59 protein-coding genes and 1 other RNA gene (2 of these 60 only partly in view) are annotated in these 56,606 nt (G+C 42.6%); 27 read left to right on the plus strand and 33 right to left on the minus strand.

The genetic code is table 11. The features are described 5' to 3' along the window. On the minus strand, window positions 1–1,310 hold the 5' portion of the coding sequence (locus KPL72_RS11095; protein WP_219702765.1) for an alpha/beta fold hydrolase. 28 nt of this gene lie to the left of the window's left edge; the window shows 1,310 of its 1,338 coding nt (coding positions 1–1,310); its start codon is at window positions 1,308–1,310; its stop codon lies off the left edge, out of view. Between the two features lie 276 nt (window positions 1,311–1,586). On the opposite strand from KPL72_RS11095, the gene KPL72_RS11100 reads away from it, so the two are divergent. Further along, a complete protein-coding gene (locus KPL72_RS11100) occupies window positions 1,587–2,144 on the plus strand; it encodes a CBS domain-containing protein (protein WP_212915430.1) in 558 nt (185 codons plus the stop codon). Between the two features lie 160 nt (window positions 2,145–2,304). Here KPL72_RS11100 and KPL72_RS11105 read toward each other — a convergent pair whose 3' ends face one another. From KPL72_RS11105 to doeB2, 5 genes are all read right to left on the minus strand, one after another. Beyond that, entirely contained in the window at window positions 2,305–3,051 is a 747-nt protein-coding gene (locus KPL72_RS11105; protein WP_249422210.1) for an AAA family ATPase, read from the minus strand. 98 nt (window positions 3,052–3,149) lie between these two features. Next, window positions 3,150–4,541 (minus strand): NAD-dependent succinate-semialdehyde dehydrogenase, encoded by a 1,392-nt coding sequence (locus tag KPL72_RS11110; RefSeq protein WP_219702767.1) that lies wholly within the window; start codon window positions 4,539–4,541, stop codon window positions 3,150–3,152. A gap of 12 nt (window positions 4,542–4,553) precedes the next feature. Continuing rightward, entirely contained in the window at window positions 4,554–5,855 is a 1,302-nt protein-coding gene (gene doeA, locus KPL72_RS11115) for an ectoine hydrolase (protein WP_219702768.1), read from the minus strand. Then, on the minus strand, window positions 5,852–7,111 hold the full coding sequence (locus KPL72_RS11120; protein ID WP_219702769.1) for an aspartate aminotransferase family protein: 1,260 nt from the start codon (window positions 7,109–7,111) through the stop codon (window positions 5,852–5,854). The genes doeA and KPL72_RS11120 overlap by 4 nt, the downstream gene beginning before the upstream one ends. A 56-nt stretch (window positions 7,112–7,167) precedes the next feature. Continuing rightward, a complete protein-coding gene (doeB2, locus tag KPL72_RS11125) occupies window positions 7,168–8,340 on the minus strand; it encodes a N(2)-acetyl-L-2,4-diaminobutanoate deacetylase DoeB2 (RefSeq protein ID WP_219702770.1) in 1,173 nt (390 codons plus the stop codon). A 632-nt stretch (window positions 8,341–8,972) separates the two neighbouring features. On the opposite strand from doeB2, the gene KPL72_RS11130 reads away from it, so the two are divergent. The 5 genes from KPL72_RS11130 (at window position 8,973) to KPL72_RS11150 (ending at window position 13,626) form a co-directional block, all read left to right on the plus strand. Continuing rightward, the gene (locus KPL72_RS11130) at window positions 8,973–9,887 is read left to right on the plus strand and encodes a LysR substrate-binding domain-containing protein (protein ID WP_219702771.1); all 915 of its coding nucleotides are present in this window, start codon (window positions 8,973–8,975) and stop codon (window positions 9,885–9,887) included. Window positions 9,888–10,033: 146 nt separating this feature from the next. Further along, a complete protein-coding gene (locus tag KPL72_RS11135) occupies window positions 10,034–11,068 on the plus strand; it encodes a TRAP transporter substrate-binding protein (RefSeq protein WP_219702772.1) in 1,035 nt (344 codons plus the stop codon). Window positions 11,069–11,112: 44 nt separating this feature from the next. After that, window positions 11,113–11,598 carry a TRAP transporter small permease gene (locus KPL72_RS11140; protein ID WP_219702773.1) on the plus strand — a complete coding sequence of 162 codons (486 nt, stop codon included), beginning with the start codon at window positions 11,113–11,115 and terminating at the stop codon, window positions 11,596–11,598. Next, entirely contained in the window at window positions 11,592–12,869 is a 1,278-nt protein-coding gene (locus tag KPL72_RS11145) for a TRAP transporter large permease (protein WP_219702774.1), read from the plus strand. The genes KPL72_RS11140 and KPL72_RS11145 overlap by 7 nt, the downstream gene beginning before the upstream one ends. A 127-nt stretch (window positions 12,870–12,996) precedes the next feature. Next, window positions 12,997–13,626 carry a M15 family metallopeptidase gene (locus KPL72_RS11150; protein ID WP_346729512.1) on the plus strand — a complete coding sequence of 210 codons (630 nt, stop codon included), beginning with the start codon at window positions 12,997–12,999 and terminating at the stop codon, window positions 13,624–13,626. A 270-nt stretch (window positions 13,627–13,896) separates the two neighbouring features. Here KPL72_RS11150 and KPL72_RS11155 read toward each other — a convergent pair whose 3' ends face one another. The 5 genes from KPL72_RS11155 to KPL72_RS11175 all read right to left on the minus strand — a co-directional run bounded on the left by KPL72_RS11155 (window position 13,897) and on the right by KPL72_RS11175 (window position 17,743). Further along, a complete protein-coding gene (locus KPL72_RS11155) occupies window positions 13,897–14,154 on the minus strand; it encodes a hypothetical protein (RefSeq protein ID WP_219702776.1) in 258 nt (85 codons plus the stop codon). Between the two features lie 159 nt (window positions 14,155–14,313). Continuing rightward, window positions 14,314–15,651 carry an MFS transporter gene (locus tag KPL72_RS11160; protein WP_219702777.1) on the minus strand — a complete coding sequence of 446 codons (1,338 nt, stop codon included), beginning with the start codon at window positions 15,649–15,651 and terminating at the stop codon, window positions 14,314–14,316. 292 nt (window positions 15,652–15,943) lie between these two features. Beyond that, on the minus strand, window positions 15,944–16,414 hold the full coding sequence (locus tag KPL72_RS11165) for a DUF2867 domain-containing protein (RefSeq protein ID WP_219702778.1): 471 nt from the start codon (window positions 16,412–16,414) through the stop codon (window positions 15,944–15,946). Between the two features lie 38 nt (window positions 16,415–16,452). Further along, a complete protein-coding gene (locus KPL72_RS11170) occupies window positions 16,453–17,142 on the minus strand; it encodes an MOSC domain-containing protein (RefSeq protein ID WP_249422211.1) in 690 nt (229 codons plus the stop codon). Next, window positions 17,132–17,743: a LysE family translocator gene (locus KPL72_RS11175; RefSeq protein ID WP_219702779.1), complete on the minus strand. Its 612-nt coding sequence runs from the start codon at window positions 17,741–17,743 to the stop codon at window positions 17,132–17,134. The genes KPL72_RS11170 and KPL72_RS11175 overlap by 11 nt, the downstream gene beginning before the upstream one ends. Before the next feature lie 104 nt (window positions 17,744–17,847). On the opposite strand from KPL72_RS11175, the gene KPL72_RS11180 reads away from it, so the two are divergent. Next, on the plus strand, window positions 17,848–18,624 hold the full coding sequence (locus KPL72_RS11180) for an AraC family transcriptional regulator (RefSeq protein ID WP_219702780.1): 777 nt from the start codon (window positions 17,848–17,850) through the stop codon (window positions 18,622–18,624). A gap of 78 nt (window positions 18,625–18,702) precedes the next feature. On the opposite strand, the gene KPL72_RS11185 is transcribed toward KPL72_RS11180, so the two are convergent. The 5 genes from KPL72_RS11185 to KPL72_RS11205 all read right to left on the minus strand — a co-directional run bounded on the left by KPL72_RS11185 (window position 18,703) and on the right by KPL72_RS11205 (window position 25,934). Continuing rightward, the gene (locus KPL72_RS11185; protein WP_219702781.1) at window positions 18,703–20,973 is read right to left on the minus strand and encodes an ATP-binding protein; all 2,271 of its coding nucleotides are present in this window, start codon (window positions 20,971–20,973) and stop codon (window positions 18,703–18,705) included. Continuing rightward, window positions 20,954–22,135 (minus strand): AAA family ATPase, encoded by a 1,182-nt coding sequence (locus KPL72_RS11190; protein WP_219702782.1) that lies wholly within the window; start codon window positions 22,133–22,135, stop codon window positions 20,954–20,956. Before KPL72_RS11190 ends, KPL72_RS11185 begins: the two co-directional genes overlap by 20 nt. 149 nt (window positions 22,136–22,284) lie before the next feature. Further along, a complete protein-coding gene (locus KPL72_RS11195) occupies window positions 22,285–22,920 on the minus strand; it encodes an ATP-binding cassette domain-containing protein (protein ID WP_219702783.1) in 636 nt (211 codons plus the stop codon). Continuing rightward, window positions 22,908–24,641 (minus strand): ABC transporter permease, encoded by a 1,734-nt coding sequence (locus tag KPL72_RS11200; protein WP_219702784.1) that lies wholly within the window; start codon window positions 24,639–24,641, stop codon window positions 22,908–22,910. Before KPL72_RS11200 ends, KPL72_RS11195 begins: the two co-directional genes overlap by 13 nt. Before the next feature lie 63 nt (window positions 24,642–24,704). Continuing rightward, the gene (locus KPL72_RS11205; protein WP_219702785.1) at window positions 24,705–25,934 is read right to left on the minus strand and encodes an ABC transporter substrate-binding protein; all 1,230 of its coding nucleotides are present in this window, start codon (window positions 25,932–25,934) and stop codon (window positions 24,705–24,707) included. 176 nt (window positions 25,935–26,110) lie between these two features. Here KPL72_RS11205 and KPL72_RS11210 point away from each other — a divergent pair, with 176 nt between their 5' ends. The 3 genes from KPL72_RS11210 to KPL72_RS11220 all read left to right on the plus strand — a co-directional run bounded on the left by KPL72_RS11210 (window position 26,111) and on the right by KPL72_RS11220 (window position 30,599). Beyond that, on the plus strand, window positions 26,111–27,253 hold the full coding sequence (locus tag KPL72_RS11210) for a succinylglutamate desuccinylase/aspartoacylase family protein (RefSeq protein WP_219702786.1): 1,143 nt from the start codon (window positions 26,111–26,113) through the stop codon (window positions 27,251–27,253). A 72-nt stretch (window positions 27,254–27,325) separates the two neighbouring features. After that, window positions 27,326–29,632 (plus strand): ATP-dependent helicase, encoded by a 2,307-nt coding sequence (locus KPL72_RS11215; protein WP_249422212.1) that lies wholly within the window; start codon window positions 27,326–27,328, stop codon window positions 29,630–29,632. 10 nt (window positions 29,633–29,642) lie between these two features. Then, window positions 29,643–30,599: an isopenicillin N synthase family dioxygenase gene (locus tag KPL72_RS11220; protein ID WP_219702787.1), complete on the plus strand. Its 957-nt coding sequence runs from the start codon at window positions 29,643–29,645 to the stop codon at window positions 30,597–30,599. A 105-nt stretch (window positions 30,600–30,704) separates the two neighbouring features. On the opposite strand, the gene KPL72_RS11225 is transcribed toward KPL72_RS11220, so the two are convergent. The 4 genes from KPL72_RS11225 to KPL72_RS11240 all read right to left on the minus strand — a co-directional run bounded on the left by KPL72_RS11225 (window position 30,705) and on the right by KPL72_RS11240 (window position 34,850). Next, entirely contained in the window at window positions 30,705–31,490 is a 786-nt protein-coding gene (locus tag KPL72_RS11225) for a class II glutamine amidotransferase (protein WP_219702788.1), read from the minus strand. A 78-nt stretch (window positions 31,491–31,568) separates the two neighbouring features. Further along, the gene (locus KPL72_RS11230; protein ID WP_219702789.1) at window positions 31,569–33,236 is read right to left on the minus strand and encodes a methyl-accepting chemotaxis protein; all 1,668 of its coding nucleotides are present in this window, start codon (window positions 33,234–33,236) and stop codon (window positions 31,569–31,571) included. A gap of 322 nt (window positions 33,237–33,558) precedes the next feature. Beyond that, window positions 33,559–33,972 carry a phosphoribosyl-AMP cyclohydrolase gene (hisI, locus tag KPL72_RS11235; RefSeq protein ID WP_219702790.1) on the minus strand — a complete coding sequence of 138 codons (414 nt, stop codon included), beginning with the start codon at window positions 33,970–33,972 and terminating at the stop codon, window positions 33,559–33,561. Beyond that, window positions 33,969–34,850, minus strand: coding sequence for a 6-carboxytetrahydropterin synthase (locus KPL72_RS11240; RefSeq protein ID WP_219702791.1), 882 nt, complete (start codon window positions 34,848–34,850; stop codon window positions 33,969–33,971). The genes hisI and KPL72_RS11240 overlap by 4 nt, the downstream gene beginning before the upstream one ends. Window positions 34,851–35,070: 220 nt before the next feature. On the opposite strand from KPL72_RS11240, the gene ffs reads away from it, so the two are divergent. After that, window positions 35,071–35,167, plus strand: an RNA gene (ffs, locus tag KPL72_RS11245) — signal recognition particle sRNA small type. A gap of 104 nt (window positions 35,168–35,271) precedes the next feature. Here the strand turns inward: ffs and csrA are convergent. Both csrA and KPL72_RS11255 read right to left on the minus strand, forming a co-directional pair. Further along, a complete protein-coding gene (gene csrA / locus KPL72_RS11250; RefSeq protein ID WP_219702792.1) occupies window positions 35,272–35,469 on the minus strand; it encodes a carbon storage regulator CsrA in 198 nt (65 codons plus the stop codon). A gap of 143 nt (window positions 35,470–35,612) precedes the next feature. Beyond that, window positions 35,613–36,236: a S24 family peptidase gene (locus KPL72_RS11255; RefSeq protein WP_249422213.1), complete on the minus strand. Its 624-nt coding sequence runs from the start codon at window positions 36,234–36,236 to the stop codon at window positions 35,613–35,615. Window positions 36,237–36,357: 121 nt separating this feature from the next. On the opposite strand from KPL72_RS11255, the gene KPL72_RS11260 reads away from it, so the two are divergent. Together KPL72_RS11260 and KPL72_RS11265 are read left to right on the plus strand one after the other, a co-directional pair. After that, window positions 36,358–36,537, plus strand: a complete 180-nt coding sequence (locus KPL72_RS11260) for a Cro/CI family transcriptional regulator (RefSeq protein WP_219702793.1) — start codon at window positions 36,358–36,360, stop codon at window positions 36,535–36,537. 32 nt (window positions 36,538–36,569) lie between these two features. Next, window positions 36,570–36,950 (plus strand): hypothetical protein, encoded by a 381-nt coding sequence (locus tag KPL72_RS11265; RefSeq protein ID WP_219702794.1) that lies wholly within the window; start codon window positions 36,570–36,572, stop codon window positions 36,948–36,950. Window positions 36,951–36,984: 34 nt separating this feature from the next. On the opposite strand, the gene KPL72_RS11270 is transcribed toward KPL72_RS11265, so the two are convergent. Continuing rightward, the gene (locus KPL72_RS11270) at window positions 36,985–37,167 is read right to left on the minus strand and encodes a hypothetical protein (RefSeq protein WP_219702795.1); all 183 of its coding nucleotides are present in this window, start codon (window positions 37,165–37,167) and stop codon (window positions 36,985–36,987) included. Window positions 37,168–37,628: 461 nt separating this feature from the next. On the opposite strand from KPL72_RS11270, the gene KPL72_RS11275 reads away from it, so the two are divergent. From KPL72_RS11275 to KPL72_RS11295, 5 genes are all read left to right on the plus strand, one after another. Next, a complete protein-coding gene (locus KPL72_RS11275; protein ID WP_219702796.1) occupies window positions 37,629–38,702 on the plus strand; it encodes a hypothetical protein in 1,074 nt (357 codons plus the stop codon). Continuing rightward, window positions 38,702–40,312 carry a hypothetical protein gene (locus KPL72_RS11280; RefSeq protein WP_219702797.1) on the plus strand — a complete coding sequence of 537 codons (1,611 nt, stop codon included), beginning with the start codon at window positions 38,702–38,704 and terminating at the stop codon, window positions 40,310–40,312. The genes KPL72_RS11275 and KPL72_RS11280 overlap by 1 nt, the downstream gene beginning before the upstream one ends. Before the next feature lie 246 nt (window positions 40,313–40,558). Further along, window positions 40,559–41,149 carry a KilA-N domain-containing protein gene (locus tag KPL72_RS11285; RefSeq protein ID WP_219702798.1) on the plus strand — a complete coding sequence of 197 codons (591 nt, stop codon included), beginning with the start codon at window positions 40,559–40,561 and terminating at the stop codon, window positions 41,147–41,149. 120 nt (window positions 41,150–41,269) lie between these two features. Beyond that, a complete protein-coding gene (locus KPL72_RS11290) occupies window positions 41,270–41,734 on the plus strand; it encodes a helix-turn-helix domain-containing protein (protein WP_219702799.1) in 465 nt (154 codons plus the stop codon). A gap of 9 nt (window positions 41,735–41,743) precedes the next feature. Continuing rightward, window positions 41,744–42,298 (plus strand): PIN domain-containing protein, encoded by a 555-nt coding sequence (locus KPL72_RS11295; RefSeq protein WP_219702800.1) that lies wholly within the window; start codon window positions 41,744–41,746, stop codon window positions 42,296–42,298. Between the two features lie 142 nt (window positions 42,299–42,440). On the opposite strand, the gene KPL72_RS11300 is transcribed toward KPL72_RS11295, so the two are convergent. The 10 genes from KPL72_RS11300 to KPL72_RS11345 form a co-directional block, all read right to left on the minus strand. Further along, window positions 42,441–42,809, minus strand: a complete 369-nt coding sequence (locus KPL72_RS11300) for a methionine-R-sulfoxide reductase (protein WP_219702801.1) — start codon at window positions 42,807–42,809, stop codon at window positions 42,441–42,443. Window positions 42,810–43,008: 199 nt separating this feature from the next. Beyond that, window positions 43,009–43,548, minus strand: coding sequence for a ribosome biogenesis factor YjgA (gene yjgA / locus KPL72_RS11305; protein WP_212915403.1), 540 nt, complete (start codon window positions 43,546–43,548; stop codon window positions 43,009–43,011). 6 nt (window positions 43,549–43,554) lie between these two features. Beyond that, complete coding sequence (mgtE, locus tag KPL72_RS11310; protein ID WP_219702802.1) at window positions 43,555–44,907, minus strand: magnesium transporter; 1,353 nt, start codon at window positions 44,905–44,907, stop codon at window positions 43,555–43,557. A gap of 8 nt (window positions 44,908–44,915) precedes the next feature. Continuing rightward, entirely contained in the window at window positions 44,916–45,185 is a 270-nt protein-coding gene (locus KPL72_RS11315) for an HPr family phosphocarrier protein (RefSeq protein ID WP_212915401.1), read from the minus strand. A 9-nt stretch (window positions 45,186–45,194) separates the two neighbouring features. Then, on the minus strand, window positions 45,195–45,644 hold the full coding sequence (gene ptsN / locus KPL72_RS11320; RefSeq protein ID WP_212915400.1) for a PTS IIA-like nitrogen regulatory protein PtsN: 450 nt from the start codon (window positions 45,642–45,644) through the stop codon (window positions 45,195–45,197). A gap of 17 nt (window positions 45,645–45,661) precedes the next feature. Next, window positions 45,662–47,134 (minus strand): RNA polymerase factor sigma-54, encoded by a 1,473-nt coding sequence (locus KPL72_RS11325; RefSeq protein WP_212915399.1) that lies wholly within the window; start codon window positions 47,132–47,134, stop codon window positions 45,662–45,664. A gap of 78 nt (window positions 47,135–47,212) precedes the next feature. Beyond that, window positions 47,213–47,938: an LPS export ABC transporter ATP-binding protein gene (lptB, locus tag KPL72_RS11330; RefSeq protein WP_212915398.1), complete on the minus strand. Its 726-nt coding sequence runs from the start codon at window positions 47,936–47,938 to the stop codon at window positions 47,213–47,215. Next, window positions 47,939–48,466: a lipopolysaccharide transport periplasmic protein LptA gene (gene lptA, locus KPL72_RS11335; RefSeq protein WP_212915397.1), complete on the minus strand. Its 528-nt coding sequence runs from the start codon at window positions 48,464–48,466 to the stop codon at window positions 47,939–47,941. It lies immediately after the preceding gene. Next, a complete protein-coding gene (gene lptC, locus KPL72_RS11340) occupies window positions 48,450–48,929 on the minus strand; it encodes an LPS export ABC transporter periplasmic protein LptC (protein WP_249422214.1) in 480 nt (159 codons plus the stop codon). The genes lptA and lptC overlap by 17 nt, the downstream gene beginning before the upstream one ends. 98 nt (window positions 48,930–49,027) lie before the next feature. After that, window positions 49,028–50,026, minus strand: coding sequence for a calcium/sodium antiporter (locus KPL72_RS11345; protein WP_219702804.1), 999 nt, complete (start codon window positions 50,024–50,026; stop codon window positions 49,028–49,030). 127 nt (window positions 50,027–50,153) lie between these two features. Here KPL72_RS11345 and KPL72_RS11350 point away from each other — a divergent pair, with 127 nt between their 5' ends. The 9 genes from KPL72_RS11350 to KPL72_RS11390 all read left to right on the plus strand — a co-directional run. Next, entirely contained in the window at window positions 50,154–50,954 is an 801-nt protein-coding gene (locus KPL72_RS11350) for an ABC transporter ATP-binding protein (RefSeq protein WP_430010741.1), read from the plus strand. Continuing rightward, entirely contained in the window at window positions 50,951–51,733 is a 783-nt protein-coding gene (gene mlaE / locus KPL72_RS11355; protein WP_212915394.1) for a lipid asymmetry maintenance ABC transporter permease subunit MlaE, read from the plus strand. The genes KPL72_RS11350 and mlaE overlap by 4 nt, the downstream gene beginning before the upstream one ends. A gap of 1 nt (window position 51,734) precedes the next feature. Continuing rightward, window positions 51,735–52,199, plus strand: coding sequence for an outer membrane lipid asymmetry maintenance protein MlaD (mlaD, locus tag KPL72_RS11360; RefSeq protein ID WP_212915393.1), 465 nt, complete (start codon window positions 51,735–51,737; stop codon window positions 52,197–52,199). Between the two features lie 3 nt (window positions 52,200–52,202). Then, window positions 52,203–52,820 (plus strand): MlaC/ttg2D family ABC transporter substrate-binding protein, encoded by a 618-nt coding sequence (locus KPL72_RS11365; protein ID WP_212915392.1) that lies wholly within the window; start codon window positions 52,203–52,205, stop codon window positions 52,818–52,820. Between the two features lie 211 nt (window positions 52,821–53,031). Then, complete coding sequence (locus KPL72_RS11370) at window positions 53,032–53,268, plus strand: BolA family protein (protein ID WP_012070110.1); 237 nt, start codon at window positions 53,032–53,034, stop codon at window positions 53,266–53,268. 24 nt (window positions 53,269–53,292) lie between these two features. Then, on the plus strand, window positions 53,293–54,555 hold the full coding sequence (murA, locus tag KPL72_RS11375; protein WP_219702805.1) for a UDP-N-acetylglucosamine 1-carboxyvinyltransferase: 1,263 nt from the start codon (window positions 53,293–53,295) through the stop codon (window positions 54,553–54,555). A gap of 1 nt (window position 54,556) precedes the next feature. Beyond that, complete coding sequence (gene hisG / locus KPL72_RS11380; RefSeq protein ID WP_012070108.1) at window positions 54,557–55,201, plus strand: ATP phosphoribosyltransferase; 645 nt, start codon at window positions 54,557–54,559, stop codon at window positions 55,199–55,201. Continuing rightward, window positions 55,202–56,512, plus strand: coding sequence for a histidinol dehydrogenase (gene hisD / locus KPL72_RS11385; protein WP_212915390.1), 1,311 nt, complete (start codon window positions 55,202–55,204; stop codon window positions 56,510–56,512). After that, on the plus strand, window positions 56,512–56,606 hold the 5' portion of the coding sequence (locus KPL72_RS11390) for an SRPBCC family protein (protein ID WP_219702806.1). 457 nt of this gene lie beyond the right edge of the window; 95 of the gene's 552 nt are visible here — the first part of the coding sequence; its start codon is at window positions 56,512–56,514; the stop codon falls past the right edge of the window. Before hisD ends, KPL72_RS11390 begins: the two co-directional genes overlap by 1 nt.

The raw sequence follows: 56,606 nt of genomic DNA on the forward strand, positions 1-56,606 counted from the left end.
TGATCTAACAGCAATTCACGCAACTTGCTGAACACTTCTGGCGACTGACGAACGCCGTCGTGTTCGTAGCTATTGGTGACCCAAACTTGCGTGTTGGAAACTTGGCTCGCCGTTTTTAGAGACAGCTCACGGGGTACGTACATGTCGTTGTGATACACCGCCGCGACAACGGGTACTTTGTTTTTGGCAAGTTTTTCAAGGTCATAAAGTGGTGCGTAGTCCTTGTAAGTTGCTAGGGCATTCGCAGCCTCAGCAAAAGGGCGCAGCGAAGAAATTTGATCAAACATCCACGGGTAAATCATTTCTCCTGTTAGCATCAAAGGCGAGTGTGGCGCGTCAAATTCACTAAACTGATCTCGCAGCTGTTGTGCTGTCCAGTTAGTGCTTTCATTAGGTCGGCCATAAATACTTTCATGAATCACCGCAAAAAGAGGGCCTTCGTGATAGCTGGTGATGTTCATCACTTGTTCTAAAAAGGTATCGCTAAGCCGAGTTTTGTCACTGCCAGCAAAGGCTTCATCCACTAACCAATGTACCTGATCAATACCTGGACCCATTCCCAAAAGAATGCCGATGCTTTGGAATCGTTCTAGAGTAAGTTGGTCGCCATCAGGTAAAAGCACTTTTTCGTTTGTTAGGCATTGTGCGATCTTCGCCATGACTTTCTCGTCTTCTGGATAACGAGCGTAATAGTCTTGGTTCTTCTCGATCACGCGCTGATAAGTTAGCTGATATACCTCTTTTGCTGATTCTTCAAGCCCAGCCAATCCGCCCGTTACATAACATGCCGCCAGACCTTCTGGTGCTTGGGATAAGTACGCTAGCGTAATAAAGCCGCCGTAGCTTTGCCCCAAGGTTTCAAACAAACGGCCGCCATAGACCGTTTTTCTTAAATGTTCGCAGTCGGCGACAATACTGTCGGCACGGAATTTAAGTAGATAATCACGACCTTCCTCAGCAGACAGCTTACTAATCAAATTGGTATCAATTCGGCTGCTGCGACCTGTGCCACGTTGATCGATTAAAATAACCCGATGGGTTTTTAATGCTTCCGCCATCCATGGTGGGGAACCTGGCATTGGGCGAGGGGATTTGCCACCGGGGCCACCTTGTAAAAATAACAATAAAGGTAGCTCCTCATCGGCGCGGTTTATATCCACCACCTCGCGAGCAAATAGGGAAATGGTTGGGCTGTTGTTAGAACTGTTTTTATGGCTGTTGTTAAAGGTACGCCAATCCAACGGAACTTCTAATTCGTGATTGGTAACAAGTATTCCTTTCATTTTGTACTGTTGGCTGACTGCGTTCATATTTCCCCGTCATCTTTGGCATAGCGATTTAAATTGTTAGCCACTTTAGCACTGGCAGACATTAGAGTTCGAATATTTTTATCTATCAGTTTTGATTATTAAGGTGTTTTGGCATCTGTGAAAAACAACACAGAACCGCTTGTGGCCTTGTTCCCTAGACTTGAAATTGTTATTTTTAGTAGCAATCTATTACGCTATACAAAATGATTAGTTATGATTATGGATAGACACCTTCCATATTAGATTTACGACAAGACAGCGCTACGGAGTGCCTTTATGAAAACACTTGATTTTTACCCTACGACAGAAATAGATGAATTGGCTTGGCCTGAAGAAAACTACGACCTTACAATAGACTCTCCTGCATTACTTTTTTTTACTGATTTTCAAAACAACAAACCTCTGGTCGTTGAATCCACATCATCAGTCTTAAACGTCAAAGAACTTATGCAAAAAGAGCATGTGCGCTTAAAATTTGTCATTGACGAAAATAAGCATTTTATTGGTGTTGTTAGCTCTGACGATATTATCGAGCGCAAAATCGTTCAAAAAGTATCGGAAGGTTTAGAGCGAGCTGAAATCGTTGTCGCTGAACTTATGACAGCTAAAAAGAACCTAAAAGCATTGGATTGGCAGGACATTTCTAAAGCCACCATTTCGGATGTGATCACCGCGCTTAAAAATAACGGCGAACGTCACTGTCTTGTTCTTGATCGTGAAAATCACAAAATCCGCGGTATTTTCTCAGCCAGTGATATTTCTCGTAGATTGCGCCTAAATATCGATATCCAAGAAAAAACCAGCTTCTCTAAAGTATTTACCGCAACACTGTAACATTCCAAAAAGACATTCTTTGATTGTCTGACCTTTTCATAGCCCTTATTGCATATTGTTCATAGGCAATAAGGGCTATTTGGTTTAATGCAGTTCACTTAATCAACTTTTCGATAACATGGTCAAATATATTTACATGCAAAGTCATGCTGTCTCCTTCCTATGAAAACAGTTCTTTCAACATTGGCTCAGGGTTGTTCAAGAAGGCTTTGGTAACTCCGTAATGTTCGGTGTCTTCGTATTTTACTGGATAAATGCCTGTTTTATCGATTTGGTAAATTTTCGCTCCTGGATACGCCATAAGAATCGGTGAATGTGTTGCTATGATAAATTGAGATTGATTATTTATCAGTTGATGCATTCGACTCAATACAGCGAGTTGTCTTGTTGGAGAGAGCGCGGCTTCTGGCTCGTCAAGGAGATAAAGCCCATTTCCGCCGAAACGTTTCAACATAAGAGCGAGAAAAGATTCACCATGGGATTGATGATGCAGCGACTTTCCGCCATAGCTATCTTTAATAAATGGTCCTGGAGAGGGGTCTTCATCTAATTCATCAATATTGGTAGCAACGTTATAGAAGCTTTCTGCTCGAAGGAAAAAGCCGTCTCGGTAGCGTTTAAAGGATTTCGAAAGGCGAAGGTAGCTATGTAGATCCGAATGAGTACTGCGCGTACCGAAGTTGAAGTTTTTGGTGCCGCCTTCTGCGTTGAAGCCAAGACTGACTGCAATGGCTTCGAGCAAGGTGGATTTACCACTGCCGTTTTCCCCAACAAAAATAGTCACAGCTTTATCGAACTCAATAAAATCCAGTTCCTTTACCGCAGGGATAGAGAAAGGGTAAACCTCAAAAGAGTCGATTAAATCTCTTTTAAGTTCGATGGTTTTCAAATATGGCAGCGGTTCCATGCTCATTACTCTTGTTACTTTTTTAAGGGTTGTTCACATACAAAAAAAGCCTCAAGGGAGGCTCTTTTGATGAGTTTTAACATAATAGCAATATAGCGCTAAGCAATCCAAATCTGTTGTACGTTGACAAATTCGCGGATGCCTTGTGGGCCAAGCTCACGTCCATAACCGGATTTACCAATCCCGCCTGATGGCAACCTTGGGTCACTTTTGACGATGCCATTGACGGCAATTTGTCCTGATTCCAGTGTCTCAATGGCTCGGTCTATGGCCACTTGGTTACTGGTCCAAATGCTGGCGCCTAAGCCGTATTCGGTGTCGTTTGCCAACTCCAGCGCTTGATCAATCGTATCAATTGGCGTCACGCTTAACACTGGTCCAAAAGTCTCTTCTTCAAACACTGTCATGCCAGGCTTTACATCAACCAATAACGTCGGCGGATAGAAGAACCCCGAACGAGAGGGTAAGTCTCCGCCTGTTAAACATCGAGCACCAGCTGCGATGCTTTCTGATACTTGGCGATGCAGCTGATCTCGCAAATCTTCTCTCGCCAATGGTCCTAGATTATTACTTTCGTCTCTTGGGTCTCCACATTTGAGTTTGCTAAAGCGTTCTCGCAGTGCTTCACAGACTTCGTTGTAAATTGATTTTTCGACAAACAAACGCTTCACTGAGATGCATGATTGCCCCGCATTGACCATGCGCGATAGGGTAATAATATCGAGGGCTTTTTCCAAATCCGCATCGGCCATCAGAATACAAGGATCAGAACCGCCAAGTTCTAACACGGCTGGTTTTAATCCCGCTGCGGCTTGCGAGGCAATGAATTGTCCCGCCTTGCTAGAACCGGTGAAAGATACAGCTTTCACTTTTGGGTGATCGATCATTTTACTCGCTACCGCGTTTGTTACCGTTAAGTTAGCAACCACACTTTTTGGTACACCAGCTTGATAAAAACATTCGACCAATTTGTTTGCCGTGGCTGGCACATTAGGATCGGCTTTTAGCAGGCAAGTATTGCCCGCCATTAAGGCAGGTGCTAGAAAGCGCAATGCCAACCAAACCGGCGCGTTCCAAGGCAAGATACCCAAAACCGTACCAAGAGGAGGGTATTGCACATAACTGTGGCTTGCGTCCGATTCTAAGGTTTCAGGTGTCAGAAACGCTTCGCCATTGTCAGCGTAATATTCTGCGCACCAGGCGCTTTTTTCCACTTCCGCAACCCCTTCTTTAATCGGCTTGCCCATTTCCAGCGCCATTAAATCGGCCAGTTTGTGTTTGTTTTCTCGCATCGAAGCGGCAACGGCTTTTAATATGGCTGCGCGTTTTGGGTAGCTTGTGGCTTTCCATCCGGAAAAGGCTGCTGCCACCTTATCGATGGCGGAGCGAGCTTCGTCTAGCGTTAAAGCTTCATAAGAAGGTAAAGCTTGCCCAGTCGTCGGGTTAATGCTTTCAAGCGTTGCTGTTTCTAATTTGGCTGCTGTTAACATGGTCACCTCCAATTAGCTGGCCGCTTTTTCGGCTTGCTTGGTGTTCGATTTGGTTTTCTTCGCTTCCTCTTTAGCAGGCAAGGTGCTGGGCTCTTTAACAGATACGCTGCTGGGCAGCTCGATTGCTCTTCTTTCCTGAGGCACTGCTACGCCGGATTTCACTGTGAAGTCGCGATCCATGCTAAAGAAAGAGCGACAACCGTCTTCGGTGATCTCGATAGTGTCTGAAATACCACAGGTTTTATCGCCTTCAATGCCCCACATCCATGGAATCATATGGAAAGTCATACCTGGTTTTAGCACCGCAGAATTACCTTGTTTCAAGCTGATGATATAGCCTTCGTCCCAGCTTGGTGGGAAGGCGATGCCGATAGAGTAGCCAGAGCGCGTAATCAAACTAGCGCCCACTTGGTTGTCCATAATGATATTGCGCACCATGTTATCGACGTCCGACACTGTCATTCCAGGCTGTACCACTCGATGAATTTCATTGAGCGCGCGCTTCATGATTTCTTGAGATTGATACATGGCATCCGATAATTCGCCAAGAATCACTGTGCGCATCATGGCTGTGTGATAACGACGATAACAACCGCCCACTTCTAAAAAGACATGCTCGTTTGGCTGCACCGTGCGGCCTTCAAAAGTGGCGTGACCAATCATGGTTCGTGGGCCAGAGGTGACGTAAGGCATGACGGCAGGCGTTTCACCACCAGCTCGGAACATAGCCGCGGCGATTTCTGCACCAATTTCATTTTCTGTAATACCGGGACGACAAATCTCGATGCCTGCTTTCATGCCAGCTTCTGTCGCCAATGCAGCACGGCGCATTATCATGATTTCTTCTTGAGATTTGCAGATACGGCCTTCTTCGACGATGCCGAAGCAATCCATCAATTTGGCATTTTTCAATGTCGTGTGAATACAATCCTGCTGATAAGCTGGGAAGAAGTAGCTATTGCGTTCGTAACCAATACGCTTGTCAGCTAAACCAAATTCCCGCAGCGCATCAACGAGCATTTGAATCGCATCGCCTGTATCAGGGTAAGGTCGAGTTAGTTCAACCCATGTGCGAGCAAATATATTAGATTCTTCCAACGCTCGGGTGATCATAAAAGGCTCTTTTTCGAGCGGGATCACCAGTGCTTGAAAGAAAGAATAACCCGTGGTTTGGTAATCGGTTAAATAAGTAATGTTTTCTGGGTCTGTGATTACAATCGCATCTAAGCGGCGCTCGGCAATGCGAGCGCGCAATTCACCCAAGCGACGCTGATACTCAGCGAAAGTAAATGTCATATCATCGCGTTCAATCATGCGGCTTCCTCCATTACAAAACGTACGGCATCTTTTAAAATATCCAAACCTACGATTAGATCTGCGTCAGGAATGGTTAATGGTGGAATGATCTTCAACACTCGACCACCACTGCCGCAAGCGCCCAGCATCAGGCCGTTATGGAAACAACGTTGTACGACTTTCGCTGCCACTTCGCCACTGCCCATGTCTAAACCAAGGATTAGACCTTTACCACGCAATTCTTTTGCGCTGTTTTCGCTAACCAGTGGCTCTAACGCATTGCGTACCGTTTTGACTTTTTCTTTAACTTCGTTCATCAGCTTGTCATCGTCAAAGTAGCTTAAGGCCACTTCACCGGCGACGAAGGATAAATTCTGTCCACGGAAGGTGCCGGTGTGTTCGCCTGGTGACCAATGTTTGTCTAAATCAGGGTGTACCAAATTCATTGCCATTGGCGTACCCGCGCCACCAATGCCTTTGGCTAAAGTAATGATGTCTGGATTGATGCCCATGTCATCAAAGCTGAAATACGAGCCAGTGCGCCCGCAGCCCACTTGTATGTCATCGACGATTAGTACAGAACCAAACTCTTTAGCGAGTTTTTCCAGTTTTTGCATCCATTCTTTACTAGCGACATTCACGCCACCTTCTGCTTGGATGGTTTCCACCATGAATGCGGCTGGTGGTTTTATGCCACTGGATGGATCTCGGTATTGGCTTGCTAATGCATCTAATGCTGCAAGTGAAGCCTCTTGGTCGTGCTCTTGGTCGAATAATTCATGGCTGACATGCAGCAAAGGCACACCGGAAGCTTGACGGAAATACTCGTTGGCGGTTGCTGCCAATGCGCCCAACGTCATGCCGTGAAAGCCTTGGCTAAAGGCGACAATGTTGTGTCGTCCTGTGGCGTTACGCGCCAGCTTCATGGCCGCTTCTACCGCGTTGGTGCCTGTCGGTCCCATGAATTGCATGCGATGAGGCATGTTTCTAGGGGTAAGAATGACATCGGTAAACTTCTGCATAAACTTGGCTTTGGCTTGGGTTTGCATATCCAAGCTGTGAAGCACACCATCTTTTTGCATGTAATCGATCATTGCTTCTTTCATGTGTGGGTTATTGTGACCAAAGTTAAGCACCCCAGCGCCAGCGAAGAAATCAATGTATTCCTTACCATCTTCATCAATCTGACGTGAGTTTTTTGCCGTAACAAAAACCGTTGGGTACGTGCGAGCGTAAGCTCGAATGTTGGATTCTCGTTGTTCGAAAATAGTCATGTCGTCTCCTTATGAAACTTCTGTTCACTTGCTGTTTTGTGGTTGTGCTTTTGGTTTTATCGTTTTGGTAGTGATTGATTGGCAAGGCCTGCAAGCTGGCAAAACCAACGACAGACATCGGCAATCAATCGATCATTGAAATCGTAATGTGGACTGTGACAAGCCACGTTGTGACCTGCGCCATCGTCACTGCCTATCAAGGCAAACGCACCGGGAATCGCTTGCAAATAGTAGCTAAAATCTTCCGACGCCATGATTGGTAAGGCTTGTCCGTGATTAAGTGTTTGTTCGCCATAAAGCGATTGCCACACCTCGCGAGCGTTTGTGGCTTGGGCTTTATGATTAATGGTTGCCTGATAGCGCATGTCGTGTTGTACAACGCATTCCACGCCATAAGCCGCTGCAGTTTGCGTGGCGACTTCGGTAATATGTTGATTAATTAGTTGGCGAGTTGCTTCGTCAGGCACACGAATGCTGCCGCTTAATGTCGCCGTTTCTGGAATCACCGTAGGCGCGGTTCCGCCATGTATTTGCGTTACGCTGATCACTGCTGTGGCTTGTGGTGCAATACGTCGACTGACGATTTGCTGTAACGCCACATTCACCGCGCTGGCTGCTAACAAAGGATCGGCGCAGAGTTCTGGTTGGCTGGCGTGCCCGCCACGGCCTTTGAATTCCATGCTGAAAGTTCCATTGCCGCACATGACAATATCGTCAGGACAAGCAATCGTGCCATAAGGCAGAGCGGGCCAGTTGTGCCAGCCGTAAATTTCTCCGACATTTTCCAATGCGCTATCTTTGATCATTTCACGCGCACCGTGAAAACCTTCTTCGGCTGGCTGAAAGATGAGTACCACGGGCTGAGGTAACTCTTTTTCAAATTGTTTTAACCAACGTGCTGTTGCTAGCAGAGTGGCCGTATGTCCATCATGACCACAAGCGTGCATGCAGCCTTGGTTCACCGATTGCCATTCCTTGCCTGTTTGCTCGTCAATTGGCAAGGCATCCATATCTCCACGCAAAGCAATCGCTTTACCTTTAGCGTTTTTGTTCAACCATGCGATGGTTCCTGTATCGGCACAAGTGCGCCATGGAATATCCAAGGCATCGAGCTGGCTGCGAACCAATGATGCAGTGTTTTTTTCTTGCCAACTAAGCTCGGGATGAGCGTGTAACTGCTTACGCAAGTTTTCTGCGAAGATAATATTCTCTTGCCATAAATTCTGCATAACGCCTCCCTTAAAACTCTGTGTAATTTGAAAAACTTCATACAGTAGTAATTAAATATTTATGGTGTTGCAAGAGCGAAAAATAAAAAGAACACCAATAAAAAGTATAAAAGACAGAAAATAAAACATAAAAACATCAAAAAAAACGCTCAAAACAAACACATAGAGAAATATGTAAAAAAATCATAAAAAGCTGAAAATTCACATTTCAATCAATAAAATAGGCGTTTTAGTGTGCTCCAAAAATGCGCGGTAGCGCCCTAAAAATAAGCGTTCAGCTCAAAATTGGCGCTTATAAATAACTGTCATGTCTAATGATTAGTTATGTAAGCGTTTTGATTGATATAAGTTACATATCTAACGATTAGTGTTGTAGTTTTATTTATCTATTGTTGGGCTGATTTATAAAATAAAAGACTAAGGTAATAGAGAAAATAAGAGAGGGAAGAGTAGGTGGGGATAGCATTTTAAAATGAAGAAGTGTTGACGTTGAATAAATATGAATATTGTTTTTAATCTAAAAAATGCACGCTTTATTCGTTTCCTAATTTGGGAATTAAATTATTTTGCTCCCATTTTAAATTGAATTTAAGCTAAGGTAGATCCGTCTTTTTATCTTTCTTAGGTGACTTATGCATAAACTCCCGCCTCGTGCGTTGGAATACCTTAATGCTATTGCTCGGTATAAAACTTTGCGAAAGGCTGCTGCTAGGCTAAATGTTGATCCTTCTGCCGTAAGTCGTTTGTTGTCACAGTTAGAAGAAAGTTTGCTTTTGCCCGTCTGGGATCGAACAAATAACCGCAATCCTATAACGCCTGCAGGCGAGGAGCTGCTTCAGTACTATCGAAAAATGTTTGCCAGCGAGCAAGCCACGTTATCTAGAATCGATGACTTACTAAATTTGAGAACGGGTGAAGTACGAATTGCGGTAGGAGAGGGGATTTTAGGTGATCTTATTTCATCTTCATTGCAGTCATTTTTGGAAAAGCATAAAGGGATTCAACTTTCGGTAGAAATGGCTGGAGCACAAGATGCAGTACAGTTACTTCAGGAGGAGCATATTGATTTTGCGTTAACCTATGCGTCGGTGAATAACCCTAAATTATATTGTCATTTGGAAACCAGTCATCCTCTTGAGCTGATTGTGCCGCCGGGACATGCTCTAACCAAGCAAGAAAACCCTGTTACTTTCCATTCTGTTGCTGAGTATCCATTTGCTCTTCTTGATAAGTCGACTGGTATGGGGCGTTTAGTTACGCTTGCAGAAGAATTGAATCATCTAAAGCTAACGCCGCGTTTGCGAACCAACTCCGTGGCAGCTTTGAAGAATTTTGTGATGTCAGGTCTTGGCATTACTTTTATGCCATTACTAACAGTACGGGAAGAAATTGAACAAGGGAAAATCATTGTTATTCCTATGGAAAGTAATATCTTTTCTCAAGCGAAAGTTCAAGTTTTAAGCATAGAGAGTAGAGAGCTAACTTTGGCTGCTCAGGCTTTATTGAATCATCTTAGCGAAACAATGGAATTCTTAGCCCATAAATAGAGCGATAGGTATTGTTTTATTTTATGTGTTGACTTAATTGCAACGCTTTGGTGCTTGTGATGTCAACAACTCAAGTTTAAGTTGGTTGTGTGGATAATAAAATGATAGAAAAAACACATGACTTTAAATCATAAAGGAACTCAAAAATGACAGTTATCAATCAAATATTAGGTAAAACTCGTTTGTTTAAAGCAATGGCATTAGGAGCGGCGATTTCATCCATGTCGTTTGCCGTCCAAGCTCAAACAATCAACCTAAGTTATAACGGTGCGGCTGATGTAGATAAGAATGCCGTACATTTATTTGCGACAAATCTGCAAAAATTAGTCGATCAGAAAACCAATGGTGAGCTGACCTTAAAGCTTTATCCAAATAGCATGTTGGGTGAAGAGGAAGAGCGCATGGAGCAGGTATTAAATACGCCAAGTCTAAATGTTGCTTCTTTTGGTGGTGTTTCTCCTTTATTTCCTGAAATTTTTGTCAGTGCAATACCTTTTCTATTCAGTGATTTTGATCAAGCCCGTCAGTTTTTTGATGAAGGTAGTTACTGGAAAGCAGTGCAGAGCGAGTTTTATAAGCGCACTGGTGGACACCTAATGGCCGTAGTGGAAGAGGGCGGTTTTCTTGCCTTTACCAATAACAAGCACCCAATTAAATCTCCGAAAGATTTTGAAGGTCTTCGTTATCGTGCCATGGATAAAAGTCAGGTTGCTCTTTACAACGCATTTGGTGCGTCTGGTACGCCAATCCCTTGGACAGAAGTTTATCTTGCACTAAAAACAGGTGTCGCTGATGGTCAGATGAATCCGCCTATGTACATTATTTTAGGCAGTTTATTTGAGGTGCAAAAATACGCAACTTTGGCAAATATCCAATATTCAGACCAGTTCTTAGTAGGTAATGATGAATTGCTAAAAAGCTTATCAGCTAAAGACAAAGCTGCTTTATTAGAGGCTGTGAAAGAGGCTAATGACATCAATAGAAAAGCGGTGCAAAGTCAGGTTGAGTCTCGTATTGCTTTCTTGGAAGAGAAGGGGATGGAAGTATATCGCCCTACGGCTGCAGAGTTAGAAGAGTTTCGTACCGTAGGTCAGCCTTCTTACTTTAAGTGGTTAGAAGAGGAAGGTATTGATCAAAAATGGGTCGATTTAGCATTAAAAGATGTAGGTTTTAAAAAGTAAATCCCATTTAGTTCGGCGCCTTCGGGCGCCGTTACGAGGCAATTATGACCCTGAATTCTATACGTGCATCAGCGTATCGCTTGTTGTTGCTTATATCTGCATCCATTCTCGCTATGAATGTATTGCTTATTTTGTATAGCGTATTTACTCGCTATATTTTAAATCATTCGCCTATTTGGTCGGATGAACTTTCTCGGTATGGAATCATTGCCAGTGTCATGTTGGCGATGTCTTGCGCTTATGTAGACTCCCGGCACATGAGAGTCTCTTTTGTCGAACAAAATGTCGGTCGTACTGCTCGTCATTTGATTCGTATGTATCAATGGTTGGTCGTGTTGTGCGTCTCGCTATTTTTTACTTACGTAAGTGCACGTTACTCAATATCCATGGGCAAGTTTGCCAGTATGAGTCTTGGCGTGAGTAAATCGATTCCTTTGTTATCTGTGCCTATTGGCTTTGGTGCCTTATTTCTGATGGTATTTATACAAGGGCCATTCCCGCAGAATCAAGAGAGGAATGAAGCATGTTGATTGCTATTGTTGTTACCTTTTTAGTGAACATATTATTAGGCGTGCCATTATTCATTTGTCTTTTATTGGCATCATTAATCGGCTTTTATTTTGTCGATTTTTCGTTAGCTTATCGCATGGTTCCACAACAGTTTTTTGGCGGTATTAATTCCTTTGCTTTAATGGCCATTCCGCTCTTTATCTTTGCCGGTAACTTGATGAATTCCTCAGGATTGACGTCACAGTTGATTCGTTTAGCGAACTCATTGGTCGGACATCTACGTGGTGGCTTGGGTTACGTTAATGTGGTCTCTAGCGTGTTTTTTGCCGGTGTGAATGGTTCAGCCGTGGCAGATACCTCTGCTCTTGGGTCGTTGCTGGTTCCCGCGATGAAAAAAGAAGGCTATTCAACTAGCTATGCAGCAGGTTTAACCGCAGCCAGTTCTTTGATTGGGCCGATTATTCCACCCAGTATTTTCATGATTCTTTATGCGTCTTTGACCAATACATCAGTGGGGGATTTGTTTCTTGCAGGCGTCATTCCAGGTCTATTGCTTGGCGGTGCATTTATCGTTATGAATTATCTGTATGCCAGAAAAGCGGGTTTACAAAGTCAAACAGAAAGGTCCAGCTTTAAAGGCATTTTACAGGCTTTTTGGTATTCGGCCCCAGCCTTGATTGCGCCTTTTATCATTGTCTCTAGTATTGTTTTTGGTTTTGTTACGCCTACAGAGTCGGGTGCTTTAATTGTTGCTTACGCTTTGTTGCTGGGTTTGTTGAATCGTAGCTTATCCTTTACCAAGCTTCGTGAAGCTCTGGTTGACACTGCTATTTTGACTGGCACCATCTTTGTCATTATTGCTGCGTCGTCTGTGGTTAGTTGGTTATTGGCTTATGCGCAATTACCGTCGCAGCTTGTTGTCTACTTAGAGCCCTTTAAAAACAACCCAACCATCGTGCTTTTGATCCTCAGTTTGATAACTTTTTTCATTGGTATGTTAATGGAAGAAGTCTCTGCGCTAATGTTGCTGACGCCCGTATTCTTTCCGGTCGCTATTGCCTCTGGAGTGGATCCTGTGCATTTAGGTGTGGTGATTACTATTAATATCACCATCGCATTGATTACTCCGCCAATGGGGGCGTGTGTCTTTGTTGCCGCTGCGGTGAGTAAGATCGAAATCACTGAGATGTTTAAAAGTATTTGGCCGTTTGTGATGGTGGCTATTTTGGCTCAGATCTTTGTGATTTGCTTTCCGAGTTTAACCTTATTATTGCCGAGTGTTTTTAATTGATATGAGCAGTTACAGACCACAAAATCAGATTCCTCCGTCAAATGATTTTTCTTGGGATAATTATAGGCAAATTACCATTGAGGATAACGGGGAAGTATTAATTCCCCTGAGTACATCGAACCGGTTGGTGACGTATCCTTTCTACGCAAAAATGGGTATTGCCAATGCTATTCCAGAGTGTTTTGTGCGGGAAAGTGTGTTTGATAAATTACACCAAGTAACCAAGCTTATGCCGTCTGGTGTAAGGCTAGTTGTGCTAGATGGTTGGCGTCCTTTTTCGGTACAACAATATTTGTTTGATACTTTAATTAACATCTTGAAAAAGTCGTTCCCTACTCATTCTGAACAATATTTGCATGAAAAGGCAAAAAGCCTAGTCTCGCCGCCTAGCACTGATGTTAAAGCTCCCAGCCCACATCTCACAGGAGGATCGGTCGACGTGACCTTGTGTGACGATATGGGGCGTTTTTTGGATATGGGGACTCACTTCGACGAAGCCAGCCAGTATTCATGGACGGATGCACTTGAAGCACCCGGTTGGAACAATAAAGTACCACAGGAGAATCGTCGGATTCTTTATAACGCAATGATCGAAGTAGGTTTTACTAACCTACCTAGCGAGTGGTGGCACTATGATTTTGGCAATCAGTTATGGGCTTATCGTACAAAAAGTGAGAAGGCGATTTATGGCGTAACACGACCAAGAGACATTCTCAAACAATGGGAAAGTGAAATCATAGAAAATGGTTTCATATAGCTTTTTTGGATGTTCCTGTGCAAATAATAAACTTAGTTGCCCTAGATAATCTTTGTTATCTAGGGCAACTATTTGAATAAAACGCTCCTGTATAGTCATTCAAGCGCTTTTACACGAACATTGTCTTTTTTAATTAATCGAATGACTCTATTCATTTTAGTGCTGCTTTATTTGGCTCTATCGAACCGTTGATTCATTTACATACCAGGTATCATTTTTGTGATGGATACCAATGACGATCAGAGCTTCGCGTTTCTCGTAAATACCTTTTCACACAAAGCGAAAGCAACCGTCATGATTGCCATCCCGATAGCCTTGTAAAGCCCCAAAATACTCGTAACCCACGTTTCGACCATTTTTGGCTTGCATGTGTTTGATGTCATACTCAAAACGCTCTGGAGAGAAATCGACAAGATCCTCCTCTTCGTAATGTTTAATAAACAACTCATAGTTGCCCGTGTCATCGGCTTTCAGCATTTCTTGAAGAAATTGCTCCGCAATGTGTTTCTCATTTTTGAGCTCAAGCATAGTCGTATCCTTACTAGAGTTTAAGGCTAAATGAATGCACTAGAGGTTATTATTTCATCATGCTTGGAGCAAATTATTTGGGATAAGCTACTTTTTAAGCACAAAAAAGCCAAGGCCGTATCGACGGTCTTGGCTATTATTGATTAATCCTATAAAGGATTAGGCTGGGTTGGCAGCCACATCCAAGCGTACTCGAAAACGCATAACAGCAAGGCTTGCCAAAACACCTACGCAACAAACAAGCGTGACGTAATACGCAGGAGCTAATGGATCTTCATTTATTAACGTACTCACCACCAGTGGCGTTGTACCACCAAAAATGGCATAAGCCAAATTATAAGAAAACGACAGACCCGTGAAACGAATCGCAGGAGGGAAGCTTTTCACTGCAATCGCAGGGACAACACCCACTAAGCCGACAAAGAAACCAACCAAAGCGTATAATGGAAAGAGCAAGGATGTATCTTGCAGCATAGTGCTATAAAACACCCAATAACTTGCACCAAGACCAACGCTAAAAATTGCCAGTATTGGGCCATTTCCAAAACGATCTGCTAAAGCGCCACATACCAGCGCGCCAATTAAAACGAAAATAATCGCCACGCTATTGGCTTCTAATGATGTTTGAGGATCTAGCTGAATAAGTTTTTGCAGCAAAGCTGGCGTCATCAATATAGTTACCACGATAGCTGCCGTTAAGACCCAAGTAACGGCCATGGAAACCACAACCGAAGGAATATGCCCTTTTAGTACTGTCTTAAGAGGCAGGTCTTCGGCTAACTCTTTACGCTGTTCCATTGCCTTAAAAACTGGCGTCTCGTGCAACCAACGACGTAAATACATAGTCACAAAGCCAGACAAACCACCTAGAATGAAAGGGTAACGCCATGCAAAACTGTGGATCTCTTCCGCTGAATAGACAGCGTGTAAGAAGGTTGTCACCAAGGAACCAATTAAAATACCCGCAACAAGGCCAGCAGACAGCACACCACAAGCGAACCCCACATGACGCTTAGAAACGTGCTCTGTTACAAATACCCAAGCTCCTGGAGCCTCACCACCAATAGCCGCACCCTGTAGAATACGAAACAGCAAAAGCAATAGAGGAGCGGCAATACCAATCGTCTCGTAGGTTGGCATTAAACCAATCGCTAACGTCGGTACAGCCATCAGGAAAATACTCATCATAAACATGCGTTTACGACCAAGTTTATCGCCGAAATGAGCCATGATAACGCCGCCGAGAGGACGGGCTAAGTAACCCGCCGCAAAAATGCCGTAGGTTTGTACTTGGCGAAGCCATTCAGGCATATCGGCAGGGAAGAATAAGCTACCAACCACGTTGGCAAAGTAAACGAAGATGACAAAATCGTAAAATTCTAACGCGCCACCAAGAGCGGACAAACTTAAGGTTTTGGCATCACTTCGATTTAAGCGGCGATGAGGAGCGTTTCCATCATCAGCACTATTGGGCTGAGTGTGTATTTTTGTATTCATGATTATTAGACAACTACTTATTAAGGGCTACTTTTGTTTAAAGAGGACCTATCCAACGCCACTACGATTTTTGTTTTTATTCATGAAAATTCAGACATGAGGGTAGAAAGAGATGTTTTCTGACAGGAATGAGAATTTTACTGGTGGTATTGTGCAAAATAAAGGTGTTTTGACGAATATTGCAGCAACTTCGGAAATACTGACTATTTGGCAAATTTTTTATGCGGACTGATAAGCTGGGATCAATAAAGTCACATGCTCTTTTTATGCTGTTAGCAGCTCTTATCACAGCTTAGACGCTGTTAGAAAAATTTAACCTCTGAACGCGAGCCAACGCATTCCGAACAATTAAAACATGAAAGGGAAGAATGGTTTTAAGGTAAATTTTTCCACCAATATTATGGGGATGAACCCAAGTCGATAAAAATACTCGACCATCTTGAGAAATTACGGAAACCCTAAAGTTCAAATGCTTATCGTTAAACCCAGCGATTAGTTCATGATCATTCTCTGATTCAACTGGGAAAAAACCAACCTTATCGGAGGCTTCCGGTCCATCGCTTGATAATCCAAATTTAGAAACAACAGCATTGCGTATTTTTACCAAGAAGCGTGCCCATCCGGGGAAGTTAGTAATGATTTCCGCTGCTTGGCGTGTAGATAGATTGGACTGAACAGAGTAGCAGTCTATGAAATCCGATTTATTAATACGATCAGTAAGAAGACTGTTTAGAGGAAGTTCCGTTTTTATCACTTTACTCATTGTTAATCATCCTGTTGATTTTAGTACTAGCTAACAGTCTATCTGTGTTTTTGCATACGCTCAGATAGGATATTTCTCCATTCTGGTGCTAATTCATCAATCATAAGTGCTTTGGAAAATATAGCATATGTGTCGTGATAATCCTTATCAAAAAGGGCTCTAAACAAGGTTTTAACGCTCACTGAATTAGGGTGTTTACTGATTTTTTTGACCTCATCACCCGTTTGAATTACACCTTCTTTTATGACTCTGAAATAAACACCAGTGCAATAGCTTTTAGTAAACAGTTTAGGTGCTTTGCTGTTGTTTAAAGCAATGCCGAGTTTATAGCAGGGCACTCTAGGTTGGCTGACTTCTAAAATGCATTCCCCAATACTAAACCTATCGCCAATGTTTATATCGGACTCGTCTAAAGACGATATTGTAAGGTTCTCACCAAAAGCACCTGAGGTTAGGCTGTTGTCGTTAAATGCTCCACGCCAATAATCATAGCGATCATGGGCAAAGGCATACACGGCTTTGTGAATACCTCCATGATTCACTAGGTCCGCTTGCTCATCGCCTTCTATGTTTTCCTTTTTTACGACTAATTTGCCTTGTATAGGCTTTTTTAAAATGCCTGTTTGTATAACCTCGCCGTTATATTCAACGTCTTTTGGCTTGGACACGTTAATGGATACTAGATGCATATTATCTCCGAAAATCGCTTCTTTACTATTAATCAACATTTTTAACCCCAAGAATAATGGCGGCCGAAATCATAAGGGAGCCTGATATTTTGTTGAAATGGCGCCCAATGTTAGACTGGAACTTCTTTGCAAAAATAGCTGCTGACTTGCCATAAAAACATAGGAATAAACCATCTATAAAAAGATACGTGACGCTCAAGGCGATAAACTGTGGCAGCAAAGGCTCTGATGCAAAGATAAACTGAGGGAACAGCGCCGCAAAGAAAATAACGGCTTTAGGGTTGGACGCCGACGTGATAAATCCTTGCCAATACAAAGACCTAATGGAGCGAGACGGAGACGCCTGAAAGCTAGATTTATTCGAAAAAATCAATTTTAGTCCCGAGTAAACAAGATAGGCAACGCCTGCCCACTTAATTACTACAAAAATCTGCTGCGAAGACTGAAGGCTTGCGGCTAAGCCAAGAGAAGCCGCTGTCATTTGCAAAAAGTTAGCGGAAAGATCGCCACAAGCGGTCGCGATTGATTTTTTAAAACCGCTCCCAATGCTGTTAGACAGCATAAGAATATGACTTGCCCCCGGTGGAAACATGAACGCCAACACTGTTCCAAAGTACACTAACCATAATTCAATACTCATAAACCTTACCTGCTGATAATTTACTGGGTGAAGGCATATGCTATTCCAAATCCTAATGGCTTAATTTATTCTATATGACATAAAACATAGATAAGTAGCCAATCATGAATGCAAACGAACTCATTCAACATTTCTCTGATCATCAAGTCACTTCCAAAATAATTAATATGCCAGCGAATGAAGTCGAGGATTTACACGCGCACCCATGGCATCAGGTATTGTTTCCTATTTCAGGACTACTGCAATCCACTATTGAGAACAAAAGCATTATCGTTCCACATAACGGAATGCTCTTCATACCAGCCAATGCTATTCATAAGTCAGTATCCGTATCGAAAACACAGTTTTTAGCGGTGTATTTAAACCCAAAGAGCAGAGTTAATTATGGGGACGAAGCAAAATCCTGTTTAGTCACGCCATTCTTAAAAGAGCTGATTGTATTGTTGGTTGAGCAAGGTTTGGACAATCACATGGAGCAAATCACAACTAATTTGCTTAACGTATTGCAAGATCAAATCGCCATAGCGGAGAGTTACGAAATTCCCTTGCTGATCCCAAGTGACAGAAGGTTGATGACGATCTTTATGGAATTGAACCAGCAGCCAGATTTGCCATTCACTCTTGCAGAGTGGGCAATAAAAGTCGGCGCATCACCGCGAACGCTGACGAGGCTTTGTGCGAAAGAATTTAATCAATCATTCGCAATGTGGCGACAAAACATCAGACTGGTTTTATCGCTACAGTTACTCGAAAAAAGCCTGTCCATTCAAAACATCGCCTTAGATTTAGGCTATCAATCTGATTCCGCCTACATCCATGCCTTTAAAGGTTTGTTTGCTCAAACGCCCAGCCAATACCGTAAAAGGTGTTTGTTGGGTTAGATCATTTTTTTTTGGCTTAAAAAGCAAAAAGCCAGCCATTAGACAAGACTGGCTTTTTTAGGGATGGGATTTGATAGATTATTGATACTTTATTGCCAACTCATCAACCCTCGCTAATATTTCTTTGACCGTTTCCTCTAGCTCTGACCCCATTCGTAAATATTCATTTGGATACTCATCCTTCATTAGAAACATGACTGCATAATAAATAGGCTTGAGTTGCTCGGTTAACTCAAGTTTTTTTAACCATTTAGCAACAAAGTGAGTTTGTTTTTTAGCTAAAAATAATGCGAATAAAGCAGCCATACCATTGGCACTTTCTTTAAACGTTTTCGACCATGTATCGTTATTAAATATTTTTTCCGTTACTTTTATTGCAGTATCAAGTTCATTGTTCCATAACGAAATAGACGCTAAAAAATATAAATTAATGTAATCTTCACTATAGCTAACACCTTGTTTGGCATAGTTAAAAGCTTGTTCTTTTTTATCATTTAATGCTTGTAAAAAATACAGTCCAGCGATAGAGACGTAAGCTCTGTTATCACCGTATTCGATGGCTTTAAGCAAAACTTCTTCTGCTTTAGAAAGGTCTTCTAATTTATCTATATATAAACCACCAAGCTGAAAGTAAGCTTTGTTATCGCCATGCTCAATAGCCCTAAGGTAGCTTTGTTCTGCTTTCAGAAAGTCTTCTAGCTCATTTTCATATAATTCCCCCAGATATTTATAAGCCTCAATAACTTCATTATTAGCTGCATTCAGAAAGCTCTCTTCCGCTAATTGGAGGTCACGAAGTTTATATTGGTATGTTACACCTATGGCAATATAGGCCACAAAGACTCCTTTAGAGGCAGCTTTTTCGAAATAGATGATTGCATGTGTGAATTCTTCTTTTTCTGCATAAGTGAATGCTTGTTCAATATACTCATCAAGCTCTATTTCAGGCAGTGAGTTTAAAAAACTGGTATCGTCTTGCTGTTGAAAAAAATTGTGAGCTTGCTGATATATCAGTTCTTTTTCATTAATAGATATGTTCTTACAAGCCAGTAATGCCGATGTGTAAGCTAGGGTGCCGGGTAAATAAGCATCTTGGCTTAATCCGACAGAAAATTGAGCTACTCGATGAGTCAAGTCTTCTTGGGTGCACCACATTTCAATAAATCGGGTAAGCCAAAGCAGTTTGTTTTTATCTCGGCGACGGCCATAGCGCATGAGATACCAAATATTGAAAAATCGCTCTTGGATGCGGTACAGGTGGTTTTTATTGTCGGTGGGAATTTTTTCAACGATCCATTGCTTTTGCAGTTGGGATAATTGAGCCGATATGGTTTTGCTGTCTATACGAGTTTTTTGGGCGATCTCTTTTACGGAGATGGCATCCCAGTGTTTGGCAATGGCGTGAACGATGGGTTTTTGTTGTTTACTTAGGTCGTCCATTCGATGTTTGTAAATGGGAGAGGCCATGTCGAGGGTGTCATCTAAGTAACCAAAAGTAGTGCCGTGGGGGCCTTCGGCTAAAATGTCGAATAATAACGCCATGGTTCTTGGTACGCCGCCCGTGAGTCGGCGAATAGATTCAATTTTCTCAGGTTGTTGTTTGATGGCGAGTTTTATTTGTTTAACGGCCTCTTCTCCAGCGGCTTCTGCCAGTGCTAATAACAAGTCTAAGGTTTCATCTTTCGTTAGATTACCTAAAGTGATGACGTTGAAAAACTGGTAAAAAGGATGTTTGTGATCATAGAAATTCTCAAGAGAAACCGCAGAGCCGCCAATAATTCTCAGGTTAGCATTTTGACTTAATACTTCTCTGAGTATTGCTAAATCGACTTTAGAGAAGTGATCAAATAGTTCGGCGATATTGTCGATAAATATAATGATTTTTTGCTGATGCTTGTTCAGGGCATTGTTTAGTAGTTTAAAGGCCTCTTTTGCGTCTTCGCCATCCTCTGGTTCAATGTCTTCTATTGTTTCTGCTAGACCTTTAAAGTTTGCCCCGTATAAAGGATGCTCTTCTAAATCTTCCGCGATACGCAGCCAAAAGCTAAACAAAGAGCTAATGCCATACTCTTCTTCTTTTAGTTGAATCGGAATTAACCAAGCTGATAATGCATCGCTTTCTTCAACTTCGATACATAATCGAGTGAGTAAGGTGGTTTTCCCCGCACCTCTTACACCTTGAATAATGTAATGTTGTTCGGGCGACTCCATTTTTGACTGCGAAATTTCTTTCCATAAGCGTTTGAATTCCTTCAACCTGATGGCAAAGGTTTTCTTTAATACGGCTGTGGACGTATTTTGCGGATTGTACTTTTTTGGTATTTCGTTTTTATAAGGCGCGGTTGGCATATCGATTCCACCAGTCTTTTAATAGGGGCGAGGTAAAACGGTAAGTATTTGGTTCTGATTCAAAAATGTAGCCATCATGCTCTAAGCAATTGATGACATATCCATGGTTGGTATCTTGATATTTTTCTTGTTGGCTAATATTAAAATAATCGTTAAATGAAACTTGTTCAGACTGAGCCAATAGATGTAAAAACTCTTTTGCTAATGCTTTTTCTGACTTTTCAAGGCGATTCAGTCGTTCAACCCAATGATTAAAATTGGAGCGATAAGCTTGGTCAAATAAGGCGGTATAAGCGGTGTCAACGTCGCTGCATGTTGGGTTAAGGTTTTCAATTTCTAAGCAGTGGTCTTCAAGTCTCTCCCATAGAATTTCAATATAGTAAGGCATCAACCATTGCACTTTTTCCAGCATGTATAGAGCAACGTCTGGCGTAATGTTTAATTCGCTGTCATTTTTGTCATTTAGAAAATCAATAAACGCCAATCCATTAGATTGGCTTAAAGTAGAGAGACTTAATTTTTCTTGATCGTTAATGAGATTTGACACGCCGAGTCGATTGGCTAATGAATCTAAGCCAATGGAGCCAGTAAAGATAAACTGCACCATTTCGTTCAATGATGTGTCTTGGCACAAGGTGCGGGTGTTTTTCATGAAGTTTTTGACCGCGGTTAACCCGCCATCTTCATGAATCGCTTCGATTACATCGGGATATTCATCAAAAACAATGACCAGCTTTTTATCCAATTGAAGTTTACGAATCACTGTTGCTAAGTCTTGGTGGGTGATATGCCGAGTTTTGTCGGTTAACTTGATACCTGAACCAGCGATGCTTATGTTATCAATCTTACTTAATATAGAACTAAGCCACTCTTTGCTTTTTTGGCTGTTTTTTTCTAGGTTTTTTATAAAATCCGTGTCGTACAATTGATCAAATATTTGCTTGTAGAAAGCCTGTTCTGTGGTGCAGGATTGAACCATGGTGTATAAAAAAATGTAGTCTTCTTTAGGGTTTTGTTCTAAATGCCTGAGCATTGACGTTTTGCCAGATCGCCTTGGGGCAAGCAGAATAATGTGGGCGCCTCTATCCAAGTATCGCCATACTTTTTGTTGATCTTTGTGGCGTTCGAAATACTTCTTCCCGAATACAACCTGACCTGACATATAACCTCCGTGTTCTTTTTGACAATGAATATTTTGTCAATATAGATAACTATAAAATCATTGTCAAATATTTTGGCTATAAAAAAATAGTCAAAATCAGTTTTGTATTCTTTTTAAGTGTTAGGAAAGTGTTTAGGCTAAATAGAAGGTCATTCCATAACCCCCAACTCCAAACATTCTCCTTCCATGGCTTTTGCATCCTCAGGATCGTGTGTGACAAGCAACGCGGGTATGTTCGCTTGGCGTATTTCGTTTAGCACAAAGGCTCGTACGTCACGCCTTAGTGCTGGATCAAGTTTGCTGAAGGGTTCGTCCAATAGTAAATAATCCGGTTTGGAAAGCAGGGTTCGCAGCAAGGCAACACGAGCCTGTTGACCGCCAGACAGTTCTTTCGGTAGGGCATTGGCTTTGTCGGGAATGCCGAGTTTTTCCAAGGCGTTTTGCGCCATGTTGATACGTTCTTGCTTATGGATGTCAGCAGGAATAGCGAACATGAGGTTTTCAGTGATGCTCATGTGCGGGAACAGCAAGGGCATTTGTTGTAACAAGCCGACTTTTCGATCTTGAGTGGCTTTTGTGTGCAAAGCTTCGTCGTTTAAAAAGGCTTCGCCAGTGGTAGTTAAATTCGCTGATAAAGATCCGCTTAAAAAATGCAGTAGGCTGGATTTGCCAATGCCGCTTGGCCCCATGATGGACAAAACCTGACCATCGGCGATTTCGAAGCTCAAATCTTTAATAAGTGTCTTATCGCCCAAAGACAAAGAAAACGCATTTACACTGAGCACGATGTATTCCTTCTGCTAAACAAATTTTTTAATACCAATCGCCACCTAGTCCAGCGCGGTGGAATGAATTGTGCGAGCCAAAATACCATGATGGGAAAGAAGGCTTGCAACATCGCCATGCTGCCCACTTGTTTTCTGTCGCCCGATGCAGCTTGGGCAACGGCTTCGGTAGTTAAAGTGCTGTAACGGCCTTCACCCGCAATGAGCGTAGGCAAATATTGGGCGATGCTGACGGAAAAACCAATGGCAAAGGCGGTGAAGATAGCGGGTTTTAGCATGGCGATTTTAACCACAAGATAATTGCGCCAAGGGCGATGGTTGAGTCGATTGGCTTGCAGCAAGTATTCTTCTTGGTAGGCCAAGTAGGGGCCTTTTAGTGTTAAGTAAACATAAGGCAAAACGTACATCAGATGCAGAGCAATAATGGCGCACAAGTCGCCATTTAGGTTCAGATAAATCAGCAGCACGTGCAAACCAAACAAAAAACCAATCTGTGGCAAGAGAATCGGCACGTAAATCAGCCAATCGAACACATGCGGTTTGCTTAAGCTTGAAACTTTACTGCTGTGGCGCTTTGTTTCTAACATGACAAGGCTTATGACGCACGCCATGAGCGTGGCAATCAAGGCAATGGTCAGGGTGTTTAAGGTAAGGTCCATTAGTAGCGGTGTGGCGCGTTCTATATTGTCCCATGTCCATTGACTCGGTAACGCATCGGGAAAGCGCCAGCGCCGAGTAAGCGACCAAATCGGCAGCAAAGCCAGAGCCACAAAGGCATTCAATAAGGCGAGCAACCCCAAAACTACGCCTAATCGAAGCAGGTTGTCGGTTAAACCAAAACGCTTGCCGTTACTGCGTTCAGCTCGGCTTAGTTTGCTGAATGACAAATGCGCCACTTCCCAGCCTGCTAAAACGGCAACAATGATCAACATAAGGGAAATTGCGCCAGCGCTTGCCATTAAGCGCATGGATAAATCGGGATCATTAAACCAGCGTAATAAAGTCACCGCCAGTGTTGACGGTGTGTTGGGGCCGATCACCAAAGCCAAATCCACTACAGTCAAACTAAAGGCGACAACGATAAAAATAGGCAAACGAATAATTGGATACAGCTGAGGAATTAACACCTTGCGCCACAAGGTAAAACGGCTGTAACCGAGGGCTTGGCCGACTTGTAAGCTTTCTCGAGCCTTGATGCTTCTCATCGTGGCGAGCATGACAAACAATAGATAAGGCATTTCTTTTATCACAAGGGCGAGAATCAGTGAAACGCCATAAGGATCTTGTACGGTAATCCAGTTAGGCGGTCGATCAAATCCTGTTAGCCATGGGCTGAACAAGCGAACTAACCAACCGGACGGACTCAATAGAAACAATAGACCAATGGCAATGGCTGCATGGGGAATCGCCAAAATCGGTGATAAAAGTGCTTCGATTTTTTGGAAAAACGGACGCTGATAACCCCAAGCCAACAGCGACAGGGCGAACCAAAGAGCGAGCAGAGGTGCAGCGATACCGGTAATTAGCGTGAGTTTTAAGCTGGCGTAAAATTCCCCTTGAGCAAATAGATTATACCAAGGAGTGAAAGAAAGATTGTATTCACCAAGAGGCGGAAAATATGCAAACGCAGGAAGCAAGGTGCCGATCAAGCCTACGGCAACAGGAAATACCAATAATAGACTGATAGTCCCAGTGATCCATTTAGCGTGTTTTAACGGCATCTTGCTTCTTATTTAGATAATTATAGAGTTTTTCACGACGTGACGAGCGCAGTAGTCGTGTGATTATTGTGCGTAACGCTTACGCCATTCCGCTTCTAATGCTCCAACCCAGCTACTGTGTGGCTCGGGTAACGTTTGGCCTAACTCTTCAATGCTTAATGTGGCGATACCACGAGGCAGAGCGTCAAATTTGGCTTGTTCAGACGCAGGTAATTTTGCGTAAGATAAAACACTTAAGTCGCCCCAAATGGTTGGCGTTTGCTTTTTAATTTGCGCTTCTGGTGACAACATAAAGTTTGCCACGACTTGTGCTCCCGCTTTTGCGCCACTGTTATACGGAATTGCTAGAAAGTGTGTATTGCCAATGGTGCCGTTGGTGAAAACGTAAGAGCGCACCGAGTCTGGTAGATTACCTTTGTCGATCTGAACCGATGCCGCGGAAATGTCGAAGCTTAATGCTACATCGATTTCTTGGTCATCGAGTAAACGCATCATTTCTTCTGAGCTGGATGGAAAGGTTTGACCATTGCGCCATGCGACCTTATGAAGCTGATCTAAATAGGCCCACAAAGGTGCGGTAATCTTGTCGAAATCCACACTGTCTGCGGGTTGTGCTAGCGCTTTGCGGTAAGGTGTTAATTCGTACAAAGCTTGTTTCAAAAATGTTGAACCAAGGAATTGCGGTGGTTCTGGATAGGTGATTCGTCCAGGATGTGCTTTGGCGTAGGTGAGTAAATCGGCAATCGACTTTGGCGGATTGCTCAAGGTCGCTGTGTCGTACATAAAGATGACCTGCGCCATGCCCCAAGGGGATTCCATGCCATCAACAGGCGTACCGAAGTCTTGGGTTAAGCTTTGGCGAGCATTTTCATCCACGTAAGTCATGTAGTTTGGTAGTGACTGGCTGAATGGACCAAAGAGTAAATTATTGTCTTTCATAGCGCGGAAGTTTTCGCCATTGAGCCAGATAAGATCGATGGAACCATTGTTGTTTTTGCCTGCTGCTTTTTCGGCCAATACTCTGTTTACTGCGTCGGACGTGTCTGTCAGCTTCACTTGTTTAAGGGTGACATCGTATTCCTCTTGAATACGATCGGCGGCCCACTGAATGTAATCGTTAATGTTGTCGGCACCACCCCAAGCATTGAAATACACGGTTTGGCCTTTGGCTTGTTGAAGCGTGTCTTGCCAGCTTTGTTGGCTTGCGTTGTTTTGAGTTGAAGTGGCTAGTGTAGGCAAGCTTGATAAGGCTAGGGTGGCAGCGATGGAAGCCGCGACAAACGATTTTCTCATTCCTTTCTCCTGATGTTCTTTAGTTGTTTTAATCTTTACGAAAGCTTAGACGTAAATAGATCCTTGTTTCTTACAGTCCTTTATTTAAGGAATTGTTTTTTATTAAAAATTGGTTTTAGCGTACCATGTTGCAGGCTCAAATTGGGCGAATGTTTTACAGCTTTTTTCGAGGTGTTATGTCTTACCAAATTTACTCTCATGTATTACCGAGCGCTACACCAGGCACTCAGCGTGTGTTAAAAGCCCATCACTTTGGTGAAGCAGGTGCGCGTCCTAAAGTGTATTTTCAGGCGGGATTACATGCAGACGAATGGCCGGGGTTTTTGGTGCTTAACACCTTGCTGAGAAAACTGAAAAAAGCCGACGATGCAGGTTTGATTCAAGGCGAAATTGTCATCGTTCCTGTGGCGAACCCGATTGGTTTGGCGCAAAATTTTCACGGTTATATTCCGGGCCGCTTTGCGTTTTCTGACGGTGGTGGCAACTTTAACCGTAACTGGCCGCAGTTAGGTGCGAAAGTTGAAAAACGCATCAAGGGCGATGTGACTGGCGATATTCAAAGTAATATCGAACTAGTTCGCCAAGCGATTCATGACGAGTTGGTGTTGCTGCCAGAAACCACCGAACTGCAAGGCATGAAGAAAACCTTGTTGGCTTTGTCTATGGATGCAGATGAAGTTATCGATCTGCATTGTTCTGGGGAAGCCAGCATGCACGCCTATGTAGCGCAAGAATTTGAAAGTCACTTTAAGCCTCTGTTGGCTTTGTTAGGTGCTAAGGTTGGCTTGTCTGAATTAGAAACGGGTGCGGCCTCGTTTGATGAAACCAATGTCAGTGTGTGGCGTGATTTAAAAGCCCATTATGCCCATTTGATTCCTTGGGGAAGCCGCTCTTTAACGGTAGAATTACGCGGCGAAAATGACATTTCTAATGAGTTTGCTCAGCAAGATGCACAAGCTTTATTTGATTATCTTGTGCTGCGAGAAGTGATTGCTGGTAAGTCACCCGCGATTGATGACAGCGACGTTGAATATTATCCACTGGATGCCATGGATTTAGTCAAAGCGCCGTGTGCTGGCATTGTCTGTTATCACAAAGCCATTGGCGACGAAGTAGAAGAAGGCGAAGTGATTGGTGAAGTGGTGAACCTAATGGACGATGACGTGGAAAGCTCCAGTTATCCTTTGGTTTCACGCACCAATGGCGTGTTTTTTGCCCGTGTGCAGCGCCGTTTGGTGGTGTGTGGCGAATCCATTGCCAAGATCGCTGGCAGAGAACATCTGGCGTTTCGTGAGATCGGCAAGTTGTTTGAAGACTAGAAAAACTAATGACTTAAAAGTCGATAATTAGTAATTGAAGATCCAATCGTATAAATACTAGGCAAGATTATTTTGACACAAGCGCAACCCAATACAGAGGTGACCACCTCGTTAACCGATGAGCAAACGCTTGTTGTAAATCATGATCTCACGTCACCAGCGAAAGTCATTGCCGTGGCTGGCGCGGGTAAAACCACCACCTTAATTTCTCGTATCGAGCATTTGTTGGCTCAGGGTGTGGACCCGTCTCACATTGGCGTATTTATGTTTAACAAAAGCGCGCAAGAAGAATTCTCCGAGCGTTTGAGTAAGCGGCTCATGGCCGCTGGGCATTTACGCTCTCCCAGTGTGATGACCTTTCATGCCTTTGGTATGAAGTTTTGTCGTCGTTTGGAACAGCAAGGTTGGTTGTCTGCCGCCAAGCTCATTACCGATGATTTTAGTTTGGTAAAAATGTTGCGCGAGGCGTTACAGCGTCTGGTTCGCAATGGCGAGAAAATCGCTATGCTAGATGAGAAAGACTGGCTTGAAGACGTGCTGTTGTTTGTCGATCAAGTGAAAGCTTCTGACCAACCCGCGCAGATCGTTTTTGAAGCTTTGGGCTGGTCTAACGAGCGTAAGTTTTTCCCGGCGTTATACGATGAGTTAGAGAAGCTACGCAAACGTAATAACATACGCTTTTTTGCTGATTTGCTCAGTGACCCTTATGAATTAATCAGTGAATTAGACGAAGCTGAACGCGTGAGAGTGCGTGGCTTAGTACCTGATTTCCGTTATTTGTTAATTGACGAATTTCAAGATATTAATCCTTGCCAATACGAGCTATTAAAATTGCTTTATCCTGCGCCTTGTCAATGGATGATTGTGGGCGACGTACAGCAATGTATTTACGAATGGCGCGGTGCCAGCCCAGAGATCATGGCAAGTCAGTTTGACCAAGACTTTGCTGGTGTGGCGACTTATCCGCTAAGTACCAGTTTTCGTTTCGGTCATGCGGTCGGTTTAATGGCGTCGAGCGTGATTAGTGAAAATGATCCTGATGCCTTGGTAATTGGTGCCGGCGAGCGCACGCGAGTGTCTTTTGCCCGCGCTCCGAAGACAGGTAAGGCGTTGTTGGGGGAGCTGAAATCTTGGGTGGACGAAGGTCGTGCATTGAGCGATACCGCGGTGCTGGTGCGCTTGTACAGTGACATGGTTCCAGTGCAACTCGCCTTGATGCACAAAGGTGTGCCGTATCAATTACATGGTGATTCGCCATTGTTGGAAAATCGCCAAATTCGTATGTTGATGGCGTATCTTGCTGTGATTGCTGGTGGTTTGGAAACGTCGAACACCTTTTTTCATCCGGATGATATCGAATACTTGCTGACGGTACCGAGCCTTGGTGGTTCCATGGCACAGCGTAAAACCTTGATCCAACAAGCCAAACAATCGCCGCATTTGTTGCCGCAGATTATAGAGTCCGTGGCTGACGCGACAGATGGTTGGCGTGCTAAAAAACTATACGAACGTGCTGATTGGTTGCGCAGCTTAAGTATTTATCGCACCGATCCGGCGCAAGGCTTGGCGCACACTTTAGAAAAGTTAGGCATTTATCGTTATTTCGAAAGCACCAGCAGTAAAGATATTCAGACCCAAGAAAAGATAGCTACTTGCGATGCCTTTATGGCTTATGTGCGTGGTGTTGGCGGTGATGCAAAATCGATTTTAGAACAACTCGCCACCTTGAATGAAAAACAAACGGACGATGTTCATGGCGTGCATTTGATGACGATCCATAAATCGAAAGGTTTGGAGTTCGATCAGGTGTTATTGTCTGGCTTACAAGAAGGGCGTTTCCCTTATTACGATGAGGATTTGAGCGCCATAGACAAGCAGGCCGCCAGTGATATGGCGTCGGAGCGACGTCTGTTTTATGTGGCCATAACGCGGGCAAAACAGAAATTAGTTCTGCTCGAATCCCCAAGTGCTGATGAGCACAAACGTATGAAACAGGGCGACATTCCCCGCGCTGCCTTGAAAAGCTTGTCCTTGTCGCGCTTTGTGTTCGAAGCACAGCCTTACGCGGTGAGTCGTATTTGCGAAGCTTGGTATGTCGAGAATGTTGGCACGCCAATTGATACGGAAAAAGGTTCGGTCTTTCAGCGTTATTTGAACGCGGTTGATCCTTCTCCGTCGCTGACCTTTCGTCATCGCGTTGAAGGAAAGAGCCTTTTGCAGCCCGGCGACAAAGTTCGCCACGATCAGTTCGGTCAGGGTGTTGTCGTTCGACAAGAACAAGACGCCAAACAAATGATTTTTGTGGATTTTGGTGAAATGGGTCTAAAACGCTTTAATCCCAAGCACACACAACTTATTAAACTGTCTTCCAGAGCCTAAGGAACGCGTAATGTCTATTCCATTAATTGATTTATCCAAGCTGATTCATGAGAGCGAATTGGTACGTCAGAGTGAGATAGTTGCCCTAGATAAGGCATGTCGTGAGATTGGTTTCTTCTACCTTACCAATACAGGTATTCCAAAAACATTGATGGCGGCGTTGATGCGCGAAGCCAAGCGTTTCTTTAATCAGCCGCAAGATGTGAAAAACACCATCGATATTAAAAACAGCATTAATCATCGTGGTTACGGCAATATTGGTGAAGAGCAGCTCGACGAAATTGGTCATGCGGATTGGAAAGAAACCTTTGATATGGCGTTGGACTTTCCTAAGGATCATCCTTTGGCGATTAAATATCCGACGGCTTACGGCCCTAACCAGAATCCAAGTGATCCTACGACACTAGAAGTGCTGCAAGAATACTATGTAGAGGCTTTCCAAGTGGCGCAGAAGCTGCTGACGGCTATGGCGCAAGCCTTGTCCTTAGAGGATGACTTCTTTACGCGCGGCTTTAAAGATCACGTGACTGTTTTGCGCATGATTCACTATCCACCACGCCCAGCCAACGACCATGACAATGGCGCGGGTGCGCATACGGATTACGGTTGTGTCACCTTGCTATTGCAAGATCAGATTGGTGGTTTACAAGTGAAAAACCGCCAAGGTGAGTGGGTCGATGCGACGCCAATCGACAATGCCTTAGTGGTCAATATTGGTGATTTGATGCAGCGTTGGACTAATGACGAATACGTTTCTACAGCGCATCGAGTGCGTGCTTCATTGCCAGATGTGCATCGCTACTCGTTCCCATTCTTTGTGGAACCAGATTACGAAACCAACGTTGAGTGTGTGCCAAGCTGCGCGACCGCTGATAAACCTGCCAAATATGATGGGATCTTGAGTGGCGACTGGATTCAGTCGCGCTTTGATGCAACCTATGCGTACCGAGAGAAAGAAAAAGCTTAATCTGGGTGACTGACAAGTCGTGAAGATAACGCGCAATGATATAAAAGATAAAATATTTACTAAAACAAGAAGGGTTCAAAAAAAGAAGAGCCAAAAAAATGACCGCTAGGCGGTCATTTTTAATAATTCAGACAAAGGTTGGATTTGGTAATTTTGACCTTTGATTCTGGCAATATGTCCTGCTGGCACTTGAGTCCAGCTGTCACTGGAATGGTCTAGCGGTTCTGAGCCAATCACGATGTGTTTTTCAAATTGCTTGCAGTATAAGCTTGGTGCTAGTTCGTCACTAGAAAAGCGAATGGCGGTGATTTCTTCCCCATCTGAAAAAACCGCTGTGAAACGCAACGGATCTTTGATGTTTTTCTGCTTCATCATCTCCATAATTTGCGCTAGGGTCATTTCTATCGCAGCTTCAGGATTAGCTTCTAATCCATTGGCAATCATCAATAAGAAAATAACTTCGGAATCGGTTGCGCCATGTCGATGGCTATAAAGATGTTCAGGTATCAAGCGATCCAGTTGCCAGCGTAAAGACTCATAGCCACCAATTTGTCCGTTGTGCATGAATAGCCAGTTTTTGTAACTGAATGGATGGCAGTTTGAGCGATTGGTTTCTGTGCCAGTGGAAGAGCGCACATGGGCGAAAAACAAGCCGCTTTTAATATGTCTCGCTAGGCTTTTTAAATTACTATCACTCCATGCAGGCAATACTTCATGATAAAGGCCTGGTTCCTCGCGTTCATCGTACCAGCCCAAACCAAAACCGTCTGCATTCACTGTCACTTCCGATTTTCTAGCGCTTAAGCTTTGATGAATTAAAGAATGCTCTTGTTTGAAAAGTAATGACTCAAGGTAAACCGCGTCACCTTGATACGCCATCCAACGACACATGATTTTCTCCTAGGAATGAAAAGGGGAAGTGACTAACTTCCCCTGAAATCTTAATCTAAAAAGTATACTCCTGTAACACTATACTTTGAAATAACTGATCTTAGCTGAAAGTTGTGTTGCCAATGAGGCCAGTTGTTCTGCAGAGTTGCTAATAGAATGAATCGACTTCGTTGTACGTGAGGCAATTTCGGTAATATTCTCGACGTTGCGGCTTACTTCAGCGGTTACCGAGGCTTGTTCTTCGGCGGTTGCTGAGATTCTGTCATTCATATCGCGAATCTTAGACACGGATTGGTTGATATGATGAAGCGAGTCTTCCTCATGTTTGACCTGATTCACTGCATCGGTAGAGCGCTGATGACTTGATGTCATGGCTTTTACCGCAGAGCTAGTGCCGCTTTGTAGCAAGGCGATCATTTTCTCGATCTCTTGCGTGGCATTCTGGGTGTTTTGTGCAAGATGGCGAACTTCATCGGCTACTACGGCAAAGCCACGACCTTGCTCGCCAGCACGTGCTGCTTCAATCGCTGCGTTTAAAGCGAGTAGGTTGGTTTGTTCTGCAATACCTAGAATGACGTTAAGAATATTACTGATTTCTTTAGTATTGGTTTGCAATTCATTAATAGTATCCGCAGAGCTGGCAATTTCGCTTGCTAACTCCTGAATGCTATTAATTGTTTTTGTGACAATGGTTGTGCCTTCGTTCGCTGCTACTTCTGCTTCGTGCGCAGCTTGGCTTGCGTCTGTCGTTGATTCAGAAACATGTACCGCCGTGGCTTGTATTTCTTGTATCGCTTGAGAGATAAAATTGGTTTCTTGTTGCTGGCGATCTACCATTTCAGAGGATTCGTCGGTAATGCGATTAAGATCGTTAGCGGCAGTTGTTAGCATCGAGCTGGATTCTGCTACGTCATGCAAAATGCTACTAAGTTGTACAACGAGTTTGTCCATTGCTGTTTCTAGCATGCCGATTTCGTCTTTGCGTGTGCTGGTGATTTTAGATTGAACCAAATCACCTGAGGCAATTTCTTCTGCACGTCGAACTGCTTTAATAAGTGGTCTACAAATGCCGTTAACAATGATGATGCTGATGGCGATACCAATCACAATAAGCACGGCAGCGAGTATGCCACTAGTGTAAATGGTTTGGTCTAGTTTGTGATTTTGATTATCAGCCACGGCGCTGCTGTATTCATTTATAGAGGCAATAATGTCCTCCATTTGCTTGTTCACCGTGATTAGGCTCTCGTCGGCAGCGCGACGAGATTTACTTGCTTTCATGGTATTTAACTTTACCCACCAGCTGTAGGTTTCTGTGCTGGCTTCTAAGAAAATAGCTTGTTGCTCTTCTAGGGCTTTAATTTGTTCTAGTAGGTCACCTAATCCATCATGAACTGGCATGGTGGCAAGAATGCTTTTTACATTCTCTATACTGGTGACTAGTTCACCAGTATAAGTTTTGAATTTTGCGGCAGACTCAGCAATCTGTTCAGTGCCATATCCACCAATAGATTTTGCGATAGAGACTTGGAAATAACCACGCTCAAATTCAACAGATTGTTGCAGTAAAAGCTGGCGGCTTTTTTCTAGATTTTTAACGAGTTGAAGGCTTTGATAAGAAAGGCTTTGTAATTCGGAAGAAACGGATTTACTGGTCAGTGCAGAGCTAATGCTGATGCCAATAATTACTAACGAAAAGAGTGCAATAAGTGAGAGTATTTTGGTGCGTACGGACAGATTTAACATAGTTAATCCAATGAATTAAGAGTGTTGGTCGATATCTCTAGTACAGCAATACTTATGCCAATCAAGTTGCATTATCTCGTACGAAGGATGTTGGCTTATATCGTCCCCGCAACCTGTACTTTATTTGATCTAAAGCTTGGCAAAAATATCCACGTGTTTAGAGAGGATCTAATTTATTTTGTTTTTTTTATTGCTCAAGCTTGAATATGCACTCTGTAGGGAATGTGCAAGCAAAGCTGGCGAATAGTAAGATAACGTAAAAAGGGAGGAGAAGCATAGCGGTTTTTCCCGTTATGCTCTATTTTTGTGCATTCTTGAGGGCTTAATTGTTCTCTGATGGTGCGGAGCTGATAACCACGTCATTGCCGTCAACAGTAAAAAAGAAGCAGTCGCGTCGATTTGTGTGGCAGGCTGGACCTTGTTGATTAACCTTGATTAGAATCGCGTCACCATCACAGTCAAATGACATGGATACTAGCGTTTGGCGATGCCCTGAGCTTTCACCTTTACGCCAGTAAGTTTGGCGTGAGCGAGACCAGTAACACACTTGGCCCGTTTCTAACGTCTCACGAATCGATTTCTCGTTCATGTACGCCAGCATCAAAACTTCACCAGTATCATGTTGTTGTGCGATGGCCGCGATTAAACCATGCTCGTCTGTTTTTAGATTCGCTAATACTGTATCTAGAGATAGCTTCTCGCCTTTGGCGAGGTTTTCGTATTCTTGTAAGCTCATATTCTGGCCTTTATTTTTTCTGAAATTGCGCCTTTACCAATGCCCTCAAAACCGTGGGCTTCAATGTGCACACCTGGATTCTCTTCTGCTAATACATCGGCAATGTGTGCGGAAAGCGATTCAACTGTGGTATCGCAATCCAGCATGTAGACTTGATTGCTGTCGATTTTTAGCTCAAACAAACCTTGCTGGCTTGTGTAGCTAAAGCAGTGATAATTTACACCGTTTTCAGTGACCTGACTTATCAAATCTTCTTGGGTGCCTAAATAGATGTCTTCCCAACGCTTTGCCCAATCGTGTTCCATTGCAGCATTACGTGCGCCATCGGCGTAAATCTCAACCGTAGAACGATGACCATGAGCAATACGTTGGCAATTACCTGCGTGTTTTTTCAAACCATGGCTGTATTGATATTGTGCGCCAGTAATTTGCTCTGGTGAAAAACGCACGCTAACGGCTTCTAATTCCGCTGGCAGCAGATTAAGAATTTGCGACTCAACCCATTTAGCAACCGCTTCTGGTGTGATTTCGGTCATTGGCAATACGCAAATGGCTTGAGTAGGTGTGTCACATTGAAACACGCGTTTGTCGTCAGCTGTGGTTTTACTATGATCAAAGTGAAAGGATACGCGATCATCAGCTAATGGAGTCATAGTTGATCCGCTGTGCTCAGCAGGAATCGCCAGCATGTGATCAATGTTGTCATCCAGCCATTTCTTGATTTGTTTTTTCACGATACTGAAATCACAAATCATGCTTTCATCGTTTAACTTGCCGGTCAGCACAATGTCTGTCTGCCAGCTTTCGCCCAACAAACCACGTGTGGCGTCAAAGTAGGAAAAATCCACGTGGGTTAGGTTTTTTACAAATAGCTTCAACTCGCTACTCCTATGATTCTTAATGGCGCGTATCTTACCGTAAATAGAAGCAGCGTTATAGCTCGATACTAAAAAGCGCAAGCATAGGAACAAGAGTAGGAAGGGGCTTATAAGCAGAAAGATTTAAGTATTTGAAAATACATAAGAAAGGCGGTTGATATTTCGATTTGGCTGCGTATAATTGCGCCCCAAGGTCAACAAGCCTCCTTTATGGTGTCTCTGCTGGTCCCCTCGCAACGATAAACCGTTAATCTGGTCAGGTCCGGAAGGAAGCAGCCACAGCGGTGGACTTGTGTGCCGAGGTGCGGCTGGTAGAGATGCCACCTTAATCTCCCCAAAGTTCTAAACTCTGCCTTTTTCACATCATTTTTATTTCTTTGTATTCTCTTGCGTTAGCGATATTTTTATTTTGCTTATGTCATTACGGCCAATAAGATTCAGGCTCTACTCTTTGTTTTTCTGCTTCAATGCGTTTATAAATTTCTTCGCGATGTACTGTCACGTCTTTGGGTGCCGCCACACCGATTCGGACTTGTCCGCCTTTTATGCCTAGAACGGTTATTTGAATGTCATCGCCGATATTGATGGTTTCATTAGAGCGTCGAGTCAGAATTAGCACGTTAGATATCCTTAAAAAGTTTATTTTCACAAACTCAAAGTTTAGTTAAATGTACTTTATTTTGTCAATAAAAATATACTTAGGTTGGAGGGGGTAGGAATATAAACGCGGAAAGATTGGAAAAGAAGCGGGCTGACTACCCGCTAAAAGAGATATTTAGCTTCTATCACGACACCAATGATCTGGCAGTGCTCATTAAATTCAATAGGACGATAATCTGGGTTTAATGGTTTTAAATACATTTGTCCCGCATCAATAATAAGCTTTTTAAATGTGATGTCGTGGGTGTTATTGAATTTTGCTACCACGAGGCAGTCGTTTTTTGCTGGAAGCTGTGGATCGACTAAAATCAAATGGCCTTCGCCAATACTTGGGCCATTGGGGGAGATCATGCTGTCACCAACCACTTCTAGCCAAAACGCTTGCAGGCTAACTGACGATGGCCCATGTTCCCATAGTACGTCTTTTCCTAAAGATGAATAATCGCTGTCTTTACCCCATATAAAAGCCATTTCATGGCTAATAACTGGTATGAGCTTGGTGGTTGGTTGAGTGCTTTCGTGTGAGGGGCTCAACGCATGTGTATTTCTTGGTGCAGCGGCGATGCCTGAAAATAACCAGTTTGCATCACAATGTAGCGCCTTTGTGAGAGATACAATGTACTTTCCGCCAGGCGAAGAAATACCGTTGAGCCATTGACTGACAGACCCTTTGGTCGCACCCGTCATTCTCGCTATGTCGACGGCTTTTAGATTTTGCTCCGTCATTTTTTGTCTGATTCTATCTGAAATATCCATGTTAAGAATACTAAACTATCTTGAGTTTATTTTTATTTACTTGTAATGTTTATAAAAGTGAACTTTTGGTGGTTTTTCGTAAGGATTGGTTATGTATAAGGAAAAAGTGATTAAACACTTTGGGAGTCAGCGGCGTTTAGCGCAGTCATTAAACATTACTCGAAGCTCGGTTTCTCAATGGGGATCTGTGATTCCAGAGAAGCAAGCCTTGAGAATAGAAAAGCTAACTTGTGGTGCATTGAAATACGATGCCAAGCTTTATTCGCGTTAAGCCTAGTCAATCACTGGAAAAGGTGCTTTTTTGTGTTGTCAGGAAAGAAGACTGCGAACGATCTGCTTTTGGGTATTCAGGCCGCCCCAAATTTATTACGAACGGCTAAGGCTTTATCAAGATTAAGTAGCGAATGCTCATCGGTTATTCGTGAGTTTTACCGTGCCGGTTTGCAAGAGACACCAAACTGCCAACAGCTTGTTACTACCTTGAAGCTAATAGACAACGCCATGAAGGATATAGGCACACTGAAAGCGGTATCCCATATACTTGAAGCACTCACGGCGGATATCCAGTTTCACCATCCTAACTTTGACGTACAGCTTGCCATGTGCGTCCGTGAACACTTTTTTAAACAGAAGAGTAATGTTTGTAAAGAAAAGGGTGTTCGAGAAGAGTGCTTAAAATCTTAACTGTGGCGCTATAAAACCCCACGATTTACCCGCATTACTGGCTTCCATCAATAAGCAACCAAAGCAACGTCGCGTCTTCTTCATGACCCAACTGCTCCACGCGACCCGCGAGGGCGAAACCAGTCTTGCCGAATGGAAACATTTTTTCTCCCAACCAACTGGAATGGTACATCCCGCCAGAGAACACCAAAAACGGCAAAGAGCACCGCTTGCCCATCACCCAACACGCCATAGACCTCATCAACAGCCTGCCCAAACGTGGCACCTACATATTCAGCGTGAAAAGGCATCAAACCCATTACCACACGCACCATAGAGCGTTGACACCAAAGCCTCAGCGACGACGTCGGCATCAAGTTTACAAGTCACGACATATGCAAACGCGCCTGTGACAGCTGGCAAGACAAGAAGAGCAGGGATCGACCGGGCTTTCTTATTAATGGCAAGAGGGGGAGTGCTACTCAACCACGAACGTGACGGACTGGACAAACGCTACATGCACACCCATTCGAGAGAACAGATGCGCAAAGCGTTGGGGGAGTGGGGGTTGGTGTTTTCACAGTGAAATGGTTATATTCGAGTCAAGATTATGTAAATTTTTAAATATACTGTACATGCATACAGTGTTATTCTATTCTGAATAAAGCATGGATGCGGTGTACGAAACAGGAGGTTTTAGTGCCAGTTATTTCTTATGGTCATACATTACATAAATTAAGTGTACATGCTACAGACCCAGTTGATGTTGCATTCCCTGCAGACACAAGTTATTTAGAGCAATATATTAATATGGTTGTTGAGGATGTGATTGCTAGCCCTAGAAGTTGTAAATTTAGGTTTGTTGAACCCTTCGAATTGGTCCCATCTAGACTTTTATCACTTATTAATAAAAGTGAAACTTTTGAAGCTATTTCAGAAGATATTGTTAAGAAGCTGCATTCTGAAGAATTGGAAGTACAAAAGATAATTAAAAAGTTAAAAAATGAAGTAAGTAAAGGGGTCTTAATTCAAGTTTACTTTAATCATGATGGTTTAAATAAATATCTCATAATAAAAGTTGATGATAATGAGTTTCTAGACTTGACAACTCTGAAACTTACTGATGGATTGCCCTCAGAAAAAACTAGAACACAAAAGACTGCTTTAATTACATTTGACGGAAATGAAATTTCAGAACTCTTGGTTTCCGATAGTAATAGTAAGATCTCAAAGTTTTGGTGTGATAGATTTCTTTGTGCTGAACCATTGGTTTCATCTGAAATAAATACTTTTGAATCTTATACATCGATAGATAAGGTTTTAAACAAAGTTAAAAAAGATTCAAGATATGATTATCTTTTACTTAAAAATGGAATGATTAATTATTATAGAAATAATGATGGCTTTGTTTTCGATGATGTTGTATCGATGATTAAAAACCATACAGTTGAAAATAAAAATATTTTAAATAAGGTTGAAAATTATGACGAAATTAAGTCGTATAAATTTGGTGAGATTTTCCCAGATATAATAACTGAAATTGAGTCTCTTCCTGATATAAAAGGCTTTGATAGAGCCTTTGATATTACTAAAAGTGCGATTAAGTCAAGATTAAGTAGCACTGTTGTTTTGGATGAATTTTTTGATTTGAACATTAAAGGTGATCTTAAAGATTTGAAAGGGAAAATCAAAGCTGGGATAGAGACTGATGGTCGTAAATTTATTAAAATATATTCTGAACTTGGATATAGAGAATTTGAGAAAGGTGAGTAGTGATTAACTCTTTTGCTAATGATCTTATAAGGTTGTTTTTTGCTTCTGATTTTAAAGTTTACATTAGTAGCTTTGATAGCTTTCAAGTGAAAGCTAAAGTAAAAGCTGAGGAAATTTTCTATCCTAATGTTGACGAGTTGTTTGATTTATTTAAATTAGTTGAGGGGAAAAATTTACAGATTTCATTTGGTGGCTTTGGGAGTAGTGTAAGGTTTTCTACAAACAAAGATGATTACTCTGAAAAAATGAGTGAATTGAAACAAGAAGTTCAAGCTTTAGATGATGATGAATTAGTTGAATTTGAGTTGGAGGTTTTAGATTTACGCAGTGAATCATCTGTTGATATATTTGATAAAACAGCTTTCTTTTTATACTTATCTACCTTAAAAGCCCAAGCTCTTTTGGAAGAGTTTTCTAAATTTAACTTCAATGAAAAAATTGAGTTTAGGTTTTGGGAAGATATGAGTTCTTTTAATAGTGATTCAATTTATTTTTTCTCGACTTATCCACGCTCTGAACATTATCCAGCTTCGCATTCTGTTAATAAGCAAAAAAGAGAGCGTTTCATAGCAGATAGGGCCAAAGTAAGCCACTTTGTTAATGCTAAAAATAACTTTTTAATTCCTGATGATTTTAAGATTATTAGTGGTGATGCTTATGATGGGATATCTGATATTTTAAATGGTATTCTGGGGTGGTTATGTCTTATTTTTATATCGGATTTTTCTTCTGTTCATGATGATGATTTAGAAATACAGATTAAAGGTTATAAGAAAGTTCTTGATACACTGTCGTTTATTGAAATGAAGGAGTCTAAACATGATGAGATTTATAATGTTTTTTCATGGGCTTATTCAGACGGGAGTTTTGTCGATAAAATTGGAGTGGCTAGAAATGTAATATCAATACATCTGGTTCAGGGGCGTCTTCTTAATATGGAAGGTGGCGTTTTAGACTCTATTTTATCCGGTTATGATCTTTATCTTAAGGAAAACGTCAAGCAATATATCGAGATAAAAAACAAAATAAATGAGTTCTTATATGGACAGTCGGATAAAGCGCTTGATTTGACTAAAAGTGTATTTTCTACCGTAAAAGCTGGGATCTGGACTTTTATGACCTTCTTTGTGACTGTATTCTTACTAAGAGCTATCAGTGGTAAGAGCTTGGGAGGTACTATAAGTTATGAGGTTCTTGTAGTTGCTTTCCTATTAGTCATTATTTCAAGTATTTACTTTGGGGTGTCTATTTTTGAAATTAATGTTGACAAAAAAAGACTTCTAGAGCGATATGCTGAAGTTAGGAATAGATATAAAGATCTTCTGAATGAGTCGGATCTTAATAAAATTATCAATGTGGATTTAGTATCTAAAAAAGAATCTACATATATTGATAGGAAAAGAAATTTATATTGTTTTGTTTGGTTTTTGATCTGTGCTTTTACGCTGATTACAGTTTGTTGGTTGTATAAATCAACTAATGAAGCCGTTGCGCCTTTACCAGCTAATACGAATATAGAGTCTGAGGAAATTATTTTGAACTTAAATAATGCCCATATAAATTTTGGTTTAGAAAAAGACAATAGCTTTTTGACCCCTCCTAAATCCTGATCTACCATTACCTTGCACTGGCAAAATCCAGTGCTCAGAAACTCACCCCGTTTTTACCATGGCAGCCTAAAACACGCACCGCGTGTTTTTTTGTGGCCGAGATTCGCCTGTTATGGTGGGTCTGCTTCAGGCCAACTTCGGTTGGGCCGTGCCTTTGGGCGGTTGTTGCAACCTGAACTTAGATCCACCACCTTATTGAGATTGCAACCTCACGAGGTGGTCAAATAGACTCGCAGGAGGCCATAGATGGCTCATTTAATTATCTCTTCAAAAGACATCCGCACACTCGACGGATTGTATTCTCTTAATGATCTTCATAAAGCGGCTGGCAGTGAAAAGCGCCATGAACCGAATCGTTTTATTCGAATAGAAAAAACTAAAGAGTTAATAGAAGAAATTGAGCGTTGCCCAGAAATGGGTATCGGTGCAAAAGCAATAAGAGGTGGCGAAAATCAAGGCACTTGGGTGTGCAAAGAATTGGTTTACGCTTACGTCATGTGGATCAGCCCGAAGTTCAACTTAGAAGTCATCCGCGCCTTTGAGCAAGCCCAACGGCCAGAACCCGAACTGGTGCAACAATCCTTACCCGCCCCTATCCAAGACGACGAAAAGCTCAAACTCATTAACGATGTCGCCAAATCCCTAGGAATAACAGAAAGCATCGCCGTCGTATCCGCCACCGACATCATGGCTATGATCCAAACCATCCGAAACTACCAAGAACAACTCGCCAGAATCCAAACCAACCCCGCATGGGTTGACCAAACCATCGCGCGCGTCAAGGGCGCTATGATCGTCTTTATTGTCTTTTTTTCGAATGTACAAAGCCTAGATTAAAAACATTTAAGTGAAATAACTGAAAAATCTGGATATTTTCAGATGTTTCATTTATGTTTGCTGTTACTGAGGCTGGCTTTTAGCTTGCCTTGATAGTGTTAAGGGTGAGAGGTTACTCGAATGATTAAAACAAATTTAAATGTTGAGCCGGATACCAGTGCAATAATCAAAGCGCAGCAGTACCTGAAGCTGCATCAAGCGGATCTTGATACGTTAAAAATTGATGTGTTACTCAAAAATGGTCAAAAAGCTGAATTTGAATTACCCAAATTGACGCTTGATGCACTTGTTCAAGTGTTAGGTCAATTGGCTAAGGATGGCGATGATCAGTTCTTTGAACAGCAGATTGACTTTGATAAAATGGTTAGTCCTGCAGTGGCGGCTAAATTTCTTGGGATGTCACGACCAAAGGTAACAGGCTATATTTTAGCTGGGCAAATTCCATCTATGAAAGTGGGTACACATCATCGTGTAAAAATGGCAGATGTGTTGTTATTTAAAGAGAAGCTTTCTAGTGCCAAGGGATCAAGAGAAGAGACTCTTAGTTTAATTGCTAACTTTGAGCAAGAGTCAGATTCTATGTAAGGGATTGTTATGGACGATAAAATTTTGCTGGATGCAAATGCCCTGTATTCACAGCCATTGAGGATGGTGTTTCTTAATTTGGTGCAGTTAGATGAGTGTACTACTCAGTTCTTTTGGACTGATAAGATAGATGCAGAATGGTCTAATGCTTTAATTCGCAGGTATCCCGAAAGTAAAGACGTCATTATTAAGCAGGTAAATTCGATTAAGGCGTCCTTTTTTGATCGCTATGTTTTAGGCTACGAGCCATTAATAAATCAGTTTGATCTTCCTGATCCAGATGATCGTCATGTTCTGGCCGCCGCAGTAAAGACGGGTTGTAATATTATTGCGACAGATAACATTAAAGACTTTCCAGCAAAATTATTGGCTGAGTATGGGGTTAGGGCAATGACAAGAGATGAGTTGATGTGTTTCTTGTTCACGAATGAGAAAAAGGGTGTCATGCTGGCTTTAGATAATTTTGCTCGTGTATATAAAGATCCGGAGATCACAGTCGAAGATTTGCTAATAAAGCTTGATCGTTCAGTGCCAAGTTTTACGCATTTAGTAAGAGGGTCATGATTTAAGAGCTGTCTTGTGTTGTTTTTAAAGTACCGGCTTCAGATGATTTTTTGTATTTCAGACGCCACCAATAAAACAGTCATAGAAACAATAAAACCGCCACTTGGGCGGTTTTATTGTTTTCGCGCTTTGAACTAAGTGATCAATCTTGGCTTACGAACTTCATGGAGATGGAGTTAACGCAATGACGGATGTTGTTTTCGGTCAGTCTTTCCCCTTCAAATACGTGACCTAAGTGGCCTTCGCAATTGGCGCAGACGATTTCTATACGTCGGCCGTCGGCGTCAGGGACACGTTTTACTGCATTGGGAATTTCGTCGTCAAAGCTTGGCCAGCCGCAATGAGAGATGAATTTGTGTTCTGAGGTATAAAGTGGTGCGTCACATTGGCGGCAGATGTATAGGCCGCCTTCCATGGTGTCGGTGTATTCTCCAGTAAATGGGCGTTCTGTACCTTTATCAAGGATTACACTGGCTTCTACAGGTGTAAGTTTGTTGTATGGTTTACTCATAAGACTTGTTCTCCTGTCGCTATGGTGGGCGTTGTTAGCATAATTATGTCATGCCTTATTGTTGTAGAGTAAGACAATAAATTGCACTGTGAGTTCGAGTTTTTATGAGTGTTGTTTTTTTTTGATGATAAAAAGCCCGTCTTAAAGACAGGCTCTTTTATGTGTCAACGCTTCATTTTGGGTTGGGTTGGGTTGGAATTTATTCAGTTAACCCTAGACGCTTTTCTTCGGCTTCGCGTAAGAAGCGGAAAAGCTTTTTACGGTTTGTGGTGTTGCCTGCTTGTGATACTTCTTTTTGAGATTGGCGGATTAGCTGTCTAAGCAGTTGAATGTCTTCAACTTGAGGATTTTCCTCTAAATATTGCGACAGCTCTTCTTTGCTGTTTTCGCCAATTAGTGCATCGCGCTTAATTTCAAGCTGATGAAATAGCTTGTTGTAAGCGGCAGATGTTGAGTCGAAAAGTGCGACACGATGGGCTATAGCTTCATGGTCTTCTGTGCGCATTACCTTGCCGATGTATTGCAAGTGTCTTCTCATGGCTTCATGTTGCTTTATGCGGCCAGCTTCAACGAATGCTTCGCGTAATGTGTCAGACATTTCCACTTTTTTAAGTTGGTTTTTACTTAGGCCTAATAGTTTTTTTCCAAGATCTTGCAGGGCTTCCATTTCACGCTTGATCTGGGTTTTGCTTTTAGGGATTTCTTCTTCGTTGTTTTCAAATTGATCAAAGTCTGTCATGGGAACCTATATTAGAAAAATAGTAGCGAGACCAAGGAAGGATAAAAATCCAACCACGTCGGTCACGGTAGTCAAAATTACGCTGCCAGCTAAGGCAGGGTCGATACCGATTTTTTTTAGCAAAATCGGCAGAAGTGTACCAGTGGCTGCAGCAAATAGCAGATTTATTATGATGGCGCCCGCAATGATATAGGCAATCTTGATGTTGTCAAACCAAAGTGCGGTGAGGGCGGCGATAACCGTTGCCCAAAGAAGGCCATTTATGAGTCCAACGATGAGCTCTCTGTTGAGTAACCAGCGAGTATTGGTGGAGCCTATCTGATTGAGTGCGATACCGCGAATAACCAGTGTGAGTACTTGAGAGCCAGCTATACCGCCCATGCTAGCAACGATTGGCATGAGTATAGCTAATGCAACAACTTGGTCTAGCGTCTCTTGGAATAAACCTATGACGTAGGATGCGGTAAAAGCCGTTATTAGGTTTATGCCAAGCCACACTGCGCGTCGCTTAGTGGTTTTCATGATGGGTGCGAAGGTATCTTCATCATCATCAAGACCTGCCATGCTTAACATGGAGTGTTCGGCTTCATCTCGGATAACATCTACAACGTCATCGATGGTGATGCGGCCAAGTAGCTTTTTGGTTTTGCTGTCAATAACAGGTGCAGAAACCAAGTCCATTTTTTCGAAAAGCTGTGCTACTTCGCTGGCTGGTGTCTCTGCATCAATGACCGTGAATTCTGTTTCCATGATGTCGCGCACGGTTGCGCTAACATCAGATACCAATAGTTTGGTGAGGGGGAGGGTGCCTAATAAGCGATCTGATCGGCTAACAACAAGTAGGTTATCAGTCATGTCAGGCAGGGTTGAGTGCCTGCGTAGATAGCGGAAAACCAGATCGACGGTGATGTTTGGACGTATGGTGATGGTGTCCGTGTTCATCAAACCGCCGGCGGAATCTTCCGAGTAGCTTAATAGTGCTTCAACTCTTGTTCTGTCTTGCGAGGACATTGACGCAAGAACTTCTTTTACGACCTTTTCTGGTAGGTGTTGAAGTAAGTCGGCAAGGTCATCGCTTTCAAAGTGTTCGGATACGGCGATGAGTCGCTCTGTATCCATGTTTTTCATGAACTGTACACCAATATCTTCGCTTAGATATTGAAGTACTTCACCTTCGTTTTTTGCTTCGATTAACTCCCAAAGAAGCTTACGCTCTTTGGGAGGGGAGGACTCTAATAGACGAGCAACATCTTGTGCAGGCAAAGCCCCGTTAAGTAGATAACGGATTTGCATGGTGGCACCGGATTCAAGCGATTCAGTAACCGTTTGAAGGTGATTAAGCGTGTTTTGCTCTGACATAGAAGGTTTTACTCGTCTTCACCAAAGCGATTGTTGATTAATTCTATCACCGCCTTTATTGCGTCTTTTTCGTCTTCACCATTGGTTTTGACACGAATTTCTGTGCCTTTACCAGCGGCCAGCATCATCATTGCCATAATGCTTTTGCCGTCAACATTGCGGCTGTCTTTTTCTATGGTGATGTCGCAAGAGAAGCGAGTGGTTGTTTCAACTAGTTTGCCGGCAGCGCGAGCATGCAAGCCAAGTTTGTTTATAATTGTGACGGACTCTTCCTGCATGCTGTTTCCCTATATTAATGAGTCAAAAATATTGAATAGTTCTTCATTGGTTTGTGCTGTACGCAGCTTGTCCAATGCTTCTGGAGACTGAGCAAGCTCGGCGATTTGGGCTAAAGTTGCAAGGTGTTGATCGCACTCATGAGGTGGAACAATTAGAGCAAATATTAGGTCAACCGCTCTTTTGTCGATGGAGTCGAAATCAATAGGCGTTTGTAGAGACATAACAACGATAGCGGTGTGGTTTGCAGACTCTAGACGGCAATGTGGAATAGCGATGCCGTTGCCAATGCCTGTGCTGCCTAGTTTCTCTCGACCAAGTAATGCGTCATAGATGGCTTCGTTGTCGCAATGTAGTCGATTTGAAGCGACTTCCGCAATGCTTTCAAGGACACGTTTCTTACTAACAATATCTTGTTTTGCGAGAACGAGTTCCGCTTTTAATAATGATTTCAAGGACATGATAAAATGGTTTCCGTTTAGATCAGTCGTTTTCGTTCATTGGAAGGAGGGATGTTCATCGCCTCTCGATATTTGGCAACAGTACGTCGAGCAACCTGTATGCCTTGGTCTGCTAAAATAGCAGCTAGCTTGTTGTCACTTAGTGGTTTTTTTGCTGGTTCATCTGATACAAGCTTTTTAATCATAGCTCGTATTGCTGTAGAAGAACATTCTCCGCCAGAGGCTGTGTTGACATGGCTGGAGAAGAAGTACTTTAGCTCAAAAATACCTTTAGGTGTGTGCATGTATTTCTGGGTTGTTACCCTAGATATAGTTGATTCATGCATGCCAACTTCTTCTGCAACATCGTGAAGAACCATGGGTTTCATGGCTTCTTCGCCAAGTTCGAAGAAATCAATTTGTCGACTTACTATGCAGCTGGCCACTTTTAATAATGTTTCGTTGCGGCTCTGCAAGCTCTTCATGAACCATTTTGCTTCTTGAAGAGAGGTTTTGATGTAGGTGGCATCTTCGGCGGTTGTTGCTGTGCTAGCCATCGCTGAGTAAGTCTCATTGATTTTGATGGGCGGCAACGCGTCGTTATTTAGTTCAACTTGCCATACGTCATGGCGTTTTTTTACGGTGACGTCTGGAATAACGTAGTCGGTGTCATCTGCGTCGATCACTGAGCCAGGGCGTGGGTTAAGCTGTTGGATCAAATTGACGACTTCTTTTAGTGCTTCGTCTTTTAATTTTGTTTTGCGGCTTAACTGAGCAAAATCTCGGTTACCTAACAAGGGTAGGTAATGATCAATAAGATTGTGTGTGCTCTTGTATAGAGGGTGGCTCTGGAAAGCTTCCAGTTGCACAAGAAGGCAGTCGCGTAGGTCGATCGAGCATACGCCAACAGGGTCAAAGCGTTGTAGTCTGTGTTGTACAGCAATGACTTCGTCTAACTCAAGCTCTTCTAGTTCTGTACAAAGGGACTCACAAATGTCATCGGGGGAAATGCTTAAGTAGCCATCGGGTTGGACGCATTCAATGATGGCGTAAGCGATTTCGATGTCGCGATCTGACATGTGAGTTAAATTTAATTGCCATATTAAATGGTCTTGTATGCTTTCTGCTGGTGCATTTCGGCTTTCGAAGTCGCTATCGCCTTCGTAGCTGTTATGATCACTGACGGCCGCAGAGCTTTGGTAGGTGTCATCCCAGTTACTGTCGATGGACAGTTCTTCTGGGATACTTTCTGTCCACTCGGACTCTACGCGTGCTTCTTCGCTATTGTTGTCGACTGTTGTATCTGCAGCACTTTTTGATTCTATACTGGCAGGGATGTCGCTATGAATTTGTTCGTCGTCGTCGAGCTCAAGTAGTGGATTAGACTCAAGGAATTCGTGAATTTCTTGTTTTAAATCCAACGTAGAAAGCTGCAGCAAGCGGATAGCCTGTTGCAGTTGTGGCGTCATGGTCAGCTGCTGACCGAGCTTTAATTGTAAAGACTGCTTCATAGAGCAACTCTTTCTTCTAATTGAATGAATTGGAACGAGTTGTGCATACTACTCCCTTTCTACAGCAATGATAAGGGGTTACAGACGGAAGTCGTCGCCTAAATAGACCTTTTTTACTTGTTCATTGTTGATGACGGTACTGGCATCGCCAGATGCAATGATGTAGCCATTACCAACAATGTAAGCTTTATCGCAGATGTCTAATGTCTCTCTGACGTTGTGATCGGTAATTAGGACGCCGATTCCACTCTCTTGGAGGTGTTTGATAATGTGCTTTATATCACCAACGGAAATAGGGTCTACGCCAGCAAATGGTTCATCAAGTAAGATGAATTTTGGGTTCATGGCAACAGCTCTCGCTATTTCGACCCGGCGTCTTTCTCCTCCTGATAAGGCCATTCCTAGGTTGGTGCGAATATGAGTGATATGGAACTCTTCTAAGAGCTCTTCTAGTCTTTCTTGTTGTTGCGCTTTTGTTAGTTTTTTGCGTGTTTCTAAGATGGCTAGAATATTATCCTCTACAGACATTTTTCTAAAAATAGATGCCTCTTGAGGAAGGTAGCCAACGCCTTTTTGAGCACGTGTGTGCATCGCGTCATGAGTAATATCTTGGCCGTCAATAAATATGCCGCCAGCATCGTTTGCTACCATGCCAACTATCATATAAAAGCAGGTTGTCTTACCCGCGCCATTAGGGCCGAGTAGGCCAACGGCTTGGCCTGACTCAACGGAAATAGATACATCCTTTACGACTTGGCGTTTTTTGTAACTCTTTGCAAGGTGTTTTGCCTCTAGTATAGCCATCTATTTTTTGGTCTCAGGTGCTTGTTTATCTTTTGGCGCTTGTGGCTGTAAAGTCATTGAAACGCGCCCTGAATCTTTTTTCTCAGCACTGAAAGTGCCGTCATCGACCATATAAAGGATGTAGTCTGCAGTGATGGAATTTTGCATTCTACTTAAATAGCCGTCGCCGATGATTTCTAGTTTTGATTCGCTTGTTAGGTAATGTATTTCGTTACCTTTGCTAATAACAATGTTGCCGCTCCAATCTATTTGCTGGCTAAATTTCGCAGGCTTTCCTGTGGCTTCTAGGCTGCTGAATTGTCGAGTCTTTGGATCGGTTGTTACTTTAAGGTATTGCGCTTGAATTTCAATGGTACCTTGTTTAACAAATACATTACCTTTGTATATTGCTTCGCCTGAGTTTTGGTCGAATAATGCTTCATCTGCCTGTATTTCTAATGGTTTACTTGTGTCGTCAGGCAGTGCGTATGCGTATTGGCCAATTAGGGCCGAAGTGAGCAACACGCTGATGTTAATGAATCGTTTCATATTTTCCTCGTACAGATCCTGTCATCACGACTTCTTCTGAATTGATATAAGTTTTAATTTCTCCAGCAGAAGTCTCTCCTTGAGTGGAGATAAGTGTCGCGTTTCCATAGCTGGTTAGTGATTGATCTTTATCTAAGTAATGTATGTTGTCTGCACTGAGCTTTATATCTTCAGATTGGAGGTATTTTTTAGTTGCTCTAGCGTTTTCGGTTAATAGAATATCATTACTTCCGTCTTCAATAACCCCTTTATCTGCTTTTGCGCTCCATTGACCTGATTTTGTGTAGCGTTCAATGCTCGGAGTTTCTAATAAGGTTCTGGATTTAGCTATATAATGCAGTGTTTGTTCTGCGTCGAGTGTTTCAATTAGAACTCCATCGGTATCAAACTCTTTCACTTTGACTTTAGTGATGAAATAGTCGGGTGAGCTGCTTAGTGATTCAGTTTGAACCAAGTTTTGCATAGGTGTCGTCCCATACCATCCTAAAGAAGCCGCTAATAGTAAAGCAGCCCCTATGATCGAGAGGTTTTTGGGTTTTATTAGTTGTTTAAGCGAAAGCATTACACCGAACCGTTTGTGCTAATGATAAATAAATAAACGCCATAAGAAGCAATCAGCGGTATACCTACCCATCGAGGGATGCTGTTGTTCTTCGTTCTTTTGAAGATGAAAATGGCAAGAGCAAGAGCGACGGTTAAGCCTAATACCCAAGGGAAGTCTCGGCTTGTTACGCTTCCATCAATTAATCCTGGTGCAATTAAGCCCGGTAGAGGAAGTACAGTTGCCAAGTTGAAGATGTTTGACCCTAAGATGTTACCAATTGCTATGTCGTGATGACCTTTTCGTACGCTGCTAACTGAAGCTGCAAGCTCTGGTAAGCTGGTTCCGACAGCAACGATAGTAAGGCCTATAACCAATTCGCTTACGCCTAAAGCGGTCGCTATGCCAATTGCTCCCCAAACAAGTAATTTTGAGCTACCTATTAAGACAGCAAGACCAATAAAGGCAATCAACAAAGATTTGCCAATAGAAGAGCCATCATCTTCGGGAAGGTCTGCTTTTAAATCATTTTCTAAATCTTTACTGCCTTTCAATAAAATCACCAAAATAATGATAAAAGCAGCAATTAATATGATTCCATCCCATACGCCAAGGGTCTGATCAAACAGTAAAAATCCTGCTAGCAGTGTGATTGCCAATACAAGAGGGACTTCTTTTGATGATAGGCCCGACGCTATTGGGATCGAGGAGAATAACAATGTGATACCGAAGACAAGAGCGATATTAGCAATGTTAGATCCGAGGACGTTGCCGACGGCAATTTCAGGGGCGTTATCCAGTGCGGCAATGGCTGAAACGACCATTTCTGGTGCTGATGTGCCGAACGCGACTAATGTAATGCCTATTATCATTGGATTAACATTTAGTTTCTCTGCTACAAGTGCAGAGTGTTCTATAAATTTGTCGGAACTCATTACGAGTAAAATTAAGCCTAGAATTAGGGCGATTGAAAACAACAGCATGGTATTGATATTACTCATAGATACAGGGAGTACCATTTAATGAGGTTTGACGTTGAAATTCAAGGCTTGATCTTATAAACAAAATGGATTTGGCTGTGTCGCGATTTTATTTATCGGGGGGCGATGTTAGTATCTGGCAATATTTTATAGGGATTAAAAAGGTGTGTCAGTGGTAGATGCTTATATAAAAGTCCAAAATGTTAGTTTTTCAAGGGGGGAGCGGTCTATTTATGAGAACGTTTCCCTTACTATTCCACGAGGTAAAATTACTGCGGTAATGGGGCCTAGTGGAACAGGAAAAACGACGCTGCTGCGTTTGATTGCGGCACAGCTTGCGCCAGATTCGGGCAAGATTTTAGTGGATGGTCAAGACGTTCATGCCTTGTCTCGCTCCGAACTTTATAAGGTGCGAAAGAAAATGGGCATGCTTTTCCAAAGTGGTGCTTTATTTAGTGATATGACCGTTGCTGAGAATATTGCTTTTCCAATGGAGGAGCACACTAAGTACGATGCAAAGAAAATCGCGGATATTGTGGCTGATAAGCTTTACAGCGTTGGTTTGCGAGGTGCTGTTAATTTGATGCCATCGGAATTGTCTGGCGGTATGGCTCGTCGTGTTGCTTTGGCTCGCGCGATTGCTTTAGATCCAGAGCTTGTTATGTACGATGAACCTTTTACTGGACAAGATCCAATATCGAAAGGGGTTCTTGTGAAGTTGATTCGTCAGCTTAATGATTCTGCACATATCACGTCGGTTCTTGTTTCTCATGATGTTGAAGAGTCTCTTTCTATCGCTGATCATGTTTGTATTTTGGCTGGTGGGCGGGTTATAGCTGAAGGTTCTGCTGATGAGATTCGAGCATCTGATGATCCAGAGGTAAAACAATTTCTGAACGGTGAGCCTGATGGTCCTGTTCCCTTTCATTATCCAGAAGAAGATGTCTCTGGCAGGGTGGCGTTATGAAAAGTATTGGATTGTTAGGGGCGTCGCTGCTGGATTGGCTTGAAGCGGTTGGCCGGGCTGGAATATTTCTAGTGCAAAGTATTTTTAGATTGCCGGTACGCTTTAAGGAGTCCGTTAATTTATTAGTGAAGCAGCTTTACTCTGTTGGTGTGTTGTCTCTTGTTATTATTATTGTTTCTGGTGCTTTTATTGGCATGGTGCTGTCACTTCAAGGTTACAGCATTCTCGCTAAGTTTGGCTCAGAAGAGGCCGTTGGTCAGTTGTTGGCGCTTTCTTTGTTGAGAGAGCTCTCTCCTGTAGTGACGGCGCTCTTATTTGCAGGTCGTGCTGGGTCTTCTTTGACTGCTGAAATTGGATTGATGAAAGCAACTGAGCAATTATCTAGTTTTGAGATGATGGGGGTAGACCCGCTGAGACGAGTGATTGCGCCTCGCTTTATTGCTGGTGTGATTTGTTTGCCTATCTTGAGTTTGATTTTTTCTGCATCTGGTATCCTTGGTGGACATCTTGTGTCGGTCGAGTGGTTAGGTGTTTACGATGGTGCATTTTGGTCATCAATGCAGCAGTCCGTGTATTTTGATACTGATATTCTGAATGGTCTTATTAAGGCGTTATGTTTTTCAGTGGTTGTTACTTGGATAGCAGTTTATCAAGGGTATGAGTGTGTTCCTACTTCTGAAGGGATTGGTAAGGCAACCACTCGTACAGTGGTTTTAGGTTCATTGGCTATTTTGGCTTTAGATTTTGTATTAACCGCCGCTATGTTTGGGGATTTTTAGCATGAGAAGTAAACGTTCAGAGTTGATGGTTGGGTGTTTTATTGTATTGGGCGTTGCAGCTCTTGTTTATTTGGCTGTTCAGGTTAGTGGTCTTGCTTTTTCAAGTAAGAAAGATACTTATCAGGTCGTTGCTAGATTTGATGATATTGCTGGGCTAACAAGCCGGGCTAAAGTGTCTATTGCTGGTGTAGCAGTTGGTAATGTTGAGTCCATCACGTTTGATAAGGACTTATATATGGCTTTAGTCACAATGAATATAGATTCAGACGTTAACAATATTCCTACAGATAGTTCTATTGCTGTTTTGACAAGTGGTTTGTTGGGCGAGAAATATCTGGGTATTTCTATTGGTGCTGATGATGAGATGCTTAAAAATGGCAGCGAGATTTATGACACTCAATCGGCTCTAGTTTTGGAGACTTTGATTAGTCAGTTTTTGTTCAAAGGTGGCGATTCGGAGAAGTAGTATATGTCTAAGATTTTATCTGGTGTTATTTTTGTTTTTGCTTTGCTCGGCTCGGGTCTGACTTGGTCTAGCTCTGAAGGTGCAAGGGATGCCGTTATTAAAGTGGTAGATGCCTTTCGAACTGATATTGTCGCTGATAAGGCGGTATTGTCTAAAGATCCAGCTTTGTTAGAAGAACGAGTTGATAGTATTTTAACGAAAGTGGTCGATTTCGATGATTTTTCTAAAAAAGTGATGGGCAAATATTATCGAAGAGCGTCGCCTGAGCAGCGTACTCGCTTTGTTAATGTGACTAAAGATACCTTGTTGAAAACATACGGTACTTCTTTGCTTGAGCTTGATGCCGATCGAATTAAGGTTTTGCCTTTAGGCCCTCAAGGGAGTGGCAGGGAGACAAAGGTTGATGTTGATTTCCAAATGGAGGCTGGTGGTATGTTAAATATCAGTTTTTATATGGAAGAATCTAAAAAAGGTGTTTGGATGTTGAGTAATGTTGTAATTAATAATATCAACTTCGGCTTAACTTTTCGTAAGCAGTTTGGCGTTATGATGCAGCAAAATAAAAACGATATTGACCTTGCTATCTCAGCCTGGAAAGAGTCTTTAGCTAAGAAGTCTTAATTTAGGCGTTATTGTTTTGCAACGATATAGAATCCGAATCCATTAAGTGGGTTCGGGTTTTTTGCTTTTTAGGCTCTGAGCATTGTCAGTCTTGATTAAAATCTTAGAAAACAAGTGGTTTTTTATTCAGAGTTGGGCATAGAGGTGTTAAGTAGTTGGCTGTACTCATGTAGAATAGTGAGATCAAGCATATTTATCTATTGGAGCGACTGTGAACGCAGGTGAAGTTAAAGCACTTTTAGAATCCTCTATCCGTAACTGTGAAGTGGTTGCCGAGGGAGAAGGTTGTAATTTTCAAGTAGTTGTAGTGACAAGTGAATTTGAAGGCCTGTCTACAGTTAAGAGGCAGCAGCTTGTATATTCACATCTTCAAGAAGCTATTTCTAGTGGCGCTATTCACGCCGTTACAATGAAAACCTATACGCCAGAACAAATAAGCAAGCTATAAAAGCTATTATAAGAGATTAAAAATATGGATAAGCTTCTGATTACCGGTGGTACTCGGCTTAATGGTGTTGTTCGCGCTTCTGGTGCGAAAAATGCCGCGTTGCCCATTCTAGCGGCAACCTTGTTAACAAAAGAATTGATCACAATTAAAAACCTTCCTCATTTACATGACATTACCACCATGCTTGAACTACTTGGTTCTATGGGGTGTGGTGTTGTTGTTGATGAAAAAATGAGTGTGCAGTTAGATGTTTCAACACTTAATAATTGTGAAGCGCCTTATGATCTTGTTAAGACTATGCGCGCTTCTATTTTAGTGCTTGGTCCTTTAGTTAGTCATTTTGGTAAAGCGGTTGTGTCGCTTCCTGGTGGTTGTGCGATTGGTAGTCGCCCAGTGGATTTGCATTTGCGTGGTTTGGAAGCCATGGGTGCGACAATTTCTGTGGAAGGTGGTGATATCGTTGCAAGTGTTGATGGTCGTCTTAAAGGCGCACGCATCTTCTTTGATAAAGTTACTGTAACCGGAACAGAAAATCTGTTGATGGCTGCGACGTTGGCTGATGGGCAAACTATTTTGGAAAACGCAGCGCGTGAGCCTGAAGTAGTTGATTTAGCTGAGTGTCTAATTGCAATGGGCGCTAAGATTACTGGTCATGGAACGGATACTATTATTATTGATGGTGTTGAAGCGTTGCATGGTACTAGTTATCCAGTTATGCCAGATCGTATTGAGACAGGTACTTTCTTGGTTGCGGCTGCAATTACGGGCGGTAAAGTCCGAGTGATTGATACCAATGTTAAATCACTTGAGGCTGTACTTTCTAAGCTAGAAGAAGCTGGCGCGAAAGTGACTTGTGGTGATGATTGGATCGAAGTGGATATGGAAGGGCGTCGTCCAAATGCTGTAAACATCAGTACCGCTCCGTATCCTGCATTTCCAACCGATATGCAAGCGCAGTTTGTTGCCTTAAATTCAATTGCGAACGGCGTAGGTCGAGTTATTGAAAATATCTTTGAAAATCGCTTCATGCATGTTGATGAAATGCTTCGCATGGGGGCTGATATTGAAGTCACTGGTAATACGGCTATCGTGCGTGGTTGTGAGCGCTTGAAAGGCGCACCAGTCATGGCGACAGACTTACGTGCTTCTGCAAGTTTAGTGCTTTCTGCTTTAGTGGCAGAGGGTGATACAAAGATTGATCGTATCTACCATATTGACCGTGGTTATGAGTGTATTGAAGAAAAATTCGGTTCATTAGGTGCGAAAATTTCACGGGTCTTAAATTGATATGAGTAAAACATTAACGATTGCGCTGTCGAAAGGGCGCATTCTTGGTGAAACTTTACCGCTTTTAGAAAAAGCGAATATTGTTCCAGTTGAAGATATTAGTAAAAGCCGAAAATTAATATTCGACACAAACCATGAACATATTAAGTTGGTGATTTTGCGCGCGACTGACGTACCAACTTATGTAGACCATGGTGTGGCAGATTTTGGTGTTGCTGGTAAAGATGTGTTGATGGAAGCGTCTACTAAAAACCTTTATGAGCTACTAGACCTCAAAATAGCAAAATGTCGTTTGATGACGGCTGGCGTTGTTGGTCAACCTTTGCCAAATAGGCGTTTGAAAGTAGCCTCTAAGTTTATTAAAACGGCAAAAGCGTATTTTGCTGAGCAAGGTATTCAGGCTGATGTGATTAAGCTATACGGTGCTATGGAATTGGCACCTATCATGGGCTTGGCAGATCTTATTGTAGATATCGTCGATACTGGCAATACGCTAAAAGCAAATGGTCTTGAGGCTCGTGAATTGATTGCGCCAATCAGTACCCGTTTGGTGGTCAATAAAGCGGCTTATAAAACGAAGTATTCTGAAATCGAGCCTATCCTAGAAATGATACGTCGTGCGGTTGAAGATAACGAGGGTAAGTAATTGAACCTGAATATTCGAGAATTCTCTTCTAGCTCTGATGGTTTTCGCTCTGAGTTAGAATCTTTGCTTGCATGGGACTCAGTGTCTGATGCTGGTGTGCAAAAAGCTGTAGCAGATATTGTTGAGCAAGTTCGTCTTAATGGTGACTCTGCAGTAATTGAGTTTACAAACCGTTTTGATCGTCGACAGGTTGATTCTTCTAAAGAGCTTGAAATCTCTCGTGAAGAATTGGCTTTGGCAAAAGGTCGCGTCAGCGCGGAGCTGGTTGCTAGTTTGGAAGCGGCTGCAAAACGTGTGCATGATTATCATGAGCGTCAAAAACAGCCTTCTTGGCAATATCAAGAAAATGACGGCACAGTGCTTGGTCAAAAAGTTACGCCTTTAGATCGTGTTGGTGTTTATGTGCCAGGCGGTAAAGCAGCCTATCCTTCATCTGTATTGATGAACGTAATGCCTGCTAAAGTAGCTGGCGTTGGCGAAATTATCATGGTGGTTCCAACGCCTGATGGTTTGGTTAATGATATCGTTTTGGCGGCGGCTTATATTGCTGGTGTGGATCGTGTGTTCACTATCGGTGGTGCACAGGCTGTCGCGGCTTTGGCTTATGGTACAGAAACGATTCCCAAGGTCGATAAAATTGTCGGTCCTGGCAACATATACGTGGCCACAGCTAAAAAAATGGTATTTGGTGTTGTTGGTATCGACATGATCGCCGGACCTTCTGAGATTTTGGTTGTTTGTGATGGTAAGACGGATCCAGATTGGATTGCTATGGATTTGTTCTCTCAGGCAGAGCATGATGAAGATGCTCAATCTATTTTAATTTCTCCTGACTTGGCTTTTATTAAAAATGTAAAAGCTTCCATGGAGCGTTTGATTGAAACGCAAAGTCGTAAAGATATTATTAAGGCGTCTTTGGAAGGTCGTGGTGCTTTTATCCATGTTGAAAATATGGATGAAGCTATGGATATTGCGAACATTGTTGCTGCTGAGCACCTTGAGTTATCGATCGATGAGCCTGAGAAGTGGGCCGAAAAAATTCGTCACGCTGGTGCTATTTTTATGGGTCGCCATACGCCGGAAGCATTGGGTGATTATTGTGCAGGACCTAACCATGTTTTGCCAACGTCTGGTACGGCAAGGTTTTCATCTCCTTTGGGGGTTTATGACTTCCAAAAGCGTAGCTCTTTGATTTATTGCTCGCCTGAAGGGGCAAGTGAATTGGCGAAAATTGCTTCTCCTTTGGCTCGTGGAGAGTCTTTGGAAGCGCACGCTATGTCGGCTGAATACCGTATTCTGAAGGATGCTTAATGGCGAATAATTCTTCGCACCCAGCGGCGCTTTACAAGCTGCGAAAGGTAACGCGCATTTCTGCGTTGGTTATTTTGCTTTTGGTTGTGGTTGG

Origin of the sequence: Marinomonas lutimaris, from assembly GCF_019426345.1 — a bacterium.
Lineage (GTDB): Bacteria > Pseudomonadota > Gammaproteobacteria > Pseudomonadales > Marinomonadaceae > Marinomonas > Marinomonas lutimaris.

What these genes read in the sequence shown, in the direction of transcription:
- KPL72_RS11130 (WP_219702771.1), top strand. Translation starts at nt 8,973, where the DNA reads ATGCATAAACTCCCGCCTCGTGCGTTGGAATACCTTAATGCTATTGCT.
- KPL72_RS11200 (WP_219702784.1), bottom strand. Translation starts at nt 24,641, where the DNA reads ATGCCGTTAAAACACGCTAAATGGATCACTGGGACTATCAGTCTATTA.
- lptC (WP_249422214.1), bottom strand. Translation starts at nt 48,929, where the DNA reads ATGCAAAACTTGGTTCAAACTGAATCACTAAGCAGCTCACCCGACTAT.
- KPL72_RS11120 (WP_219702769.1), bottom strand. Translation starts at nt 7,111, where the DNA reads ATGACTATTTTCGAACAACGAGAATCCAACATTCGAGCTTACGCTCGC.
- murA (WP_219702805.1), top strand. Translation starts at nt 53,293, where the DNA reads ATGGATAAGCTTCTGATTACCGGTGGTACTCGGCTTAATGGTGTTGTT.
- KPL72_RS11205 (WP_219702785.1), bottom strand. Translation starts at nt 25,934, where the DNA reads ATGAGAAAATCGTTTGTCGCGGCTTCCATCGCTGCCACCCTAGCCTTA.
- KPL72_RS11210 (WP_219702786.1), top strand. Translation starts at nt 26,111, where the DNA reads ATGTCTTACCAAATTTACTCTCATGTATTACCGAGCGCTACACCAGGC.
- KPL72_RS11145 (WP_219702774.1), top strand. Translation starts at nt 11,592, where the DNA reads ATGTTGATTGCTATTGTTGTTACCTTTTTAGTGAACATATTATTAGGC.
- KPL72_RS11300 (WP_219702801.1), bottom strand. Translation starts at nt 42,809, where the DNA reads ATGAGTAAACCATACAACAAACTTACACCTGTAGAAGCCAGTGTAATC.
- KPL72_RS11185 (WP_219702781.1), bottom strand. Translation starts at nt 20,973, where the DNA reads ATGCCAACCGCGCCTTATAAAAACGAAATACCAAAAAAGTACAATCCG.
- KPL72_RS11345 (WP_219702804.1), bottom strand. Translation starts at nt 50,026, where the DNA reads ATGGTACTCCCTGTATCTATGAGTAATATCAATACCATGCTGTTGTTT.
- hisI (WP_219702790.1), bottom strand. Translation starts at nt 33,972, where the DNA reads ATGAGCTTACAAGAATACGAAAACCTCGCCAAAGGCGAGAAGCTATCT.
- KPL72_RS11100 (WP_212915430.1), top strand. Translation starts at nt 1,587, where the DNA reads ATGAAAACACTTGATTTTTACCCTACGACAGAAATAGATGAATTGGCT.
- lptA (WP_212915397.1), bottom strand. Translation starts at nt 48,466, where the DNA reads ATGAAACGATTCATTAACATCAGCGTGTTGCTCACTTCGGCCCTAATT.
- doeB2 (WP_219702770.1), bottom strand. Translation starts at nt 8,340, where the DNA reads ATGCAGAATTTATGGCAAGAGAATATTATCTTCGCAGAAAACTTGCGT.
- KPL72_RS11170 (WP_249422211.1), bottom strand. Translation starts at nt 17,142, where the DNA reads ATGTTGATTAATAGTAAAGAAGCGATTTTCGGAGATAATATGCATCTA.
- KPL72_RS11230 (WP_219702789.1), bottom strand. Translation starts at nt 33,236, where the DNA reads ATGTTAAATCTGTCCGTACGCACCAAAATACTCTCACTTATTGCACTC.
- KPL72_RS11365 (WP_212915392.1), top strand. Translation starts at nt 52,203, where the DNA reads ATGTCTAAGATTTTATCTGGTGTTATTTTTGTTTTTGCTTTGCTCGGC.
- mgtE (WP_219702802.1), bottom strand. Translation starts at nt 44,907, where the DNA reads ATGTCAGAGCAAAACACGCTTAATCACCTTCAAACGGTTACTGAATCG.
- KPL72_RS11285 (WP_219702798.1), top strand. Translation starts at nt 40,559, where the DNA reads ATGGCTCATTTAATTATCTCTTCAAAAGACATCCGCACACTCGACGGA.
- mlaD (WP_212915393.1), top strand. Translation starts at nt 51,735, where the DNA reads ATGAGAAGTAAACGTTCAGAGTTGATGGTTGGGTGTTTTATTGTATTG.
- KPL72_RS11160 (WP_219702777.1), bottom strand. Translation starts at nt 15,651, where the DNA reads ATGAATACAAAAATACACACTCAGCCCAATAGTGCTGATGATGGAAAC.
- KPL72_RS11105 (WP_249422210.1), bottom strand. Translation starts at nt 3,051, where the DNA reads ATGGAACCGCTGCCATATTTGAAAACCATCGAACTTAAAAGAGATTTA.
- KPL72_RS11225 (WP_219702788.1), bottom strand. Translation starts at nt 31,490, where the DNA reads ATGTGTCGTTGGATGGCGTATCAAGGTGACGCGGTTTACCTTGAGTCA.
- KPL72_RS11325 (WP_212915399.1), bottom strand. Translation starts at nt 47,134, where the DNA reads ATGAAGCAGTCTTTACAATTAAAGCTCGGTCAGCAGCTGACCATGACG.
- KPL72_RS11110 (WP_219702767.1), bottom strand. Translation starts at nt 4,541, where the DNA reads ATGTTAACAGCAGCCAAATTAGAAACAGCAACGCTTGAAAGCATTAAC.
- KPL72_RS11220 (WP_219702787.1), top strand. Translation starts at nt 29,643, where the DNA reads ATGTCTATTCCATTAATTGATTTATCCAAGCTGATTCATGAGAGCGAA.
- KPL72_RS11290 (WP_219702799.1), top strand. Translation starts at nt 41,270, where the DNA reads ATGATTAAAACAAATTTAAATGTTGAGCCGGATACCAGTGCAATAATC.
- mlaE (WP_212915394.1), top strand. Translation starts at nt 50,951, where the DNA reads ATGAAAAGTATTGGATTGTTAGGGGCGTCGCTGCTGGATTGGCTTGAA.
- KPL72_RS11165 (WP_219702778.1), bottom strand. Translation starts at nt 16,414, where the DNA reads ATGAGTAAAGTGATAAAAACGGAACTTCCTCTAAACAGTCTTCTTACT.
- KPL72_RS11295 (WP_219702800.1), top strand. Translation starts at nt 41,744, where the DNA reads ATGGACGATAAAATTTTGCTGGATGCAAATGCCCTGTATTCACAGCCA.
- hisG (WP_012070108.1), top strand. Translation starts at nt 54,557, where the DNA reads ATGAGTAAAACATTAACGATTGCGCTGTCGAAAGGGCGCATTCTTGGT.
- KPL72_RS11180 (WP_219702780.1), top strand. Translation starts at nt 17,848, where the DNA reads ATGAATGCAAACGAACTCATTCAACATTTCTCTGATCATCAAGTCACT.
- ptsN (WP_212915400.1), bottom strand. Translation starts at nt 45,644, where the DNA reads ATGTCCTTGAAATCATTATTAAAAGCGGAACTCGTTCTCGCAAAACAA.
- yjgA (WP_212915403.1), bottom strand. Translation starts at nt 43,548, where the DNA reads ATGACAGACTTTGATCAATTTGAAAACAACGAAGAAGAAATCCCTAAA.
- KPL72_RS11135 (WP_219702772.1), top strand. Translation starts at nt 10,034, where the DNA reads ATGACAGTTATCAATCAAATATTAGGTAAAACTCGTTTGTTTAAAGCA.
- KPL72_RS11270 (WP_219702795.1), bottom strand. Translation starts at nt 37,167, where the DNA reads ATGGGCAAGCGGTGCTCTTTGCCGTTTTTGGTGTTCTCTGGCGGGATG.
- KPL72_RS11190 (WP_219702782.1), bottom strand. Translation starts at nt 22,135, where the DNA reads ATGTCAGGTCAGGTTGTATTCGGGAAGAAGTATTTCGAACGCCACAAA.
- KPL72_RS11255 (WP_249422213.1), bottom strand. Translation starts at nt 36,236, where the DNA reads ATGACGGAGCAAAATCTAAAAGCCGTCGACATAGCGAGAATGACGGGT.
- KPL72_RS11155 (WP_219702776.1), bottom strand. Translation starts at nt 14,154, where the DNA reads ATGCTTGAGCTCAAAAATGAGAAACACATTGCGGAGCAATTTCTTCAA.
- doeA (WP_219702768.1), bottom strand. Translation starts at nt 5,855, where the DNA reads ATGATTGAACGCGATGATATGACATTTACTTTCGCTGAGTATCAGCGT.
- KPL72_RS11175 (WP_219702779.1), bottom strand. Translation starts at nt 17,743, where the DNA reads ATGAGTATTGAATTATGGTTAGTGTACTTTGGAACAGTGTTGGCGTTC.
- lptB (WP_212915398.1), bottom strand. Translation starts at nt 47,938, where the DNA reads ATGGCTATACTAGAGGCAAAACACCTTGCAAAGAGTTACAAAAAACGC.
- KPL72_RS11315 (WP_212915401.1), bottom strand. Translation starts at nt 45,185, where the DNA reads ATGCAGGAAGAGTCCGTCACAATTATAAACAAACTTGGCTTGCATGCT.
- KPL72_RS11140 (WP_219702773.1), top strand. Translation starts at nt 11,113, where the DNA reads ATGACCCTGAATTCTATACGTGCATCAGCGTATCGCTTGTTGTTGCTT.
- KPL72_RS11260 (WP_219702793.1), top strand. Translation starts at nt 36,358, where the DNA reads ATGTATAAGGAAAAAGTGATTAAACACTTTGGGAGTCAGCGGCGTTTA.